Source organism: Prauserella endophytica, from assembly GCF_005146945.1.
In the GTDB taxonomy this organism is placed as follows: domain Bacteria; phylum Actinomycetota; class Actinomycetes; order Mycobacteriales; family Pseudonocardiaceae; genus Prauserella_A; species Prauserella_A endophytica.
On the sequence record NZ_SWMS01000019.1, the window covers coordinates 56,529 to 112,191 of the forward strand.

At 70.6% G+C, this 55,663-nt stretch carries 54 protein-coding genes, 4 tRNA genes and 2 pseudogenes (2 of these 60 only partly in view); 20 read left to right on the forward strand and 40 right to left on the reverse strand.

From position 1 onward, the window contains the following. Together FCN18_RS27935 and FCN18_RS27940 are read right to left on the reverse strand one after the other, a co-directional pair. Positions 1 to 1,113, reverse strand: partial view of a solute symporter family protein gene (locus FCN18_RS27935; RefSeq protein ID WP_112274564.1) — the 5' portion only. The gene continues 423 nt to the left of window position 1, outside the view; only the first 1,113 of its 1,536 coding nucleotides appear in the window; the start codon lies at positions 1,111 to 1,113; the stop codon falls past the left edge of the window. Continuing rightward, entirely contained in the window at positions 1,110 to 1,364 is a 255-nt protein-coding gene (locus FCN18_RS27940) for a DUF485 domain-containing protein (protein WP_112274566.1), read from the reverse strand. Before FCN18_RS27940 ends, FCN18_RS27935 begins: the two co-directional genes overlap by 4 nt. Before the next feature lie 273 nt (positions 1,365 to 1,637). On the opposite strand from FCN18_RS27940, the gene FCN18_RS27945 reads away from it, so the two are divergent. After that, positions 1,638 to 3,068 carry a YibE/F family protein gene (locus FCN18_RS27945; protein ID WP_137096503.1) on the forward strand — a complete coding sequence of 477 codons (1,431 nt, stop codon included), beginning with the start codon at positions 1,638 to 1,640 and terminating at the stop codon, positions 3,066 to 3,068. A 97-nt stretch (positions 3,069 to 3,165) separates the two neighbouring features. Beyond that, complete coding sequence (locus FCN18_RS27950; RefSeq protein ID WP_112274570.1) at positions 3,166 to 3,474, forward strand: hypothetical protein; 309 nt, start codon at positions 3,166 to 3,168, stop codon at positions 3,472 to 3,474. Here FCN18_RS27950 and FCN18_RS27955 read toward each other — a convergent pair. After that, on the reverse strand, positions 3,431 to 4,099 hold the full coding sequence (locus tag FCN18_RS27955; RefSeq protein WP_113643652.1) for a hypothetical protein: 669 nt from the start codon (positions 4,097 to 4,099) through the stop codon (positions 3,431 to 3,433). The two genes, FCN18_RS27950 and FCN18_RS27955, sit on opposite strands and share 44 nt — an antisense overlap. Beyond that, positions 4,096 to 4,761: an MBL fold metallo-hydrolase gene (locus FCN18_RS27960; RefSeq protein WP_137096538.1), complete on the reverse strand. Its 666-nt coding sequence runs from the start codon at positions 4,759 to 4,761 to the stop codon at positions 4,096 to 4,098. The genes FCN18_RS27955 and FCN18_RS27960 overlap by 4 nt, the downstream gene beginning before the upstream one ends. A 126-nt stretch (positions 4,762 to 4,887) precedes the next feature. Between FCN18_RS27960 and FCN18_RS27965 the strand changes: the two genes are divergently transcribed. Beyond that, on the forward strand, positions 4,888 to 5,739 hold the full coding sequence (locus FCN18_RS27965) for a peptidylprolyl isomerase (protein WP_112274574.1): 852 nt from the start codon (positions 4,888 to 4,890) through the stop codon (positions 5,737 to 5,739). Beyond that, on the forward strand, positions 5,739 to 6,530 hold the full coding sequence (locus FCN18_RS27970) for an aminotransferase class IV family protein (protein ID WP_228714160.1): 792 nt from the start codon (positions 5,739 to 5,741) through the stop codon (positions 6,528 to 6,530). Before FCN18_RS27965 ends, FCN18_RS27970 begins: the two co-directional genes overlap by 1 nt. A 19-nt stretch (positions 6,531 to 6,549) precedes the next feature. On the opposite strand, the gene FCN18_RS40730 is transcribed toward FCN18_RS27970, so the two are convergent. The 14 genes and pseudogenes from FCN18_RS40730 to FCN18_RS28035 form a co-directional block, all read right to left on the reverse strand. Beyond that, positions 6,550 to 6,756 (reverse strand): alpha/beta fold hydrolase, encoded by a 207-nt coding sequence (locus FCN18_RS40730; RefSeq protein WP_323808381.1) that lies wholly within the window; start codon positions 6,754 to 6,756, stop codon positions 6,550 to 6,552. Beyond that, positions 6,704 to 7,378, reverse strand: a pseudogene (locus FCN18_RS27975) (alpha/beta fold hydrolase); the annotation flags it as partial. The pseudogene FCN18_RS27975 and the gene FCN18_RS40730, both read right to left, overlap by 53 nt. Beyond that, the gene (locus FCN18_RS27980; protein WP_137096504.1) at positions 7,356 to 7,898 is read right to left on the reverse strand and encodes a MarR family winged helix-turn-helix transcriptional regulator; all 543 of its coding nucleotides are present in this window, start codon (positions 7,896 to 7,898) and stop codon (positions 7,356 to 7,358) included. The gene FCN18_RS27980 and the pseudogene FCN18_RS27975, both read right to left, overlap by 23 nt. Before the next feature lie 186 nt (positions 7,899 to 8,084). Continuing rightward, positions 8,085 to 8,864 carry an enoyl-CoA hydratase-related protein gene (locus FCN18_RS27985; protein WP_137096505.1) on the reverse strand — a complete coding sequence of 260 codons (780 nt, stop codon included), beginning with the start codon at positions 8,862 to 8,864 and terminating at the stop codon, positions 8,085 to 8,087. A gap of 30 nt (positions 8,865 to 8,894) precedes the next feature. Further along, entirely contained in the window at positions 8,895 to 11,270 is a 2,376-nt protein-coding gene (locus FCN18_RS27990; RefSeq protein ID WP_113643696.1) for a RelA/SpoT family protein, read from the reverse strand. A 244-nt stretch (positions 11,271 to 11,514) separates the two neighbouring features. After that, positions 11,515 to 12,033, reverse strand: coding sequence for an adenine phosphoribosyltransferase (locus FCN18_RS27995; RefSeq protein ID WP_137096506.1), 519 nt, complete (start codon positions 12,031 to 12,033; stop codon positions 11,515 to 11,517). Further along, positions 12,030 to 13,280: a protein translocase subunit SecF gene (secF, locus tag FCN18_RS28000; RefSeq protein WP_137096507.1), complete on the reverse strand. Its 1,251-nt coding sequence runs from the start codon at positions 13,278 to 13,280 to the stop codon at positions 12,030 to 12,032. The genes FCN18_RS27995 and secF overlap by 4 nt, the downstream gene beginning before the upstream one ends. Then, complete coding sequence (secD, locus tag FCN18_RS28005; RefSeq protein WP_112274582.1) at positions 13,252 to 14,946, reverse strand: protein translocase subunit SecD; 1,695 nt, start codon at positions 14,944 to 14,946, stop codon at positions 13,252 to 13,254. The genes secF and secD overlap by 29 nt, the downstream gene beginning before the upstream one ends. A gap of 173 nt (positions 14,947 to 15,119) precedes the next feature. Next, the gene (yajC, locus tag FCN18_RS28010) at positions 15,120 to 15,524 is read right to left on the reverse strand and encodes a preprotein translocase subunit YajC (RefSeq protein WP_137096508.1); all 405 of its coding nucleotides are present in this window, start codon (positions 15,522 to 15,524) and stop codon (positions 15,120 to 15,122) included. Between the two features lie 124 nt (positions 15,525 to 15,648). After that, a complete protein-coding gene (gene ruvB, locus FCN18_RS28015; RefSeq protein WP_228714161.1) occupies positions 15,649 to 16,704 on the reverse strand; it encodes a Holliday junction branch migration DNA helicase RuvB in 1,056 nt (351 codons plus the stop codon). Positions 16,705 to 16,728: 24 nt separating this feature from the next. Then, on the reverse strand, positions 16,729 to 17,328 hold the full coding sequence (ruvA, locus tag FCN18_RS28020) for a Holliday junction branch migration protein RuvA (protein ID WP_112274586.1): 600 nt from the start codon (positions 17,326 to 17,328) through the stop codon (positions 16,729 to 16,731). Beyond that, on the reverse strand, positions 17,325 to 17,924 hold the full coding sequence (gene ruvC / locus FCN18_RS28025; RefSeq protein ID WP_113643659.1) for a crossover junction endodeoxyribonuclease RuvC: 600 nt from the start codon (positions 17,922 to 17,924) through the stop codon (positions 17,325 to 17,327). The genes ruvA and ruvC overlap by 4 nt, the downstream gene beginning before the upstream one ends. An 82-nt stretch (positions 17,925 to 18,006) precedes the next feature. Beyond that, positions 18,007 to 18,915 carry an endonuclease/exonuclease/phosphatase family protein gene (locus FCN18_RS28030; RefSeq protein WP_113643660.1) on the reverse strand — a complete coding sequence of 303 codons (909 nt, stop codon included), beginning with the start codon at positions 18,913 to 18,915 and terminating at the stop codon, positions 18,007 to 18,009. Positions 18,916 to 19,062: 147 nt separating this feature from the next. Beyond that, positions 19,063 to 19,587, reverse strand: a complete 525-nt coding sequence (locus FCN18_RS28035; RefSeq protein ID WP_112274592.1) for a DUF4262 domain-containing protein — start codon at positions 19,585 to 19,587, stop codon at positions 19,063 to 19,065. A 147-nt stretch (positions 19,588 to 19,734) separates the two neighbouring features. On the opposite strand from FCN18_RS28035, the gene FCN18_RS39250 reads away from it, so the two are divergent. Further along, complete coding sequence (locus FCN18_RS39250; RefSeq protein WP_158303188.1) at positions 19,735 to 19,908, forward strand: hypothetical protein; 174 nt, start codon at positions 19,735 to 19,737, stop codon at positions 19,906 to 19,908. 6 nt (positions 19,909 to 19,914) lie between these two features. Here FCN18_RS39250 and FCN18_RS28040 read toward each other — a convergent pair whose 3' ends face one another. The 4 genes from FCN18_RS28040 to FCN18_RS28050 are packed head-to-tail and all read right to left on the reverse strand — an operon-like array spanning position 19,915 to position 22,386. Then, a complete protein-coding gene (locus FCN18_RS28040; RefSeq protein WP_112274594.1) occupies positions 19,915 to 20,664 on the reverse strand; it encodes a YebC/PmpR family DNA-binding transcriptional regulator in 750 nt (249 codons plus the stop codon). A gap of 13 nt (positions 20,665 to 20,677) precedes the next feature. Further along, positions 20,678 to 21,298 carry a pyridoxal 5'-phosphate synthase glutaminase subunit PdxT gene (gene pdxT / locus FCN18_RS28045; RefSeq protein WP_112274596.1) on the reverse strand — a complete coding sequence of 207 codons (621 nt, stop codon included), beginning with the start codon at positions 21,296 to 21,298 and terminating at the stop codon, positions 20,678 to 20,680. A 60-nt stretch (positions 21,299 to 21,358) separates the two neighbouring features. Further along, on the reverse strand, positions 21,359 to 21,679 hold the full coding sequence (locus tag FCN18_RS39860; RefSeq protein WP_369973618.1) for an AzlD domain-containing protein: 321 nt from the start codon (positions 21,677 to 21,679) through the stop codon (positions 21,359 to 21,361). Beyond that, entirely contained in the window at positions 21,679 to 22,386 is a 708-nt protein-coding gene (locus tag FCN18_RS28050; protein WP_206077996.1) for an AzlC family ABC transporter permease, read from the reverse strand. The genes FCN18_RS39860 and FCN18_RS28050 overlap by 1 nt, the downstream gene beginning before the upstream one ends. 69 nt (positions 22,387 to 22,455) lie before the next feature. Between FCN18_RS28050 and FCN18_RS28055 the strand changes: the two genes are divergently transcribed. Beyond that, positions 22,456 to 23,022, forward strand: coding sequence for a helix-turn-helix domain-containing protein (locus FCN18_RS28055; RefSeq protein WP_112274598.1), 567 nt, complete (start codon positions 22,456 to 22,458; stop codon positions 23,020 to 23,022). Position 23,023: 1 nt separating this feature from the next. Here the strand turns inward: FCN18_RS28055 and FCN18_RS28060 are convergent, their stop codons facing one another. Continuing rightward, positions 23,024 to 24,547, reverse strand: coding sequence for an MFS transporter (locus FCN18_RS28060; RefSeq protein WP_137096510.1), 1,524 nt, complete (start codon positions 24,545 to 24,547; stop codon positions 23,024 to 23,026). 59 nt (positions 24,548 to 24,606) lie between these two features. Between FCN18_RS28060 and FCN18_RS28065 the strand changes: the two genes are divergently transcribed. Further along, positions 24,607 to 25,263, forward strand: coding sequence for a TetR/AcrR family transcriptional regulator (locus tag FCN18_RS28065; protein WP_112274602.1), 657 nt, complete (start codon positions 24,607 to 24,609; stop codon positions 25,261 to 25,263). 96 nt (positions 25,264 to 25,359) lie between these two features. Here FCN18_RS28065 and pdxS read toward each other — a convergent pair whose 3' ends face one another. After that, positions 25,360 to 26,274 carry a pyridoxal 5'-phosphate synthase lyase subunit PdxS gene (gene pdxS, locus FCN18_RS28070; RefSeq protein ID WP_112274604.1) on the reverse strand — a complete coding sequence of 305 codons (915 nt, stop codon included), beginning with the start codon at positions 26,272 to 26,274 and terminating at the stop codon, positions 25,360 to 25,362. A 195-nt stretch (positions 26,275 to 26,469) separates the two neighbouring features. Between pdxS and FCN18_RS28075 the strand changes: the two genes are divergently transcribed. Beyond that, complete coding sequence (locus FCN18_RS28075; RefSeq protein WP_112274606.1) at positions 26,470 to 28,587, forward strand: elongation factor G-like protein EF-G2; 2,118 nt, start codon at positions 26,470 to 26,472, stop codon at positions 28,585 to 28,587. A gap of 103 nt (positions 28,588 to 28,690) precedes the next feature. On the opposite strand, the gene FCN18_RS28080 is transcribed toward FCN18_RS28075, so the two are convergent. From FCN18_RS28080 to FCN18_RS28105, 6 genes are all read right to left on the reverse strand, one after another. Continuing rightward, positions 28,691 to 29,200 carry an XdhC family protein gene (locus FCN18_RS28080; RefSeq protein WP_112274608.1) on the reverse strand — a complete coding sequence of 170 codons (510 nt, stop codon included), beginning with the start codon at positions 29,198 to 29,200 and terminating at the stop codon, positions 28,691 to 28,693. A 27-nt stretch (positions 29,201 to 29,227) separates the two neighbouring features. Further along, positions 29,228 to 30,217, reverse strand: a complete 990-nt coding sequence (locus FCN18_RS28085; RefSeq protein WP_137096511.1) for an NUDIX hydrolase — start codon at positions 30,215 to 30,217, stop codon at positions 29,228 to 29,230. After that, positions 30,214 to 31,356, reverse strand: coding sequence for a glycosyltransferase family 4 protein (locus FCN18_RS28090; RefSeq protein WP_112274611.1), 1,143 nt, complete (start codon positions 31,354 to 31,356; stop codon positions 30,214 to 30,216). The genes FCN18_RS28085 and FCN18_RS28090 overlap by 4 nt, the downstream gene beginning before the upstream one ends. A 4-nt stretch (positions 31,357 to 31,360) precedes the next feature. Next, on the reverse strand, positions 31,361 to 32,257 hold the full coding sequence (locus tag FCN18_RS28095; RefSeq protein WP_112274613.1) for a phosphatidylinositol mannoside acyltransferase: 897 nt from the start codon (positions 32,255 to 32,257) through the stop codon (positions 31,361 to 31,363). Further along, positions 32,254 to 32,862, reverse strand: a complete 609-nt coding sequence (gene pgsA / locus FCN18_RS28100; RefSeq protein WP_137096512.1) for a phosphatidylinositol phosphate synthase — start codon at positions 32,860 to 32,862, stop codon at positions 32,254 to 32,256. Before pgsA ends, FCN18_RS28095 begins: the two co-directional genes overlap by 4 nt. Before the next feature lie 117 nt (positions 32,863 to 32,979). After that, complete coding sequence (locus tag FCN18_RS28105) at positions 32,980 to 33,495, reverse strand: MarR family winged helix-turn-helix transcriptional regulator (protein WP_113643731.1); 516 nt, start codon at positions 33,493 to 33,495, stop codon at positions 32,980 to 32,982. Positions 33,496 to 33,607: 112 nt separating this feature from the next. Here FCN18_RS28105 and FCN18_RS28110 point away from each other — a divergent pair, with 112 nt between their 5' ends. Next, positions 33,608 to 34,156, forward strand: coding sequence for a YceI family protein (locus FCN18_RS28110; RefSeq protein WP_112274617.1), 549 nt, complete (start codon positions 33,608 to 33,610; stop codon positions 34,154 to 34,156). A gap of 6 nt (positions 34,157 to 34,162) precedes the next feature. On the opposite strand, the gene FCN18_RS28115 is transcribed toward FCN18_RS28110, so the two are convergent. From FCN18_RS28115 to FCN18_RS28135, 5 genes are all read right to left on the reverse strand, one after another. Next, a complete protein-coding gene (locus FCN18_RS28115; RefSeq protein WP_113643663.1) occupies positions 34,163 to 34,714 on the reverse strand; it encodes an HIT family protein in 552 nt (183 codons plus the stop codon). Next, positions 34,704 to 36,734, reverse strand: coding sequence for a threonine--tRNA ligase (gene thrS, locus FCN18_RS28120; protein WP_170200612.1), 2,031 nt, complete (start codon positions 36,732 to 36,734; stop codon positions 34,704 to 34,706). Before thrS ends, FCN18_RS28115 begins: the two co-directional genes overlap by 11 nt. A gap of 75 nt (positions 36,735 to 36,809) precedes the next feature. After that, the gene (locus tag FCN18_RS28125) at positions 36,810 to 37,421 is read right to left on the reverse strand and encodes a malonic semialdehyde reductase (RefSeq protein WP_112274623.1); all 612 of its coding nucleotides are present in this window, start codon (positions 37,419 to 37,421) and stop codon (positions 36,810 to 36,812) included. Positions 37,422 to 37,532: 111 nt separating this feature from the next. Then, on the reverse strand, positions 37,533 to 39,041 hold the full coding sequence (locus tag FCN18_RS28130; protein WP_137096513.1) for a sugar transferase: 1,509 nt from the start codon (positions 39,039 to 39,041) through the stop codon (positions 37,533 to 37,535). A gap of 461 nt (positions 39,042 to 39,502) precedes the next feature. Further along, positions 39,503 to 39,574 (reverse strand) — tRNA-Val (locus FCN18_RS28135). Positions 39,575 to 39,969: 395 nt separating this feature from the next. Here FCN18_RS28135 and FCN18_RS28140 point away from each other — a divergent pair. The 5 genes from FCN18_RS28140 (at position 39,970) to FCN18_RS28160 (ending at position 42,294) form a co-directional block, all read left to right on the forward strand. Further along, positions 39,970 to 40,395 (forward strand): SsgA family sporulation/cell division regulator, encoded by a 426-nt coding sequence (locus FCN18_RS28140; RefSeq protein ID WP_110339145.1) that lies wholly within the window; start codon positions 39,970 to 39,972, stop codon positions 40,393 to 40,395. A 112-nt stretch (positions 40,396 to 40,507) separates the two neighbouring features. Further along, positions 40,508 to 40,580 (forward strand) — tRNA-Gly (locus FCN18_RS28145). Between the two features lie 25 nt (positions 40,581 to 40,605). Continuing rightward, positions 40,606 to 40,676: transfer RNA gene (locus FCN18_RS28150), tRNA-Cys, on the forward strand. A 1-nt stretch (position 40,677) separates the two neighbouring features. Beyond that, positions 40,678 to 40,752, forward strand: a tRNA-Val gene (locus FCN18_RS28155). Between the two features lie 1,341 nt (positions 40,753 to 42,093). After that, positions 42,094 to 42,294 (forward strand): cold-shock protein, encoded by a 201-nt coding sequence (locus tag FCN18_RS28160; RefSeq protein WP_137096514.1) that lies wholly within the window; start codon positions 42,094 to 42,096, stop codon positions 42,292 to 42,294. 311 nt (positions 42,295 to 42,605) lie between these two features. Here FCN18_RS28160 and FCN18_RS28165 read toward each other — a convergent pair whose 3' ends face one another. The 3 genes from FCN18_RS28165 to FCN18_RS28175 form a co-directional block, all read right to left on the reverse strand. Then, the gene (locus tag FCN18_RS28165) at positions 42,606 to 43,898 is read right to left on the reverse strand and encodes an MFS transporter (protein WP_137096515.1); all 1,293 of its coding nucleotides are present in this window, start codon (positions 43,896 to 43,898) and stop codon (positions 42,606 to 42,608) included. A gap of 77 nt (positions 43,899 to 43,975) precedes the next feature. Then, positions 43,976 to 45,331 carry an FGGY family carbohydrate kinase gene (locus FCN18_RS28170; RefSeq protein ID WP_137096516.1) on the reverse strand — a complete coding sequence of 452 codons (1,356 nt, stop codon included), beginning with the start codon at positions 45,329 to 45,331 and terminating at the stop codon, positions 43,976 to 43,978. A gap of 46 nt (positions 45,332 to 45,377) precedes the next feature. Continuing rightward, positions 45,378 to 46,160 (reverse strand): class I fructose-bisphosphate aldolase, encoded by a 783-nt coding sequence (locus FCN18_RS28175; RefSeq protein ID WP_137096517.1) that lies wholly within the window; start codon positions 46,158 to 46,160, stop codon positions 45,378 to 45,380. Between the two features lie 123 nt (positions 46,161 to 46,283). Here FCN18_RS28175 and FCN18_RS28180 point away from each other — a divergent pair, with 123 nt between their 5' ends. The 3 genes from FCN18_RS28180 (at position 46,284) to FCN18_RS28190 (ending at position 48,814) form a co-directional block, all read left to right on the forward strand. Continuing rightward, entirely contained in the window at positions 46,284 to 47,279 is a 996-nt protein-coding gene (locus FCN18_RS28180; protein WP_137096518.1) for a dihydroxyacetone kinase subunit DhaK, read from the forward strand. A 10-nt stretch (positions 47,280 to 47,289) separates the two neighbouring features. Continuing rightward, positions 47,290 to 47,973 carry a DAK2 domain-containing protein gene (locus FCN18_RS28185; protein WP_137096519.1) on the forward strand — a complete coding sequence of 228 codons (684 nt, stop codon included), beginning with the start codon at positions 47,290 to 47,292 and terminating at the stop codon, positions 47,971 to 47,973. A gap of 76 nt (positions 47,974 to 48,049) precedes the next feature. Beyond that, positions 48,050 to 48,814 (forward strand): GntR family transcriptional regulator, encoded by a 765-nt coding sequence (locus tag FCN18_RS28190; protein ID WP_137096520.1) that lies wholly within the window; start codon positions 48,050 to 48,052, stop codon positions 48,812 to 48,814. A 53-nt stretch (positions 48,815 to 48,867) separates the two neighbouring features. On the opposite strand, the gene FCN18_RS28195 is transcribed toward FCN18_RS28190, so the two are convergent. After that, the gene (locus FCN18_RS28195; protein WP_137096521.1) at positions 48,868 to 50,199 is read right to left on the reverse strand and encodes an MFS transporter; all 1,332 of its coding nucleotides are present in this window, start codon (positions 50,197 to 50,199) and stop codon (positions 48,868 to 48,870) included. A 30-nt stretch (positions 50,200 to 50,229) separates the two neighbouring features. Next, positions 50,230 to 51,225, reverse strand: a complete 996-nt coding sequence (locus FCN18_RS28200) for an alcohol dehydrogenase catalytic domain-containing protein (RefSeq protein ID WP_137096522.1) — start codon at positions 51,223 to 51,225, stop codon at positions 50,230 to 50,232. A 1,318-nt stretch (positions 51,226 to 52,543) separates the two neighbouring features. Here FCN18_RS28200 and FCN18_RS28205 point away from each other — a divergent pair. The 3 genes and pseudogenes from FCN18_RS28205 to FCN18_RS40885 form a co-directional block, all read left to right on the forward strand. Next, complete coding sequence (locus FCN18_RS28205) at positions 52,544 to 52,921, forward strand: YciI family protein (protein ID WP_137096523.1); 378 nt, start codon at positions 52,544 to 52,546, stop codon at positions 52,919 to 52,921. 12 nt (positions 52,922 to 52,933) lie between these two features. Beyond that, positions 52,934 to 54,148, forward strand: coding sequence for an RNA polymerase sigma factor (locus FCN18_RS28210; RefSeq protein WP_137096524.1), 1,215 nt, complete (start codon positions 52,934 to 52,936; stop codon positions 54,146 to 54,148). Positions 54,149 to 54,469: 321 nt separating this feature from the next. Next, positions 54,470 to 55,663: pseudogene (locus FCN18_RS40885) on the forward strand (ISL3 family transposase); it runs 394 nt beyond the window's last position.

The following is a 55,663-nucleotide window of genomic DNA, read 5'->3' on the forward strand; positions in this document are numbered from 1 at the left end:
GCGGCCGACCACGAACTGCCTGCGGCGGCTGACCTTTCCCTCGCGCATCGCGACGTTGTATAGGTCGTGCGCGACCGCGCCGGATGACGCGATGGACAGCCCCGCGAGCACGGCGAGGATCGTGGCCATCACGACGCCGACGACGATCGCGAACAGCAGGTTGCCGCCGATGATCTCCGCGAGCCGGGCCGCGGCGAGATTGCCGCCGGGGTTGTCGGCGAGGATCTGCTCCCGGCCCACCTCGCGCAGCGCCGCGTACCCGAAGACAGGCAGGGTGAGGAAGAAGAACGCGAACAGCCACATCGCGAACTGGGCCGAGTGGCGGGCGGCCCTGGCGTCGCGCACGGTCAGGAACCGGATCATCACGTGCGGCAGGCCCATGATGCCGAGCGCAACGCCGAGGTTGAGGGACAGGTTGTTCAGCCCCGCGGTGGTGTCGTCGTGCCGCGGCACGACGACCTCGCTGCCGAACTCGCGCTCCGCCTCGATCATCGAGCCGACGGGGTTCCAGCCGGTCCGCGACATCACGATGCCGAGCATCACCAGCACGGTCGCGATCAGCAGAACCGCCTTGAACACCTGGATGTAGGTGGTCCCGACCATTCCGCCGAGGAACGTGTAGACGGTCATGAGCGCGCCGATCAGCAGCACGGCGAGCGTGAAGTCGACGCCCAGCAGCAGTTGCGCGAGCAGGCCGGCGCCGACGAACTGGATGAGCATGTAGACCACGGACAGGATCAGCGACGCCACCGCGAGCACACCGCGAAGCAGCCGGCCGTCGAACCGCGCGGCCACCGCGTCGGCGAGGGTGAACCGGCCGAGGTTGCGCAGCGGCTCGGCGATCACCAGAAGCACCAGCAGGTAGGCCACCGGGATGCCCAGCGCGAGGTACATCCCCTCGAATCCGGACAGCGCCACCGCGCCCGTGATGCCGAGGAACGACGCCGCGGACAGCTGGTCGCCGGCGAGCGCGAGGCCGTTCTGCCAGCCGCTCACGCGCCTGCCCGCGATGTAGTGGTCATCGGTGTCGCGGTTGCGGCGCGCCGCGAAGCTGGTCAGACCAAGGGTGATCGCGACGATCCCGATCACCACGACGACGGCGAGGACGTTCATGACGCGCCCTCCCTTCGGTTGGCCCACCGGCAGTAGGCGTAGGCGCCGCCGAGCGGGAACAGGATCGCGAACGCGGCCGCCACGTAGCCGAGCCCGACGGGGCCGAGGTGCCCGTCGAACAGGGTCGTGAACGCGGTGAGGGCGGGAATCGCGAGGTACACCACGAGCGTGAGCGCACCGCCGGCCAACGCGATCCTTCTGCGCACCCGGAACTCGTGTCGCTCCGGGGGCCGCGGCGTACGCTCGTCCACGTCCTGCCTCCTCGCGTTCGGTGTACGCGGGAGGGTCGCGGGCGGGCGGCACGGGCGACAACGCGGCCGTTTCGCTCGCCGGAATCTGCCGGAGAGAAGCCGGGTGAGAACGGGACGGCGTGGCGGTGGCCCACCCCGGTCACGTCCGACCCCCAGCCGGACGTGACCGGCGGGACCGACTCCGTACCACGCCGCCGTCCGGACCCCGTTCTCGATCAGCTCTGACGCGGGGGCCTTCGGGACGGTTCCGGTGAGTTGGCGCAAGATAGGCCGGTGCCACGCGACATCTCCGACGACGACACCGGCCCCATCCGCCGGGTCCCCGCCGAGCCACGGGAGAACCGTCCCTCGGGTCCGCGCAGGCACACCGCCCGGCGCGCGACACCGGAGCGCGAATCCACGCGGCGGACCGCGCGACCGCGCAGCGCGCCACAGCGCCCTCAGGAGCCCAGGGAACCCGAGGAGCGCAGGGAACCCGCTTTCCCCGTCGGGCACGGCCACGGCCACGGACCCGCCGAACCCGCGTCCCGCCGGGTGAAGATGCTGCTGATCGCGCTGCTCGCCCCGCTCGCGCTGGCGACCGCAACCGGGGTGGCGCTGCTGTACCCGTGGGGAGAGCCGGCGGCGCTGGGCGCCAACGCGGTCGGCACGCCGGTGCACGGCGAGGTGACCGCGGCGGAGGCCGGGCCGTGTCTCGCGCCGGGGCAGGTCCAGGTGGGGGAACCGCCGCAGGGCGGCAGCGAGTGCCTCACCGTGGACGTCCTGCTCACCGACGGCGACGCCGAGGGCACTACCATCCGCAAGACGATTCCGCTCGAGCCGAGCACACCACGCTTCGCCGTCGGCGACGCCGTGGTGCTCGCCTACAGCGGCGCGCAGCCGGAGGACTCGGAGTCCTACCAGATCCAGGACTTCCAGCGCGGCACCCCGCTGCTGATCCTCGCCGGGCTGTTCGGGCTCGCGGTGATCGCGCTCGGCCGCTGGCGTGGCCTCGCCGCGCTCGTCGCGCTCGGGTTGAGCATCGTGGCGCTCGCCGTGTTCGTGCTGCCCGCGATCCTGCACGGCGAGAACCCGCTGCTGGTCGCGATCGCCGGCTCCGGGCTGATCATGTTCGTCACCCTGTACCTCACCCACGGCCTGTCCGCGCGGACGTCGGTCGCCGTGCTCGGCACCATGGTGTCCCTGACGCTCATCGGGATCCTGTCGGCGATCTTCTCGGCCATGTCGGAGCTGACCGGGCTCAGCGACGACACGTCCACGCTCATCGCCTCGCTCGGTCACGGCATCGACGCGCGCGGCCTGCTGCTGGCCGGGGTGGTGATCGGCGCGCTCGGCGTGCTCGACGATGTCACGGTGACCCAGACCAGCGCCGTGTGGGAGCTGCGCAGGGCGAACCCGTCACTGGGCTGGCGCGAGCTCTACGGCGCGGGCCTGCGCATCGGCCGCGACCATGTCGGGTCGGCGGTCAACACGCTCGTGATGGCCTACGCGGGCGCCGCCCTGCCGGTGCTGCTGCTGGCCTCGCTGTCGGGCGTGGGGCTCAGTTCGATCCTGGGCTCGCAGGACATCGCGTCCGAGATCGTCCGCACGCTCGCGGGCAGCATCGGCATCGTCGCCGCAGTGCCGGTGACCACCCTGCTGGCCGCCCTGATCGTCGTCCGGGAGGATCTGCCGGACCACATCAGCCCCGCGAATACCCTGTAGTCACACCAGCCCCACCGGCACGCCCCGCCTCCCCTTGGCAGCCGCCGGTGCGGTACGAAGTGGCGTGTCCAGGGCAACCTTCCCGGCTGGAGGCGCCATGTTCGGTTCAGCTCTCGCCAGCCCTCGCCGGGTGCTGGACACCGCGCTCCGAGCCGGCCGCGCCGCCCACGCGGCGATCGAGGCGCTGCCGAGGATCGCGGCGCTGCTCGGCGACCTGCGGGAGACGGGCGAACAGCTGGAACGGCTGTCGGTGTTCGCCGCCCAGGAACTGCCGGAGATCGTCTACCAGCTCGAGGCGATGCGCGCGCAGCTGACCGCGATCGAACGCCGCCTGACCACTCCGGGCGCGGACGGGCAGGCCGTCACTCCAGGGTCGCCACGAACCGGTTCACGGCGTCCATCGTGAAGCGCTGGACCAGCTTGCCGGACGGCGCCGCCGACGCGAGCCGGTAGAGCGGGCGGTCGGCCGCGGCGTCGCCGCGCGCCTCCGAGCGCAGCTGCGCGACGAGCAACTCCGAGAACACCACGCCGTTGGCGTCGATGTTGTTCAGCAGTGCGTCGGCCAGCCTCCGCAGCGCGAGGATGCCCAGCTCGCGACCACCGGTGCCGGCGTAGACGGCGAGGTCGATCTTGATGGCCTTGCCCCGCTCGGCGGCGTTGACCAGCAGACTCACCGTGCGGGTGCCGCGGACGTCGGAGACCAGCAGGTCGATGCGCCCCGCCGTGACGAGGTCGATGCGCCTGCTGCCCCAGTTGCGCACCACCACCGTCTTGCCCTCCAGCCACACCTGGCGGCGCGCGTTGTAGGACACGAGGTAGAGCAGCGGCAGCGCGATGATCCCGGCCACGACCAGCCCGGTCACCTGGCCGCCGATGAGGCCGGCGATGCCGCCGAACGCGGCCGCGAACAGAACGACGCCGACGAGCCCGGAAACCATGCGCTTGCGGCGCAGTGCCGCGTCGTCCCCGTAGAGCGGAATCCGGTCCGGCTCGGGACCCGGCTCGCGCTGGGCAGGTTCCGGTTCGGTCATGACATCCCCCCGCCGTTTTCCAGAAACGGATTCGTGGCCCGCTCGCGGCCGATGGTCGTGGTGGGTCCGTGCCCCGGAAGGACGACGGTGTCGTCGGGGTAGGTCAGCAGGGTACGCAGCGAGCTGGCGATCTCCCTGGCGTCGCCGCCGGGCAGGTCGGTGCGGCCGATGGAGCCCGCGAACAGTGTGTCGCCGGTGAGCGCGAGCTGCCCGCCCTCGTCACTGTCGAGCCGGAACACGGCTGAGCCGGGGGTGTGCCCCGGTGTGTGGCCGGTGGTGATCCGCAGCCCGGCCAGCTCGAGCGGGCCGTCGCCGAGTTCCCGGACGTCGCGCGGTTCGGTGAGGCTGACGGAGCCGAACGCGGCGGCGAGCTCCGGGCCGAGCCCCTTCAGCGGATCGGAGAGCAGCACGCGGTCCTCGGGCCGGATCCACACCGGGATGCCGTGCGCGTCGGCGATCTCGGCTGCCGAGTACACGTGGTCGAAGTGCCCGTGCGTGGCGAGCACGGCCGCCGGGGTGAGCCGGTACTCCCGCAGCGCGGCGTCGACACCCTCGCGTGCGCCCTCGCCGGGGTCCACGATCACACAGCCGTGACCGGCGTCGGCGGCCAGCAGGTAGCAGTTCGCCTGGAACGCGCCGGCCGGGAACCCGACGACGAGCACGAAATCCACCTCCGCGTTTGGGATCTGCCCCACCCTAGCCGCCCCTGTACAGGGTCCTCACAGACAGTGCCCATAGACTGCCGCCTACTGCCAGGCGGGTGACATCGAGAAGATCTGGGAGGGCAGGTGGCGACCAACCAGCAGCGCCGCGAGGCCGCGAAGCGCAAGCTCGAGCGGCAGCTCGTCCGCAGGGCCGAGCGGGCGAAGCGACGCAAGATCATCGGCGTCGGCGTGACCGTCGGCGTGGTGGTGGTCGTGGCGGGCCTCATCGTGGTGCTCTCCACCCAGGGTGGTGACAACGCCGCCGGTGAGCAGCCGAACGAGTCGCCGTCACCGGCGCCGTCGTCCGAGCAGATCGACATCCCCACCCAGCGCGTGCAGCCCGCCGCCAGGCCGGAGCCGCTGCCCAACCCGACCAACTGCGAGTACCCGGCCTCCGGGGAGCCCGCGAAGCCGGTGAACCCGCCGAACGGCCAGAACGTCTCCTCGCAGGGCACGGTGAACGTGACACTGCAGAGCACGGTCGGCGACATCCCGCTGACGCTCGACCGCGCGCTCGCGCCGTGCACGGTGAACAGTTTCGTCAGCCTGGCCGAGCAGGGCTTCTACACCGACACCTCGTGCCACCGCATCGGCACCACCGGCCTGCAGATGCTGCAGTGCGGCGACCCGACCGGCAGCGGCAGCGGTGGCCCCGGCTACGGCTTCGCCGACGAGACGTTCCAGCAGCTGAAGTACGGCCGCGGCATCCTCGCGATGGCCAACTCCGGCCCGGACACCAACGGCAGCCAGTTCTTCATGGTCTTCGGCGAGGCGCCGCTCTCCCCCGACTACACCGTGTTCGGGACGATCTCCGACGAAGGACTCGAGGTCATCGACGAGGTCGCGCGCGGAGGCCACGACGGCGCGTTCGAGCCGAGCCCCGGCGGCGGCAAGCCCAACACCGAGGTGAAGTTCACCGGCGTCACCGTCGGTTGATGCTGCTCGCGCACGTCAACGGAGCCCCGGCGACGGCGGAGCAGCTCGCCGTCCCCGCGGTGGTCAACTACGGCCACTTCACCTCGCTGCAGGTGCGCGACGGGCACACCCGTGGCCTCGAGTTGCACCTGCGCCGGCTCTCCGAAGGCACCAGGGTGCTGTTCGGCAGCGAACTCGACATCGCGCTGGTGCGGGAGTACCTGCGCCGCGCGGTCGACGGCGCCGGCGCCGTCACCGCCAGGGTCACGCTCTTCTCCCTCGCGGCCCCCGGCGGGCGGGTCGAGCCGGTGGACCCGGACGTGCTGGTGACCCTGCGGGCGCCGAGCGTCGCGTCCACCGCGCCGGTGCGGTTGCGCTCGGTGCGCTACCAGCGCCCGCTGCCGGAGGTGAAGCACGTCGGCACGTTCGGACTGCTGCACCACACCCGGGAGGCGAGGCTCGCGGGCTATGACGACGCGCTGTTCGTCGACGCCGGGGGCAACGTGTCCGAGGCCTCGATCTGGAACGCCGGGTTCTTCGACGGCGACACCGTGGTGTGGCCGCAGGCTCGACAACTGAGCGGCACGATGCGGCTGCTGCTCGAACGGGGTCTCGCGGCACTGGGCGTCGCGAGCGTCACCCGCCCGCTGCCGCTGGAGCGGGCGCGCGCCCAGCGCAGCGCATTCCTGTGCAACTCCGGCAACCCCGGCCAGCCCGTGTCGGCCATCGACGACGCGGAGCTGTCGGTGGACCCCGAGCTCACCGCGCTGCTGCGGCGCGCCTACGAGGGCAACCCGCTGGAGCGGATCTAGTGCCCTCCGGCGGAGAGCCCTAGCGGCCCAGGAACCCGGTCAGGGCCACGGTCAGCTCGACCGGACTGTCCTCGTGGACGAGGTGTCCCGCCCCGGGCAGGACCTCCAGCCGGGCACCGGGGACCAGGGCGGCGAGCTCCCGCCCTCTCGCGGCGGGGACCCACGCGTCGTCGGCACCCCAGCACACCAGTACGGGCAGGTCGATCGTGGCGTAGCGGTCCCGCATCGCGGTGGTGTACTCCGCGTCGGCCGTGCGCTGGGCGAGCTGCCGGTAGAACGCGCTGCCCTTCGTCGCCGAGCCACGGTGCGACGAGAGCATCCAGCACGTCCGGCCGCAGCTCCCGCGCGGCGGCCGAGCGGACGTACTCCCGCACGAGCGCGCGGTGCAACGCCGGGGGCAGCCGCTCGAACACGCCCGCGTGCTCGCCCGCCAGGCGGGAGAACGGGCTCCCCCACGGCCCCAGCGCGACCGCGTCGACGAGCGCGAGGCTGCGATAGGGCGCACCGTGCAGCAGGTGCGCGTCCAGCGCCACGGCCCCGCCCGAGTCGTGGGCGACGACGTCGGGCTCGGCGAGGCCCCAGTGCTCCAGCAGGTCCCGGAACACCTCGCCCAGCGCGGCGAGCGAGAGGTCCTGGCCGTCGAACTTCTCCGAGGAGCCGTACCCCGGCATGTCCCAGACGTGGACGCGGCGGCCCGTCAACGCGCGGGCGAAGCCACGCCAGACGTACGACGAGAACGGCGTGCCGTGCAGGAGTACCACGGGCTCGCCGCTCGGATCGCCGAAACGGTCCCAGCGCACGGTGCCGAGCCGGCTGCGCCAGGACTCACGCAGGTGCCACGCGTTCATCCCGCTCCCGTTCCGCTTGTCCCACCGGGCACGTCGCGTCGGTGGCGCAGCACTTCCGGTCGCACAGCCTGCACAGGTACTGGGCGTTGCCCACCTCGTCATAGAGCCGGGTGAGCAGCGTGGAGAGCAGCCGGTCGAGCGTCCGCTGGTCGTCCTCGTCCAGTACGGCGACGAGGTCGGTCAGGGGGCTCGCCCGCGCCGCGAGCACCTTCCGTGCCGCCTGGCTGCCCGCTCTCGTGGGGTGCAGCATCGTCATCCGGCTGTGCCACGGACTGGCCCGCCGCTCCACGAGGCCGTCCGCCACCAGCGAGTCGACCATGCGAGCCGCCGCCGACTGGGTCAGCCCGACGCGCCGCCCAAGCTCCGTCACGCTCAGGCCGGGATGGGCCGTCAGCGACACCAGCGCCGCGGCACCGCTCGCGCTGACCTTCGCGGCCTCGGTCGCGCCGCCGAGGGCCAGATCGGTCAGGGCGAGCGCGGTCGCGCCGAGCAGGTTCGCGGTCCGCCGGGAGTCATGCATCACTCATTACTACATGCATTACTCATGACTCGTCAAGCCGCCGGAACCCGACCGCAGTGAAGGCCACCATGCCTGCGCCCGCCCGTCTCCCCCCACCACCCAAACCGAGACGCTGACGCGCCGCTGTGCTCGATTCCACGCAGTGAAGGTGGCCTTCACTGCGGTCGGGCGGGCGGGCGGACTCGGTCAGCGGAAGGTGAAGTTCGGCGGGCGGCGTTCGAGGAAGGCGGCGACACCCTCGGCGTAGTCCTCGCCGTGCACGGCGGCGGCGCGGATCTCGTCCACTTCGGAGTCGGGTTCCGCCTGTCCCGCCACGATCTTCTCGATGATCCGGTTCATCCCCCGGATCGAGGCCTGCGAGCGCGAGCCCAGCGTCCGCACGAAGTCCATTGTGGACTCCTCAAGCGCACCGGCTGGGAACACCTCGTTGACCAGGCCCATTTCACGCGCCCGCACGGCGTCCACGAGCAGGCCCGACAGGAGGAAGTACCGCGCGTTCGCAGGCCCGACGAGCGACACGAGCTGGCGGGTGGAGTCGAAGTGGTAGACGATGCCGAGCTTGGACGGCGTGATGCCGAAGCGGGAACCCTCCGCGGCGAACCGGAAGTCGCTGGCCACCGCGAGCTGGCAGCCGCCCCCGATGCAGTTGCCCCTGATCATCGCCACGCTCGGTTTGCGCATGGACGCCAGCGCCGCGACCGCCGCCTCGACGGCCTTGTCGTAGGTGGCGCCGCCCTCCGCCGACGAGCGCAGGTCGCGGAACTCACCGATGTCGGCGCCCGCGGAGAAGTCCTCTCCCGCACCGGTCAGCACGAGGACCGTCACCGACGGATCGCGTTCGACCCCGGCCACGATGCCGGGAATCGCCGACCACATGCCGAAGCTGATGGCGTTCATCTTCTCCGGCCTGCGCAGCGTCAGCCGCGCAACCTCACCGTCATGCTCGAGCTCGATCCCGTCGGTCATGGATCCACACCCTAGGAGCCCGCGCGCGGGTCAGGAGGCGGACGTGACCCGGTACACGTCGTACACACCCTCGACGTTGCGCACGACCTTGAGCACATGACCGAGGTGCTTCGGGTCGCCCATCTCGAAGGTGAACCGGCTGACGGCCACGCGGTCGCGCGAGGTGGTGACCGACGCCGAAAGGATGTTCACGCGCTCGTCGGCGAGCACCTTGGTGACGTCGGAGAGCAGGCGGTGCCGGTCGAGCGCCTCCACCTGGATCGCCACGAGGAACACCGAGGACTCCGACGGCGCCCACTCGACCTCGACCAGACGCTCCGGCTGCTGGCGCAGGTCGTCGGCGTTGGTGCAGTCGGTGCGGTGCACGCTGACCCCGCCGCCACGCGTGACGAAGCCGAGGATCTCGTCGCCGGGCACCGGGGTGCAGCAGCGCGCGAGCTTGGCCCAGATGTCGCTCTCGCCCTTGACGATCACGCCGACGTCGCCGGCCCCGCGCCTGCGGGTGACCGTGGACGGAGTGGCCCGCTCGGCGAGCTCCTCCTCGGCCTCCTCCACGCCGCCGATCAGCGCGACGAGGCGCTGCACCACGTGCTTGGCGCTCGTGTGCCCCTCGCCGACCGCGGCGTAGAGCGAGCTGATGTCGCCGTGCCGCAGCTCCTTGGCGACCGCGCCCATCGAGTCGGCCGACACCAGGCGCTGGATCGGCAGCCCGACCTTGCGGACCTCCTTGGTGATGGCGTCCTTGCCGGCCTCGATCGCCTCGTCGCGGCGCTCCTTGGCGAACCACTGGCGGATCTTCGCCCGCGCCTTCGGCGACCCGGCGAACGACAGCCAGTCCCGGCTCGGGCCCGCGCCCTCGGCCTTGGACGTGAAGATCTCGACGACCTCGCCGTTCTCCAGCTTGCGCTCGAGCGCGACGAGTCTGCCGTTGACTCGGGCGCCGATGCAGCGGTGCCCGACCTCGGTGTGCACGGCGTAGGCGAAGTCCACCGGTGTCGACCCGACGGGCAGGGTGATCACGTCGCCCTTGGGCGTGAACACGAAGATCTCGCGCGTCGCGAGGTCGTAGCGCAGCGACTCGAGGAACTCGCCGGGGTCGGCCGCCTCCCGCTGCCAGTCGAGGAGCTGCCGCATCCACGCCATCTCGTCGATGTCGACGGCGTTGCCACTGTGTGTGCCCCTGGTCTCCTTGTACCGCCAGTGCGCGGCGATGCCGTACTCGGCGGTGCGGTGCATCTCGTGCGTGCGGATCTGCACTTCCAGCGGCTTGCCGTCCGGCCCGATCACCGTGGTGTGCAGCGACTGGTAGACACCGAACCGGGGCTGGGCGATGTAGTCCTTGAACCGGCCCGGCATCGGCTGCCACAGAGCGTGCACCACGCCCATCGCGGCGTAGCAGTCACGCACGTCCTCGACGAGGATGCGCACGCCCACCAGGTCGTGGATGTCGTCGAGGTCGCGGCCGCGGACGATCATCTTCTGGTGGATCGAGTAGTAGTGCTTCGGCCTGCCCTCGACCTTGGCTGTGATGCGTGAGGAGTCCAGCTGCTTGGTCAGCTCCCCGATCACCCAGCGCAGGTATGTGTCGCGGGACGGCGCGCGGTCGGCGACCAGGCGCACGATCTCGTCGTACTTCTTGGGCTGCAGGATCGCGAACGCGAGGTCCTCCAGTTCCCACTTCACCGTTGCCATACCGAGCCGGTGGGCCAGCGGGGCCAGCACCTCCAGGGTCTCCTTGGCCTTGCGGGCCTGCTTCTCCGGCGGCAGGAAGCGCATCGTGCGCATGTTGTGCAGCCGGTCGGCCAGCTTGATCACCAGCACGCGTGGGTCGCGCGCCATGGCGATCACCATCTTGCGGATGGTCTCGGCCTCGGCGGCGTGGCCGAGCTTGACCTTGTCGAGCTTGGTGACGCCGTCGACGAGCTGGGCGACCTTCTCGCCGAAGTCGGCACCCAGCTGGTCCAGGGAGTAGCCGGTGTCCTCGACGGTGTCGTGCAGCAGGGCCGCCACCAGCGTCGTCGTGTCCATGCCCAGCTCGGCGAGGATCGTGGCCACCGCGAGCGGGTGGGTGATGTAGGGGTCGCCGGACTTGCGGCGCTGCTCGCGGTGCAACTCCTCGGCCACGTCGTAGGCGCGCTGGAGCAGGGTCAGGTCGGCGTTCGGGTGGAGCTCGCGGTGGATCGCGGCGAGCGGCTCGAGCACCTGCTTCACGGACGCGGCACGCTGGGCGGTGATGCGCCGCGCAAGCCTGGCCCTCACCCGCCGGGTGGCCGAGGGCGCCCTGGTGGCGCCGCCGTTCGGGACAGGACGCGCGGGCTGCGCGGACGGTGCCGCCTGTGCCGGTTGCGACTCGCGCGCGTCACCGTCCGAATGGGCTGCCACGACGGAATCGAGCTCTTGGCCCACCCGCACCTCCAGCTCATCGCGCGGTTGTTAGACACCTAGCGTAACCCGCGGCGACGCCGGTCCGTGCCCTCCCCGGCTAGGAGCGCGCTGAACCACCGCTGCCCTACTGCGCGACGCCCAGACGGTGCCTCGCCGCGTTGTCGGAAAAGCCCGAGTACGACCCGGTACGAGGGCTTCCCTCCGCCTTGCGCGGCCGCCGTCTGGATATCGCCGCTCGCTACGGGCGGGGTTGTTCAGCACACTCCTAGAGCGTCCGCAGCGCGTGCACCGGCAGGCCCGCCAGCCTCGCCCTGCCGCCGAGGGCCGCCAGCTCCAGCACCACGGCGACGCCGGTCGGCTCGGCCCCCGCGCCCCTGATCAGCTCCGCCGTGGCGGCGGCTGTGCCGCCGGTGGCGAGCACGTCGTCGACGACGGCCACCCGCTCGTCCCCGGCCACGGACCCGGCGGGCAGCTCCAGGGTGGCCGTGCCGTACTCCAGCGCGTAGTCGACCCGGCCCGCCACGGACGGCAGCTTGCCCGGCTTGCGCACCAGCGCCACGCTGAGCCCGCGCGCGTAGCCGACCGCGGCGGCCAGCACGAAGCCCCGTGCCTCCACCGCGGCCAGCCGGTCCACTCGGTCGCCGATGACCTCGCCGAGCGCGTCGACCACCGCGGCGAACCCGGCCGCGCTGCCGAACAGCGGGGTCAGGTCACGGAAAAGCACCCCCGGCTCGGGGAAGTCAGGCACCTCCGCGACGAGATCCAGTGCCTCGTCGAGCTTCATCGCCTGCGCTTGCCCGTCGGCTTACCGGTGGGCCTGCCCGAACGCTGCTGCTGGCGCTTCTGCGCCGCCTTGGGATGCCTCGCCGGGACGCTGGCCGCCGCCGCGTACGCCTCCTCGCGGCGCAGCTCGGTGGCCAGTGCCTCGTCGTCGGCGGGGTCGAAGTCCTCGTCCGGCTCGCGCTCGGTCGCCTTGCGGGCCTGGTTCGCCCTGCGGGCGTGGACGCGCTCGGCCTGCTGCTGGTACTTCGGGTCCCGCATCTTGAGGAACACCAGCAGCGGTGTCGCCAGCAGCACGGACGACAGCACGCCGGCGAGCATGCCGGTCAGCTGCACGAGCGCGAGGTCCTGCAGCGTGCCGGCGCCCAGCAGGACGTAGCCGACGAGCAGCAGGCCGAGCACCGGCAGCAGCGCGATGATCGAGGTGTTGATCGAGCGCATCAGCGTCTGGTTCAGCGCGAGGTTGGCGGCCTCGGGGTACGTGCGCCTGGTGAGGTTCAGCAGACCGCGCGTGTTCTCCTTGACCTTGTCGAACACCACCACCGTGTCGTACAGCGAGAAGCCGAGGATCGTCAGCAGACCGATCACGGTCGCGGGCGTCACCTCGAAGCCCACCAGCGAGTAGACGCCCGCGGTGACCACGATGTCGTGGACGAGGGCGACGAGCGCGGCCACCGCCATCCACTTCTCGAAGTAGAGGATCAGGAAGATCGTCACCAGCACGATGAACACGCCGAGCGCGATCAACGCCTGCTGTGAGATCTCCCCGCCCCACGACGCGCTGACCGCGCTGTCGCTGATCACGGTCCGGCTCGGCTGCCCGCTGGAGTCCAGCGGCTGCAGCTCGCTGAACAGTGCCTGCTTGACCTGGGCGACCTCGTTGGCGTCGAGCGTGCTGGACCGCAGCTGGATGGTGGCCGCCTCGCCGACACCGACCTGCTGCGCCTCGGAGGCGTTCTGGCCGATCGCGCCCGAGAAGACCTGCTTCGCCTCGTCGGGGTCGATGGGGCCGTGCGCGCCCTGGGCCGGCAGCTGGATCTGGGTGCCACCCTCGAACTCGATGCCGAGGTTGAAGCCCTTGATGCCCATCGAGCCGATGCACACCAGCATCAGGATCCCGAAGGCGATGAACCACCGCTTGCGGTGCCCGACGATGTCGAACGCGCCGGTCCCCGTGTAGAGGCGGGTGAACACGGACTCCTTGCGGTCCTTCTCGGCCACGTCACGCCTCCTTCGCGGTCGCGCCGACATGGCTGGTGGACCTGCGTTTGGCCCCGAGTTTCTGCACGGCACCCAGTCCCGAGAGCTTCGGGCTCGACAGCCTCTTCGACTTGGCGATGAGCGCCACGAGCGGATGGGTCACGAGGAAGACGACGATCAGGTCCAGCACCGTCGACATGCCCAGGGTGAAGGCGAAGCCCTTCACCTCGCCGACCGCCAGCACGTAGAGCACGCCCGCGGCCAGGAACATGATCGCGTCGGAGGCGAGGATCGTGCGCCTTGCCCGCAACCATCCTCTCGGCACCGCGGAGCGGAACGTCCTGCCCTCGCGCATCTCGTCCTTGAGCCGTTCGAAGTAGACGACGAAGGAGTCGGCCGTGACACCGATCGCGATGATGAACCCGGCGACGCCGGCGAGGTCCAGGGTGAACCCGACCCAGCGGCCGAGCAGCACCAGCACCGCGTAGACGATCGTGGCCGACAGCACCAGCGACAGCACGGTCAGCACACCGAGTATGCGGTAGTAGAGCAGGCAGTAGATGAACACCAGCGCGATACCGATCGCTCCCGCGATCAACCCTGCCTCCAGCGAGGCGAGGCCCAGCGTCGCCGACACGGTCGTCGCGTCCGAGGACGAGAACGACAGCGGCAGCGAGCCGTACTTCAGCACGTCGGCCAGGTTCTTGGCCTCCTGCTGCGTGAACTGGCCGTTGATCTCCGTCTGGCCGTTGGGAATCGCCTCGGTGATGTTCGGCGCCGACACGACCTTGGTGTCGAGCACGAACGCGGCGCGCTGGTTGACGTTGGCGGAGGTGAAGTCGGCCCAGGTGTCGGCGCCACCGCTCTTGAAGGTCAGGTTCACGACCCAGCCACCGCGCTGCTGGTTGTAGCCGGACGTGGCGTCCTCGATCTCGGTGCCCTCCAGGAACACCGGACCCAGCACGTACTTCTCCGTGCCGTCCTCGTTGCACGTGGCGAGCGGCAGCCTCGGGTCGTCGTTGCCGACGAGGGGGTCGGCCGAACCGGGCCTGCACTGCAGCTGCGCGAGTGTCTGCGCCTGGAGCTGTTGCGCGGCGGCGACCGCGGCCTGGTCGTTCGGGTTGGCGGGCAACAGCGCCTGGTTCTGCCTGGCCTGCCTCGCCTCCTGGATCTCGGCGGCGGCCTTCTCCTCCGGAGTCTGGTCGTCGTCCTGCTGCTGCGCCGCCTGCGGCGCGCTGCCGCCGCCGTCGGCGGGCGGCTGGGACGGCTCGCCCGTCGGCGGCGCCGAGGACTCGGGAGCCTGCCCGGTGCCGGGCTGCTGCTGCGGGGCGGCACCGGCCGGCTCCGCGTAGATGACCTGGCGGAAGCCCAGCTTCGCCGTCCGGCCGAGGGTCTTGGCCTGCTCGCCCTCGTCGCCGGGCACGGTGATGACGACGTTGTTGCCGTCGAGGAGCACCTCGGCACCGCTCACACCGATCCCGTTCACGCGGGTCTCGATGATCTGCCGCGCCTGCTCCAGCTGCTCCCGCGACGGCTCGGAGCCGTCCGGGGTGCGCGCGGTCAGGGTGACCCGTGTTCCGCCCTGCAGGTCGATGCCCAGCTTCGGCGTCGGCTGCCGGTCACCGGTGAGGAACACCAGCGCGTACAGCGCGACGACGATCAGGACGAAAAAGCTCAGGTAGCGTCCCGGGCGGATCTGCCCGGCCGGTGGTGCCACGGTCGGTCGGTCTCCTCGAACTGGGTACAGCGGCTAACGGGTCGCACCGCACACGCCCGCCGCCTTCGTGAGACAGCGAACACACGCAGCACCGAGACAGTACTCGGTGCTGCGTGAACGCCGTGTTCGCCCCACGCCGGAGCGTGGCGCGCCGGCGCGGACGGGGTGGACCGCTACTTCTTGCCGTGCTCGAGCGGCGGGGCGACCTGCGGGCCCTTGGCGGCCTCGGTCTCCTTCTCGTCGGCCTCGGCGACCGTGGATTCCTCAACGACCGACGTGTCGCCCTCCTCGTCGGAGGCCGACTCGTCGTCGACGACCGGGTTGATCTTCTCCCGCACTGCCTGCCGCAACCAGGTGGTCACCACGCCGTCGGCGATCTCGAGGTCGATCGTGGTCTCGTCGCTGGTGTCGGCCACGGTCGCGTACAGACCGGAGGTGGTCATCACGCGGTCACCGGGGGCCAGGCTGTTCTGCAGCTCCTGCTGCTGCGCCATCATCCGCTTCTGCTTGCGCGTACCCATGATCAGGGGAATCGCGACGACGAGCATCAGCAGCAGCGGCAGGAAAAGGCCTTCCATGGTTCTCCATTCGGAGGACGCCGCCGGAAGCGAAACGTCCGAGTTTGTCTGAATGTGCCCTGTCGAGTGTGCCAGGTACCGCCGGGAATGCCAGCACCGCCCAGCACGCACACCTCGTGCATTCTCAGTCGAACAGGGTCGGCGCTGCCGCGTCAACCCCGGCGACCTCGGCCGGAGCCTGCAGCCCGAGGTGCTCCCACGCCGCCGCGGTAGCGACGCGACCACGCGGGGTGCGCGCGAGCATACCCGCGCGCACGAGATAGGGCTCACACACCTCTTCGACCGTCGACGGCTCCTCCCCCACGGCCACCGCGAGGGTCGACACCCCGACCGGGCCGCCGCCGAAGGACCGCACGAGGGCGGCGAGCACGGCACGGTCGAGCCGGTCGAGCCCGAGCTCGTCGACGTCGTAGACCTCCAGCGCCGCCCTGACCACCTCGAGCGTGCCGGTGCCGTCGGCCCGCACCTCCGCGTAGTCCCGGACCCGGCGCAGCAGCCGGTTGGCGATCCGCGGGGTGCCGCGCGACCGCCGGGCGATCTCGGCACGGCCGTGTGGGTCGACGGAGATGCCGAGCAGGTCGGCCGAGCGCTGCACCACCTGCTCCAGCTCCTCCGGCGAGTAGAACTCCATCTGGCCGGTGAACCCGAACCGGTCGCGCAGCGGACCCGTCAGCGCCCCGGATCGCGTCGTGGCGCCGACCAGCGTGAACGGCGCGATCTCCAGCGGGATGCTCGTGGCGCCCGGCCCCTTGCCGACCACCACGTCCACGCGGAAGTCCTCCATCGCGAGGTAGAGCATCTCCTCGGCGGGCCGCGCGATGCGGTGGATCTCGTCGATGAACAGCACGTCGCCCTCGGCGAGGTTGGAGAGCATCGCCGCGAGGTCGCCCGCGCGCTCCAGCGCCGGGCCCGACGTGATGCGGATCGACGCGTCGAGCTCGGCCGCGATGATCATCGCCATGCTCGTCTTGCCGAGCCCCGGCGGGCCCGAGAGCAGCACGTGGTCGGGCGGGACGCCCCGCCTGCGGGCGCTTTCCAGCACCAGGCTGAGCTGCTCGCGCACGCGCGGCTGGCCCACGAAGTCGGCGAGCTTGCGGGGCCGCAGCGCCGTCTCGACCTCGCGCTCGCCGGTCTGCGGCAACGCCGACAGCGCCGCTTCGTCGGGCTCGAAGTCGGTCATGTAACCATCGTCCATGGTGCCGGGTCAGCGCTTCCGGCCGAGGGTGGTGAGCGCGGCCCGCAGCACGCTGGAGGTGTCGGCCCCCGCGTCGGCCGCGACGACCTTGTCCACCGCCTGCTCGGCCTGCTTGGCGGCAAAGCCCAGCCCCACGAGCGCCTCCACGACCTCGGTGCGCACGGCGCTCGCCGCCGTGCCGCCGCCCGCGGCCGCACCGGAGGGCTCCGCGGCGAGCACCTTGTCCCGCAGCTCCAGGGTGAGCCGTTCGGCGCCCTTGCGTCCGATGCCCGGAACCTGCGTGAGCACGGTGATGTTGCCCTCGGCCAGCGCGCTGCGAAGCTTGTCGGGGTCGAGCACCGCCAGCGCGGCGAGCGCGAGCCGGGGGCCGATGCCCGAGACGGTCTGGAGCAGGCCGAACAGCTCGCGCGCCTCGGCGTCGGCGAACCCGAAGAGGGTCAGCGAGTCCTCCCGCACCACGAGCGAGGTGAACAGCCGCGTCTCCTCGCCCCTGCGCAGGGTCGCGAGCGTCGAGGGCGTGGCCTGCACGGCGAGGCCGACCCCGCCCACCTCCACCACCGCGTGGTCGAGCCCGACGGAGAGCACCTCGCCGCGCACCGAGGAGATCATCGCTTCGCTCCCAGCGTGTTCCCGCCCTGACCGGGCTTCTGCTTCGCCGCGGCGGCCAGCCGCGCGCGATGGGTCCTGGCGAGCTGCGCCGCCCGCGCCTCCGCCTCGGCCAGCCGCGCCCGCATCGGCTCCCGCCACAGGTGGCAGATGGCGAGCGCGAGCGCGTCGGCGGCGTCGGCGGGGCTCGGCGCCTGCGCGAGCTTGAGCAGCCGGGTCACCATGCCGGTGACCTGCGCCTTGTCGGCCCGGCCCGAGCCGGTGACGGCCGCCTTGACCTCACTGGGCGTGTGGAAGACGACCGGAAGGCCCCTGCGCGCCGCGCTGAGCGCAACGACCCCGCCCGCCTGCGCGGTGCCCATCACCGTCCGCACGTTGTGCTGGCTGAACACCCGCTCGACGGCGACGGCCTCGGGCCGGTAGGTGTCGAGCCACTCCTCGACGGCGTCGGAGACCTGGAGCAGCCTGCCAGCGAGGTCGGCGTCGGGCGGCGTGCGCACGACATCGACGGCCACACAGGTGACCGTGCGGCCGAGGCCGCCGTCCACGACACCGAGCCCGCATCGGGTCAGCCCGGGGTCGACACCGAGCACGCGCAACGGGCCTCCCTCTCGCCACGAACACCAGTTCGAGCACGAAGGCTACCCGCTGCGCGGCGAGGGGAGGACGAGGCGCGCCGGGTCAGGAGCAGCGCACGAGCGCCTGCACGGGCGTGTGGTCGGACGGGTACCGGCCCCGGAGGCGGAACGTGTTGATCGCGGCGGCGAGCACGTCGACGCGGGAGTTGGCGAGCACCCAGTCGATGCGGTTCGCGCCGAGCACCGGGTCCCGGTAGTTCGGGAACGTGCCCCACTCCGGCGTCAGCTGCCTGCCCGCCAGCCACGTGTCGGTGAGCCCGCCGTCGGTGACGAGGAGACGGTACGACTCGGAGCCGGGCGCCGGGGTGTTGAAGTCACCGGTGAGCACCACGGGCAGCGCGGGGTCGAAACCGGCGATCCGGTCGCGCACGAGGGCGGCGCTGCGCTGGCGCGAGGGCTCGGACTGGTGGTCGAAGTGTGTGTTGACGTGGACGAACTCGGTGCCGGTTCGGCGATCGGCGAAGCGCACCCACGTGACCATCCTGATCACGTTGTTGCCCCACGACTTCGAGCCGATCACGTTCGGCGTGTCGGAGAGCCAGAAGTGGTCCAGGTCGAGCGGTTCGAGCCTGCGGGCGTCGTAGTAGATCGCCATGAACTCGCCGCGGCCGCCGCCCTCGCGGCCGAGCCCGATCCAGTCGTAGTGCCCGGGAAGATCGGCACTCACCTGCTTCACCTGGTGGTACAGCGCCTCCTGGACGCCGAGCACGGTCGGTCGTTCCACGTCGAGGAAGCGCGCCAGCACCGGGCGCCGGTCGGTCCACGAGTCCGGCGTGCCGGGCGCGGCGTTGGTGTCCAGCCGGATGTTGAACGACATCACGTGCAGGTCCGCGCCCTTGGCCTCCCCGATCACGGCCTTGCCCTGGCCGGCCGCGTTCGCCGTCCCCGAGGCGAAAACGAGGCCCGCCGCGCCCACCACGCCGGCCAGCCCGAGCGCACCACGTCTCGACATTCCGCTCTGTTCCACGACATCCTCCTCACCTGCGGGCACGGTGCCCGGGAGGACTTTCGTGGCTGATCATGAGCGGCACCCGGCGCGCAGGCGAGCACGAGGAGAACGGGGGCCGAACTCCAGCCCTTGACTATCCGATGTGGACGGTCACGGTCCGTCGACGCCCGGCGTCCAGCTCTCCGGCCTGCCGGTCATCGTCAGCACGGGCTGCCACGCGGCGAACCCCTCCGGCGCGCTTTCCTGCCACGGCCAGTGACCCGCGGGCGTCGGCACGATGATCTGCACGGCGGGGAAGTCGCCGTCGGGGTAGACGAGGAACGCGCTGCCGAAGAACTCGGGGTAGTGCCCCGGCGCGACCTGCTCGAAGGTCACCGGCACGCCCTCGAAGAAATCGTTGTACAGCTTGCCGAACTCGAACTTCTCACCCGCGGCCGCGCGGTCGACGTAGGCGTCGAGAAGCACGGACGCGAACTCCGCGGGCAACCCGACGACCACCGCCTCCGGCACCTCGTGCATCGCCCACGCGCACACGGTGAAGGCGTAGCCCGCCCCATTTCCGTCCGCGGCCACGGTGATCACGGCGTTGCCGCGTTTCTCCGCTTGCGCGACGATCCACTCACGCAGTTCCTGGGCGTTGTCGTCGGCAACGGTTTCGGGCGTCACGGCGGCCATTGTGCCCCACGTCCTCGCGAAACCCCCAAGGGGTCAACGGAGACCCGGGCGGGAATCCCGGACCGCCGGACGTGACCCAATTCCTAGGCTCCGGCGGCCGACGGCGCCTACCATCGGCCGATCCGCACCCGAAACCCGGAAGTCCCCATGACCGACCCCACGCTGAAGTCCCCGCCGCCACAGGGCGGCGACGAGGACCTGCAGGACCAGATCCTTGCCGCCGAGCTCAAGCTCATGACCGGAGAGCGGCTCACCTCGACGGAGCAGCGTCTGCTCGCCTACACGGTGTTCTCCGGCGGCTGCTCCTCTTGCCCGCGCTGACGCGCGTCAGCCGACCTCGGCCATCACCTCGTCGGAAACGTCGAAGTTCGCGTAGACGTTCTGCACGTCGTCGCAGTCCTCGAGCGCGTCGATGAGCCGGAAGACCTTCTTGGCGCCCTCGGCGTCCAGCGGCACGTTGACCGATGGCAGGAAGTTGGCCTCCGCCGACTCGTAGTCGTACCCGGCCTCCTGCAGCGCGGACCGCACGCCGACGAGGTCACTCGCCTCGGAGACGATCTCGAAGCTCTCGCCGAGGTCGTTGACCTCCTCCGCGCCCGCGTCGAGCACGGCCATGAGCACGTCGTCCTCGGAGAGCTCGCCCTTGGGCATGAGCACGACGCCCTTGCGGTTGAACAGGTACGCGACCGAACCCGGGTCGGCGAGCGAGCCGCCGTTGCGGGTCAGCGCGGTGCGCACCTCGGAGGCTGCGCGGTTCTTGTTGTCGGTGAGGCACTCGATCAGCACCGCGACGCCGTTGGGGCCGTAGCCCTCGTACGTGATGTTCTGCCAGTCGGCGCCACCGGCCTCCTCACCGGCGCCGCGCTTGCGCGCGCGCTCGATGTTGTCCTGGGGGACGGAGTTCTTCTTCGCCTTCTGGATGGCGTCGTACAGCGTCGGGTTGCCGTCCGGGTCGCCCCCGCCGGTCCGCGCGGCGACCTCGATGTTCTTGATCAGTCTCGCGAACAGCTTGCCACGCTTGGCGTCGAGGGCGGCCTTCTTGTGCTTGGTGGTGGCCCACTTGGAGTGGCCGCTCATCTCTCCTCCAAAATCACTTCTCCTGCACGATGCCCACGAACAGCCGGTGCACGCGCTCGTCCCCCGTCAGCTCCGGGTGGAACGCGGTGGCGAGCACCGTCCCCTGGCGGACCGCGACGATCCTATCCGCAGCCGCCCCGGCGTCCCTGGTGTGCGGGATCCTGGCGAGCACCTCGACCCCGTCGCCGGTCTTCTCGACCCACGGGGCGCGGATGAAGACGGCGTGCAGCGAGCCGCCCTCGACACCGGTGAAGTCGAGGTCGCCCTCGAACGAGTCCACCTGGCGGCCGAACGCGTTGCGCCGTACGACGATGTCGAGCGCGTCGAGCTGGTGCTGGTCCTCGCGGCCGTCGAGTGCCTGCCTCGCCAGCAGGATCATGCCGGCGCACGAACCGAACGCGGGCATGCCGTCGGCCAGCCTGCCGCGCAGCGGCTCCAGCAGCTCGAACGTGTCCAGCAGGCGCGACATGGTGGTGGACTCGCCGCCGGGCAGCACCAGGCCGTCGACCTCGGCGAGCTCGCGCGGCCTGCGCACGGGCAGCGCGGTTGCTCCCGCCCGCTCCAGCATCGCGGCGTGCTCGCGCACGTCGCCCTGCAGGGCGAGCACTCCGATCACCGGTCGCTTCGTCGTCACGCAACAGCACCTTTCCAGGAACTCCCTGGTCAAGCCTACTGTGCGGAGGCTGGCTTCCCGTCAGGGCACCCCGAGCAGCCGTAGGATCGCGGCCGTGGCGGCCGCGGCGAGCACCACCACCACGAACGGCGCTTTGCGCCACGCCAGCAGCCCGCCGACCGCGACCCCGGCAGGCCGGGCGAAGCCGACGAACTCGTGGCCGTCGAGCAGCGCCGCCGTCGCGACCAGCGCGGCGAGGAGGGTCACCGCGGCGACGGCCATGAGCTTCTCGACGCGAGGGGACAGCTCGACCCTGGCCCTGAGCACCGGCCCGGCGAAGCGGAACGCGAAGGTCCCCGCCCCCAGCACGACGGCGGCGACGATGAGCGTGGCCGCGGAGATCACGACGCCGCCTCCTTCGCCTTCTCGGCGGGCTCGGCCTGCTTGCCGACGAAGCTCACGAGCACCCCGGCGAGCGCGAGCAGCACCGGCACACCCGCGGGCAGGAACGGCGCCGTCGCCAGCGCGATCACCACTCCGGCCAGCGCGGCCCTGCGGGTCGCCTGGTCCCTGAGGGAGGGCAGCACGAGCGCGAGCAGTACGGCGGGGAACGCGGCGTCGAGACCGAAGGCGTCGGTGTCGGCGACCACCGTGCCGCCGAACGCTCCGAGCACCACGCCGACGTTCCAGCAGACGAACAGCCCGACACCGCACGCCCAGTACGCGGCCCTGCGGCGCTCGGCGTCGCGCTGCGCCAGCGCGAAGGCCACGGTCTCGTCGATCATCAGGTGGCTGCCGACGATCCGCCTGGCCCAGCGGTCGCCGAGCACGTCGCCGACCGCGAAGCCGAACGGCAGGTGCCTGGCGTTGACCAACAGCCCGGCGACCACGGCCGCGATCGGGTTGCCGCCTGAGGCGACGAGCCCGACGAACATGAACTGCGCCGCGCCCGCGAAGACGACGAGCGACAGCAGCATCGGCAGCCACAGCGGCAGGCCGGAGCTCACCGTGATCGCACCGAAGGAGACACCGACGACCGCGTCGGCGAGGCAGACCAGCGCGATGTCGCGCGCGAGTCCGCGGTCCAGGGTTCGCCATATCGAACGCATCGCCTTCTATACTGAACGAGACCACTGCCGTTCGTCAAGGCGAACGACTCGACTCATGGAGCGAACGACATGTCGGAGAGCAGGGAGAACGGAGCACCACTCGCGGTGATCGCGGCGTCACTGCAACGCGAGCGCCGCCGCACCGGGCTGTCGCTGGCCGAGGTCGCGCGCAGGGCGGGCATCGCCAAGTCGACGCTCTCCCAGCTCGAGGCGGGCACCGGCAACCCGAGCGTCGAGACACTGTGGGCGCTGAGCGTGGCGCTAGACGTGCCGTTCGCGCAGCTGGTGGAACCGACCCGGCCGAAGGTGCAGCTGATCCGGGCGGGCGAGGGCCCGACGTTCCAGGCCGAGCGCGCCGACTACGTGGCGACGATGCTCAGCGCGTGCCCGCCCAACGCCCGCCGCGACGTGTTCCAGATCGTCGCCCAGCCGGGCAAACCGAGGGAGTCCGACCCGCACATGCCCGGCGTGGTCGAGCACGTGGTCCTGAGCCGGGGCCGCGCGCTCGTCGGGCTGCTGGAGGAACCCGTCGAGCTCGGCCCCGGCGACTACATCAGCTACCCCGGCGACCTGCCGCACGTGTTCGAGGCGCTCGAACCCGACACGGCCGCCGTGCTCGTCTCCGAACACATCTGAGTCACGCCTGCCTCAGGCCGCGCAGCATCGTCACCGCGAGCACGGCGAGGCAGGCCGAGAGCACCGCTGCGGCCACGGCCACGGCGCCGAGACCCGAGGTGAACGCCGTCCGCGCCACGTCGAGCACGTCGGCGGCTTGCCCTGGCGGCAGCTCCCGCGCCGCGGTGACGGCCCCGGCCAGTGTTCCCTCGGCGGCCTCGACGGCCTCCGAGGGCAGCCCGGCCGGGAGCGCCCCGGCGACCTGCCCCCGGTAGACGATCCCCAGCAGGCTGCCCAGCGTCGCGATCCCCAGGGCGATGCCCAGCTCCCCGCTGGTCTCCGACACCGACGACGCCGAGCCCGCCCGCTCCGGCGGGGCAGAGCCGACGACCAGCTCCGTGCCGAGCGCGCCGATGGGCGAGCAACCGAGGAACCCGACGACCAGGCCGACGACGAGCAGCGTCAGCCCCGTTCCGGAGCCCGCCGTGGCCAGCACGAGCCAGCCCGCCGCCGAGATCACCATCCCGGTACCGATCACGGCCGACGGGCTGAACCGGCGAGCCAGCACCGGAGCCAGCAGTGAACCCGCGACGATCGCGACGGCGGGCGTGACCAACCACAGCCCGGCCTCCAGCGGCGAGAGCCCCTCGACCAGCTGCAGGTACTGGCCGACGACCAGGTACACACCGCCCTGCATGATCATCCCGCAGAGCAGGATCCCCAGCGCGATGCTGAACGCCCTGTTCCCGAACAGCCGGAGGTCCAGCAGCGGGTCGGCGAGCCCGCGCTGCCTGCGGACGAACGCGACCCCGGCCGTGACGCCGACGATAACGGCGAGCAGCGCGCGCCACGACGGACCGTCGCCGGCGAGCTCCTTGAGCCCGTAGACGACGGGCAGCACGGCGGCCAGCGACAGGGCCACGCTCGGCAGGTCGAGCCCGCCCGACCCGCTGCCGCGGTGAGCCGGCAGCACCAGCGGTCCCGCCACCAGCAGCAGGAGCATCACCGGCACGCCGATGAGGAACACCGAGCCCCACCAGAACGCCTCCAGCAGGACGCCGCCGACCACGGGACCGAGCGCGGCGCCGCCCATGAAACAGCTGATGAACACGCCGATCGCGAGCCCGCGCTGTTTTCCGGCCGGGAACATCATGGTGATCAGTCCGAGCGACGTCGGCATGAGCGTGGCCGCCGCGATGCCGAGCAACACCCTGGCCGCGATGAGCATCTCCGCACTGACCGAGTAGGCGGCCACCACCGACGCGGCCCCGAACGCGGCGGCGCCGATGAGCAGCAGCCTGCGCCTGCCGATGCGGTCCCCGAGCCCGCCCATGGTGACCAGGAGCCCGGCGATGAGGAACCCGTAGCTGTCCATGATCCACAGCTCCTGGTTCGGCGACGGCCCGAGGTGGGCACTCAGCTGCGGCAGCGCGAGGAACAGCACCGAGTTGTCGATCGAGAGCAACAGCGTGGGCAGGCCGAGCACGGCGAGACCTGCCCATTCGCGACGGCCCGCTCTTCGCGGCGCCGTGATGTCCGTGGTCATGACTGTGACCCCCTTTTCATTACGATACGGCTCGTAATGTATCGGGTAGGATGTGTGCCATGCAATCCCCTCGCGAACCGGCGCGGGCGGGGCGGCCGCGGAACTCGCAGATCGACGCCGCCGTGCTCGACACGACCCTCGCCGTCCTCGACGCCTCCGGCTACACGCGCTTCACGCTGGAGGAGGTCGCACGCAGGGCCGGCACCACGAAGCCCGCGATCTACCGGCGCTGGCCGACCCGCCAGCACCTCGTCCTGGCGGCGCTCGCGCGGCGGCTCGGCGAGGTCGCGGTCCCGGACAGCGATTGCACCCTGTGCGACCTCGCGGAGTGCATCAGCGTGTTCGTCGCCGCCTTCGACCGCATGCCACCCGGCGTGCTCGGCCCGCTGCTGGCCGACTGCACGGCGGACCCTGGCCTGCGGGGCGACTTCATGACCATGCTGTTCGCCCCGCCCCGTGCGGCGGTGGAGCAGACGCTCACCCGCGCGATCGCCCGTGGCGACCTGCGCGCCGACCTCGACCTCGGCCTGACCCTCGACCTGCTCGGCTCACTCGTGCACTACCGAGCCCTGTTCGGGCACGCTGCCACGAGCGACGCCGAGATCGAGCGAGCGGTGGAGACCCTGCTGCAGGGCATCGCGACCGACTACCCCCGCCTGGTCGAGCACAGCAGGCAGCTGCAGGGCGAGCCGGAGATCCACCAGCTCCACCCTTAGTGACCCACCTACCCCGCCTAGCAGTGAAGGCCACCTTGCCTGCGTTGAACGCAGGCAAGGTGGCCTTCACTGCAGTCGCGCCCGGGAGCGAGGGGGTTACCAGCCGCGCTCGGCGAGCCGGTGCGGCTCGGGCACGTCGTCGACGTTGATGCCGACCATGGCCTCGCCGAGGCCGCGCGAGACCTTCGCGAGCACGTCCGGGTCGTCGTGGAACGTCGTCGCCTTCACGATCGCCTCGGCCCGCTTGGCCGGGTCGCCGGACTTGAAGATGCCGGAGCCGACGAAGACGCCCTCGGCGCCCAACTGCATCATCATCGCGGCGTCGGCCGGGGTGGCGATGCCACCGGCGGTGAACAGCACGACCGGCAGCTTGCCGGTGGCCGCGACCTCCTTGACCAGCTCGTACGGCGCCTGCAGCTCCTTGGCCGCGACGTAGAGCTCGTCCTCCGGCAGCGCGGTGAGCTTGCGCAGCTCCGCGCGGATCTTGCGCATGTGCGTGGTGGCGTTGGAGACGTCGCCCGTGCCCGCCTCGCCCTTGGACCGGATCATCGCCGCGCCCTCGTTGATCCGGCGCAGCGCCTCGCCGAGGTTGGTCGCACCGCAGACGAACGGCACCGTGAACGCCCACTTGTCGATGTGGTTGGCGTAGTCCGCGGGGGTGAGCACCTCGGACTCGTCGACGTAGTCGACGCCGAGGGACTGCAGCACCTGCGCCTCGACGAAGTGGCCGATGCGCGCCTTGGCCATCACGGGAATGGAGACGGCGGAGATGATGCCGTCGATCAGGTCGGGGTCGCTCATCCTGGCGACGCCGCCCTGGGCGCGGATGTCGGCGGGCACGCGCTCCAGCGCCATCACCGCGACGGCGCCGGCGTCCTCGGCGATCTTCGCCTGCTCGGGGGTGACGACATCCATGATCACACCGCCCTTGAGCATCTCGGCCATGCCGCGCTTCACGCGCGCGGTGCCGGTCTCGGGCAGGGCGGAGCTGGTGGACTGGGCGTCAGACACTGAGGGAGCCTTTCAGGACACAAAGGGGGTTACGGCTCCAGCGTACGTTCGACGTGGACCGCTGAAAGGTGCCAGTAGGCGGCTATCTCGGCAGGCCACTTTCCCCCGGTCGCCGCATGGCCTTGCCGGGCGTCCGCAACGGGTGTGTGATCGAGGGCACACCTCGACACCGACGTCGGCGCAAGGAGACCCGCGATGGCCGAGAAGCAAACGAAGAACGGTGACGCTGGGGCCGCGGTCGCTGTAGACGATCCCGGCAAGGTACGCAACGTGGTGCTGGTCGGACCCTCCGGCTCCGGCAAGACCACCCTCACCGAGGCCCTGCTCGTCGCATCCGGGACGGTGAACCGCGCCGGATCCGTCGTGGAGGGCACCACGGTCTGCGACCACGACCCCGCCGCCGTGCGACAGCAGCGCTCGGTGGGCCTCTCGGTCGCCCCGGTGGTCTACGGCGACATCAAGATCAACCTCATCGACACCCCCGGCTACGCGGACTTCGTCGGCGAACTGCGCGCGGGGCTGCGCGCCGCCGACGCGGCCCTTTTCGTCGTGAGCGCGGGCGAGGGTGTCGACCCGGCGACCGTGGCGCTCTGGGAGGAATGCGCCCAGGTGGGCATGCCGCGTGCCGTGATCGTCTCCCGGCTCGACCACGCGCGAGCAGACGTCGAGGCCGAGATCGCGGCGTGCCAGGACGCCTTCGGCTCCGGCGTCCTTCCGCTGTACCTGCCCGCGGGCGGCGGCAAGCAGGGCTTGATCGGCCTCATCACCCAGCGGTTCTTCGACTACTCGAACGGCTACCCGCCCGCCATCGGCGAGCCGGACCCCGCCGACCTGGAGCGGCTCACCGACGCCCGCAACGAGCTGATCGAGGGGATCATCGCCGAGAGCGAGGACGAGACCCTCATGGACCGCTACCTCGCGGGTGAGCCGATCGCCGAGGACACGCTTGTCGCCGATCTCGAGACCGCGGTCGCGCGCGGCTCGTTCCACCCGGTCATCCCCGTGTGCTCCGAGACCGGCGTCGGCCTGGCCGAGGTGCTCGACGGCATCGCCCGCGCGTTCCCGTCACCGCTCGAGCACGACCTGCCCGACGTGACCTCTCCCGACGGGGTGCCGCACCCCCGCCTCTCCCCCGACCCGAGCGGCCCGCTCGCCGCCGAGGTCGTGCGGACGGCGGTGGACTCCTACGTCGGCAGGGTCTCGCTCGTGCGCGTGTTCTCCGGGACGCTGCGGCCGGAACGGCCGGTGCACGTGTCCGGCCACGGCCTCGCCGAGCGTGGGCACGCCGACCACGACGCCGACGAGCGTGTGGCGCACCTCTACTCGCCACTGGGCGCTCACCTCCGGGAGGTTCCGTACTGCGTGGCGGGCGATCTGTGCGCCCTCACCAAGATCGGCTCGGCGGAGACCGGCGATACGGTGTCCTATCCGGACGACCCGCTGCTGATGCGGCCGTGGACGATGCCGGAGCCGCTGCTGCCGGTCGCCGTCGTGGCCAAGACCCGCAGCGACGAGGACGCGCTGGCCCGCAACCTGTCGCGACTCGTGGCCGGTGACCCGACCCTGCGCATGGAACGCAACCCGGAGACCAACCAGCTGGTGCTGTGGTGCATGGGCGAGGCGCACGCCGACGTGGTGCTGTCGCGCCTGCGCGCGGGCGGCGCCGAGGTGGAGACCGAGCCGGTGCGGATCAGCCTGCGCTCCACGTTCGCCGGCAAGGCGAGCGGCCACGGCAGGCACGTCAAGCAGTCCGGAGGGCACGGCCAGTACGCGGTGTGCGACATCGAGGTCGAGCCGCTGCCGCGCGGGGCGGGATTCGAGTTCGTCGACAAGGTGGTCGGCGGGGCCGTGCCGCACCAGTTCATCCCGAGCGTGGAGAAGGGCGTGCGGGCGCAGCTGCGCAAGGGGCTCGTCGACGACCACCCCGTCGTGGACGTGCGGGTGACGCTCTTCGACGGCAAGGCGCACAGCGTGGACTCCTCCGACGCGGCGTTCCAGACGGCGGGCGCGCTCGCGCTGAAGGACGCGGCGGCGAAGACGAGCGTGGTGCTGCTCGAACCGCTCGACGAGGTGCTCGTCCAGCTCCCCGACGACCACCTGGGAACCGTTCTCGGCGACCTGTCGTCGCGGCGGGGCCGGGTGCTCGGCACCGAGTCGGCTGGCGACGGCCGGAGCGTGATCCGCGCCGAGGTGCCGGCCACGGAGCTGCTGCGCTACGCCATCGACCTGCGGTCGATGACCTCGGGAACGGCGAGCTTCACCCGCCGCCACGTCCGCTACGACCCCATGCCCGAGAGCCTCGCCACCCGCTGACCCACCGGTCCCCAAGGCCACCTTTGGTGCGTTGAACGCACCAAAGGTGGCCTTGGGGGCAGTTGGTGTGCGCGAACCACAGTGCCCTTGGGGCCCAGGGCGCTCAGAACTCGAAGCCGCCGGGGCGGCCGTTGCGATCGGCGAGCAGGCCGGCCAGGGTCGCGATCGCGATCTCCGCCGGTGTGCGGGAGCCGATGTTGAGGCCGACGGGGCGGTGCACGCGCGCGATGTCGGCCGCCGGGACGCCGAGCGCTTCGAGCGCGGCCACGTGCGGGCCCTCGTGCCGAGGGTTGCCGAGCACGCCGATCCACCTGGCCGGCTGCGCCAGCGCGTCGCGCAGCACCTCGCCGAGCTCCTCGCGGTGGTGGTCGGTGACGACGATGTCGGCGGTCTCGTCGAGCTCCGGCACCGACGTGACGGCTCCGGCCGTCCGCGCCCGCTCCGGGTCCGGCTCCACGAGCACCGTGGAGAAGCCGAGGTCGTGCCCGTAGCGCAGCAGGTAAGCGGCGACGGGCGAGGCGAACACCGCCACCAGCGTCCGCTCGGCCGCACCGCCCTCAGCCGTGCCGTGCGCGACGTCGCAGGCTGGATCGGACTCCGGAGTCTGCGCCATACCGGCCAGTCTGGCACACCCGCGCGCTCAGCGAACCGAGCGCAGCCGCCCGTCCCAGCCCGCGTCCAGCAGCGACGGCAGCAGCTCACCGAGCTGCTCCGGGTAGACGACCTCAGCGGTCTCCCGCAGCTCCTCGGCGCTCCACCACCGGTGCTCGTCGATGGTGGCCACCTCGACCTCGTTGAACCCGGAGGTGTCCACGGCGACGTCGCCGTCCAGCTCCGCGAGGAAGAACCACTCCGTGCCGTCGTAGCGGCGCCCGGCGAAGCTGAACTCGACGCGCCGCCGCCACACGGGCCCCACGAGCCGCTCGGCGGGCGTGTCGAGCCCGGTCTCCTCCTTCAGCTCGCGGACCGCCGCGGATCGCAGGTCCTCGCCGTCCTCGATCCCGCCGCCGACGGTGAACCAGAACGACGAGCCCTCCTCTCCGGGATCGCGGCCGTTGAACAGCAGCACGCGGCGCCGGCCGTCGACGAGCACGACCCTGGCCGACGTGCGGGGCGTCGACGGCGCCGCGGCCGTGTCCAGTTCCGGCTCGGCGATCTCGAAGTACTCCGGCTGCTTCGCCTTCCCCGCGAGCTTGAAGTAGCGCACCTTCCGCCGCCGCCGCAGGGCGAGCGTGTCGCGCACGGCGTCGTTGTAGACCCGGCGCGCGATCACGACGCGGTGCTCGGCGTCGCTCAGCTCGTCGGCCAGCGGCGCGGGCAGCAGGCCACGGTCCACCTCGGCCAGCTGCCGGGTCAGCTCGTTCTCGGCCAGCTCCCGTTCCGGGCGCGGGGCCGACTCGGCGCCCTCCGCGGTCGCGCGCAGCACCCCGGCCTGCCCGGCGGGCAGCACGCTCGCCGCGACGGTCCTCGCGACCACGGCCCTGCGGGCGAGCGCGGCGTCCAGCGCCGCCCAGCCCGCGTCCATGCGCACGTGCAGCCGGTCGAGCCGGTTCGCGGTCGCCACGAGGAACAGGCCACCGGCCACGACGAGCACGGCCAGCACGGCGAGCAGCACGACGAGGGTGTTCACCTGGTCACTTCCTGATCGGTGCTGACCTTGCGCGGGTCGGCGGCGATCGCGGCCTCGTAGACCCGCAGCACCTGCTTCACCACCGTCTGCCAGTCGAACATCGCGACGCGCTCGGTGGCCGCCGCCGAGAGCCGGGCCCGCCGCTGGGCGTCGGCGAGCACCTCGCGCAACGCGGCGGCGAGCCCGGCCGGATCACCGGTGGGCGTGAGCAGCCCGGCGCGGCCGTCGTCGAGGACCCGGCGGAACGAGTCGAGATCGCTGGCCACCACGGGGGTTCCCGCTGCCATCGCCTCGGTGAGGATCATGCCGAAGCTCTCGCCGCCGGTGTTGGGCGCGCAGTAGACGTCGACGCTTCGCAGAGCCCGCGCCTTGGTGGCGTCGTCGACCTGTCCCAGCACGTCGATCCGCCGGGCGAGCTCGGGGCCCGCCTCGCGGCGCAGCGTGTCGGCGTCGCCCCTGCCGACCACGAGCAGGCGCAGCCCCGGCAGCTCGGGCACGAGCAGCCGGAGCGCGCCGAGCAACACCGCCATGCCCTTGCGCGGTTCGGTGTAGCGGCCGACGAATCCGATGGTGCCGCCCGCGCGCGGGTAGCCCTCCAGCGGCTCGGCGTCGGCGAAGAACCCCACGTCGACACCGTTGGGGATCTCCACGGCGTCGCCGCCGGAGTGCTCGACCTGGACCCGCCGGGCGAGCGCGGAGACCGCGATGCGCGCCGTGACCTTCTCCAGCAGCGGGCGCAGCACCGGCTGGAACGCCGAAAGGGTGCGCGAGCGCGGGGTCGACGTGTGGAACGTCGCCACGATCGGCCCGTCGGCGACCTTGAGCGCCAGCAGCGACAGGCTCGGCGCCGCGGGCTCGTGCAGGTGCAGCACGTCGAAGTCGTTCTCGCGGATCCACCGCCGTACCCGCGCGTACGACACCGGCCCGAACTGCAGCCGTGCCACCGAGCCGTTGTACGGAATGCCGAGCGCACGACCCGCCGGGTGCACGAACGGCGGCACTTCGGAGTCCTCGTCGGCGGGGGCGAGCACCGAGACCGTGTGCCCGCGCGCGATCAGCGCCTTGGCGAGGTCCACGACGTGTCCCTGGACGCCGCCGGGAACGTCGAACGAGTACGGACAGACGATGCCGACCTTCATGGGCTCACCCCGCGACGCGTGCGTGCTCGGTCAGGTCGCTCACCCAGAACTTCTGCAGCATGTGCCAGTCGGTGGGATGCGCCGCGATGTCCCCGGCGAAGACCTCCGCGAGCGCCTGGGTGGCGGGATGGATCTCGTCGCGGGCGTTCACGCGGATCCGGGGGTGGATGCGCACCGACCAGCCCCCGTCGGTGAACCAGATACCCACCGGCAGCAGCGCCGCACCCGTGCTCGCCGCCAGGCGCGCGGGCCCGGCGGGGAACCGGGCCTCCTCCCCGAAGAACGTCACGGGCAGGCCCGAGTTGCTCAGGTCGCGGTCCCCGACGAGACACACCACCTTGTTGTCCCGCAGCCCGCGCAGCAGCGCCCGGAACGACACGCTGCCGTCGGAGGGCACGACCTCGAACCCGAGCGACTCGCGGAAGGCGACGAACCGGTCGTAGAGCGACTCGGGTTCGAGCCGTTCCACCACGGTGATGAACGAGCCGAAGTGGTTCACCAGCCACAACCCGGCCACGTCCCAGTTGCCGCAGTGCGGCAGCGCGAGCACGGCGCCGTTGCCCTCCGCGAGCGCCGCGTCGAGGTACTCGGTGCCCGAGATGTCCAGGTGTTCGAGCACGGTCTTCGGAGCCAGCGAGGGCAGCCGGAACGCCTCGTGCCAGTACCGGGCGTAGGACCGCATCGCGCGTCGCGTGAGGTCGTCGAGCTCGTCCTGGTCGGCCTGCGGCACCACGCGGGCGAGGTTGCTGCGCAGCTGCCGTACACCCTTGCCGCCCCGGCGGGCGGCGAGGTCGGCGGCGAAGGAGAACACCGAAGCCGTCCGCTTGGCCGGAAGCTTCGGCACGAACCGCCAGCCCGCGGCGTAGCCGAGGTCGGCGAGCCTGCCCGCGAGGCCGCTCACGAGCGGGCCTCCCTCGCGCTCTTCGACACCGCCGCGATCCGCTGCAGGAGCGTGACGAGCGAGAGCGCGGCGAGCAGCCACTGCGAGACCTCGACCGAGTACGGCAGGCCGAGGCCTTGGAGGCCGGTGCCCACGAGCGCGATGATCAGCCGTTCCGCACGCTCCACCAGCCCGCCGTCGGCCTTGAGGCCCGTCGCCTCCGCGCGCGCCTTGACGTAGGAGATCACCTGCGCGAGCACGAGGCAGATCAGCGCGGCGGCCGCGACGCGCAGGTTGCCCTGGACGACGAAGGCCCACCACGCGATGGCGGCGAACAGCGCGCCGTCGACGAGCCGGTCGCACGTGGCGTCGAGCACCGCGCCGAACGGGGTGCTGCCCTTGGCCCTGGCCATGGCGCCGTCGAGCAGGTCGAGCATCACGAAGCCCCAGACCGTGAACGTGCCGGCCAGTAGCATCCCCTGCGGGAAGAAGACGAGGGCGCAGACGAAGGCGCCCGCCGTGCCGATCAGCGTCATGGCGTTCGGGGTGAGGCCGGCCCTGACCAGCGCAGCACCGATCGGATCGGTGACGCGGGAAACGGAAGCGCGAGCGAAGATGTTGAGCATCGGTCCTACGGGTGCAGGTTGCGCGTGGTCTGGTTGCCGAGGCAAACCCTATCGAGCCGCACCGAACCGACCTGCACGGATGCCCTGATGTCGGGTGTGATCCTCGCGCCGGTCGCCTCAGGTTCCGGCGGTGTCGCGCTCGAGGCGCTCCAGCTCCTCGGCCGCCGCGGCCGCGCAGCGGGGCGTTAGCTGGTCGATGATCGTGGCGCTGATCTCCCCGAGCTGCCGGATCTGCTCGGGCGTGAGCGGGTCGAACAGGCTGCTCCGGACGGCCTCGACGTGGCCGGGCGCCGCGGCCTCGAGCGCCTCCAGCCCGGCCTGTGTGAGGTGGGCGAAGGCACCCCGTTTGTCGGTCTCGCACGCTTCCCTGCGGACCCAGCCGTTGGCCTCCATGCGCGCGATCGCGTGGGAGAGCCTGCTGCGGGAGGACCGGGTGGCGATGGCGAGGTCGCTCATGCGCATCACCTGGCCGGGCGCCTCGGACAGCACGACCAGCAACTCGTAGTACGTGTGCGGCATGCCTGCGTCCTGCTGCAGCTGGGTCTCCAGATGTGCTCTGAGCATGCCGACGGCGGCCGAGAAGTCGCGCCAGGTGCGCTGCTCCTCGTCGGTGAGCCATCGCGGTTCGGACATGAGCCCATACTACCCCTAGTTGAGCACTCAACTAAACTCCGCTACATTGTTGCTTGAGGGCTCAACCAACGAGCTCCCCACGAACAAGGACCCCATTTCGAGAAGGAGCACCATGAGCGCCCCCACGACCGAGATCCCCGGCTACATCGTCGGAACCTGGACCATCGACGCCGTCCACTCCGACGTCACCTTCACCGTTCGCCACCTCGGCGTCTCGAAGGTGCGCGGCCGGTTCGGCGAGTTCGGCGGCGAGATCGTCACCGCCGAGAACATCGCCGACTCGTCGGTGACGGCCACCATCCAGGCTCACAGCGTGGACACCAACAACGAGCAGCGCGACGCCCACGTCAAGGGTGGCGACTTCCTCGACATCGAGCAGTTCCCGACGCTGACCTTCCACACCAAGGGCATCCGCGCCGACGGCGAGGACTTCCTCATCGACGGCGAGCTGACCCTGCACGGCGTCACCAAGCCGGTCACCCTGAACGCCGAGCTCGGCGGCTTCGGCGACGGCATGACCGAGGGCAGCAAGGTGCTGGGCGTCTCCGCCACCACCGAGATCAGCCGCGCCGACTTCGGCGTCGGCGCCACCATCCCGACCGCCGTCGTCAGCGACAAGATCAAGATCGAGCTGAACATCGAGGCCGGACTGCAGGCCTGAGCCCGGCTACCAGGCGCTCGCCAGCAGCTCGCGGGTCTCGCCCAAGAGCTGCGGCAGCACCTTGGTGTGACCGACCACCGGCATGAAGTTGGCGTCGCCGCCCCACCTCGGCACCACGTGCTGATGCAGGTGGGCGGCGATGCCGGCGCCCGCGATCACGCCCTGGTTCATGCCGATGTTGAAGCCGTGCGCGCCGGACACCGACCGCACCACCGACATGGCGTGCTGGGTGAACTCGGCGACCTCCACGGTCTCCTCCACCGTCAGCTCGGTGTAGTCGGCGACGTGCCGGTACGGCACGACCATCAGGTGGCCCGGGTTGTACGGGTACAGGTTGAGCACCGCGTAGACGCTCTTGCCCCGCGCCAGGATCAGCGCCGCCTCGTCGTCCATGTCCACGAGGCGGCAGAACGGGCAGCCCTGCGGCTCGTCACCCTCCGGCTTGTTCTCGCCCTTGATGTAGGCGAGCCGGTGCGGGGTCCACAGCCGCTGCAGCTGGTCCTCGACCCCCACCCCGTCCTGTGCGACGACCTCGGGCGCGCCGTCCTCACTTCCCAACGAGAGCCTCCAGCGCTTCGGCGGTCGGCGAGGCGTTCTCCCTGCGCCCGATCCAGTCCGCGATCGCCTCGACCGCCGTCGCCACCGGCACGCCGTTGACCTGGCTGCCGTCGCGGAACCGGAACGACACCGCGCCCGCCTCCACGTCCTTGCCGCCCGCCAGGAGCAGGAACGGCACCTTCTGCGTGGTGTGGTTGCGGATCTTCTTCTGCATCCGGTCGTCGCCGGTGTCCACCTCGGCGCGGATGCCCTTGGCCCGCAAGGCCTTCTCGACGCCGTAGAGGTGCTCCGCGTGCTCGTCGGCGATCGGGATGCCCACCACCTGCACCGGTGCGAGCCACGCCGGGAACGCGCCGGCGTAGTGCTCGGTGAGCACGCCGAAGAACCGCTCGATCGAGCCGAACAGCGCGCGGTGGATCACCACCGGCATCTGCCGGGAGCCGTCCGCGGCCGTGTACTGGAGCTCGAACCGCTTGGGGTGGTTGAAGTCGAGCTGGATCGTCGACATCTGCCACGTGCGCCCGATCGCGTCGCGCGCCTGCACGGAGATCTTCGGGCCGTAGTAGGCGGCGCCGCCCGGGTCGGGGACGAGCTCGAGCCCGGACTCCTCCGCGGCCTCGCGCAGGGTCTGGGTCGCCTCCTCCCACTCCCGGTCCTCGCCGATGAACTTGCCGCCCTCACCGCGGGTCGACAGCTCGAGGTAGAAGTCGGAGAGGCCGTAGTCGGCCAGCAGGTCGAGCACGAAGCGCAGCAGCGAGCGCAGCTCGCCCGGCATCTGCTCCTTGGTGCAGTAGATGTGCGAGTCGTCCATCGTGAGCCCGCGCACGCGCGTGAGGCCGTGCACCACACCGGACTTCTCGTACCGGTACACCGTCCCGAACTCGAACAGCCGCAGTGGCAGCTCGCGGTAGGACCGTCCGCGCGAGCGGAAGATCAGGTGGTGCATCGGGCAGTTCATCGCCTTGAGGTAGTAGTCCTCACCCTCGAACGGGATCGGCGGGAACATGGTGTCGGCGTAGTACGGCAGGTGCCCGGAGGTGTGGAACAGCCCGCTCTTGGTGATGTGCGGCGTGTTCACGAACTCGTAGCCGGACTCCTCGTGCCTCCGCCGCGAGTAGTTCTCCAGCTCGCGCCGGATGATGCCCCCCTTCGGGTGGAAGACGGGCAGCCCCGAGCCGATCTCCTCGGGGAAGGAGAACAGGTCGAGTTCGGCGCCGAGCTTGCGGTGGTCGCGCCGCTCGGCCTCGGCGAGCATCTCCAGGTAGGCGTCCTGGGCCTCGGCCGACTCCCATGCGGTGCCGTAGATCCGTTGCAGCTGCGGGTTCTTCTCGTCCCCGCGCCAGTAGGCGGCGGCGACGCGCGTGAGCTTGAACGCCGGGATGTGCTTGGTGGTCGGCACGTGCGGGCCACGGCAGAGGTCGCTCCACACGCGCTCCTTCGTGCGCGGGTCGAGATTGTCGTAGATGGTCAGGTCGCCGCCGCCGACCTCCATCACCTCGTCGGTGTCCACTTCGGACTTGAGGTCGACCAGCTCGAGTTTGAACGGCTCGCCGGCGAGCTCCTCCTTCGCAGCCTCGACCGACTCGACGACGCGGCGCGAGAACTGCTGGGAGCCCTTGATGATCTGCTTCATGCGCTTCTCGAGCGCCTGCAGATCCTCCGGGGTGAACGGCTTGTCGACGGCGAAGTCGTAGTAGAAGCCGTCCCTCACCGGCGGGCCGATGCCGAGCTTGGCCTCAGGGAACTGCTGCTGCACGGCCTGGGCGAGCACGTGGGCGGCGGAGTGCCGGATGACGCTGCGGCCGTCCTCGGTGTTGGCCGCGACGGGCTCCACCTCGACGTCGGTGGCCGGGATCCAGGCGAGGTCGCGCAGGGCGCCGTCGGGGTCGCGCACGACCACGACGGCGTCGGCGCCCTTGCCGGGGAGCCCGGCCTCCCGCACCGCGGTGCCCGCCGTAGTGCCTGCCGGTACCACCACGCGTGCGGCGGGTACGAGCTGGGCCGACGACGACTGGGACACGGTGGACTCCCTAGAACGCATGAACAGGTGTGTTTACCCGTTGATGCTATCCGCCGCGTCTGCGCCCCCTTCAGGTCAGGCGGCCGTGACGACCTCGTCGTAGTCGAGGCGGGGCAGCCGGTCGAACCACGGGTTCTCGCCGGGCCTGCCGACGTTCACCACGACGAGGGACTTCCACGGCTTGTCGGCGAAGAACTCGCGGTCGACGCCCTGGGCGTCGAAGCCGGTCATCGGGCCTGCGGCGAGCCCGGCCGCGCGCACGCCCAGGATGAAGTAGCCGACCTGCAGCAGCGCGTTGAACTCCGCGGTCCGCTCGCGCTGGGCGGCGTCGCTGAAGAGGTCCTTCGCGTCGGGCTTCGGCGGGAACACCTTCGGCAGGGTCTCGTGGAACTCGGTGTCGGCGGCCAGCACCACGGTCGCGGGCGCGCTCTCGGTCTTGGCCCGGTTGCCCTCGGCAAGGTGCGGCAGCAGGCGCTGCTTGCCCTCGTCCGTGCGCACCACCAGCGCGCGCAGCGGCTGGATGTTCATCGAGGTGGGCGCCCACTTCACGAGGTCGTAGATCGCCTGGAACTGCTCCTCGGTGACCGGTTCGGAGCTGAAGGAGTTGGCGGTGCGGGCCTCGCGGAACAGCAGGTCCTGCACGTCGGCGGGCAGCTGCAGCGCGTCCTGGACAGACACAGACGTCATCGATCGATCCCTTTCCATCGCGGGGTCTTGCCTGCCTGCGTCAACCTTGTTGAGCGCTTGACTATTTCGCGATGGTCTGTGGACTAGATCACGAGCTCCGTCCGCAGCCGGTCAGTAGGCACCACGACCGTAGGTGACGGCGCGCAGCGTCTTCCAGAGGATCACCATGTCGAGTGCGAGCGACCAGTCCTCCACGTAGCGGAGATCGAGCCGCACGCTCTCCTCCCACGACAGCTCGCTTCGTCCGCTGACCTGCCACAGCCCGGTGAGGCCCGGCTTCACGAGCAGCCTGCGGCGCACCTCGGGCGCGTACTGCAGGGTCTCCTCCGGCAGCGGCGGCCTCGGCCCCACGAGCGACATCTGACCGCCCAGCACGTTGAACAGCTGGGGCAGCTCGTCGAGCGAGTACCGGCGCAGCAGGGCGCCCACCCGCGTCACCCGGGGGTCGTTGCGGATCTTGAACAGGGGGCCCGCGCCCTCGTTGTCGCCGAGGAGCTTCTGCCGCACGCGGTCGGCGTCGGTGACCATCGTGCGGAACTTGAACATCGTGAACGCGTTGCCGTCGCGGCCGACCCGCTGCTGCCGGTAGATCACGGGGCCACGGTCACCGAGCTTGATCGCGAGCGCGATGCCGAACATGAGCGGCGCGCCGAACGCGAGGAGCAGTGCCGCCCCGCAGCGGTCCACGATCTCCTTGACCACGCGGCGGCCCCCCGTGAACGTGGGCGCCGCGACGCGCAGCAGCGGCATCCCGAAGACCCCGGAGACGTTGAGGCGGGGGCCGGCGATCTCCATCAGCACGGGGGCCACGACGAGCTCGGCCGACGTGCCCTCGAGGTCCCACGCGAGCTGCTGCAGCCGTTTCGGCGTCCAGTACTGGTCGGGGGTGACGGCCACCACACGGTAACCGCCCCGGCGCACATGCTCGGACAACTCGTCGAGGGTGCCGATCACGGGCACGCCCTGCACCTCGCCGCGGTCGCCGGAGCCTGCCGGGGTGCAGACGGCCTCGACTTTCCAGCCGACGTGCGACATCGCCCGGGTGCGCTCGATGAGGTCGTTGACCGTGTCGGCGCCGCCCGCCGCCATCACGGGCAGGAGGTACTGACCATGCCTGCGGAAGCGGTGCAGCAGCCTGCGCAACAGATAGCGCATGGGCAGGATCACCAGCGCGACGGTGGGCACCACGTAGAAGACCCACGGCTTGACCTCGAGCGCGCCCGCGAGCAGACCGCCGAGTGCCACGAGCACACCCGCGACCACGAGCCCCCTGCCGACCGCGCGGAACTCGTCGGCGCCTTCGCCGAGAACAGCCCGGTTCCACGCCCGGCACGCGGGCAGCGAGCACAGGATCGCGGCGACGGTACCGAGTGCGTGCGGCTCGTCGAACCGCTCGAAGCCACCGATCAGCAGGGCGCCGACCACGACCACGAGCATCGTGGCGAGCATGTCGGACAGGATGACCCACGACCGGTAGCGTCGCTCCCACGCCATGACGGGGCTGGGCGTCGCACGACCCGACCTGCCGTCGACGACGCGCAGGGAGCGGGAAGCCGGTCGGGAGCCGAGAGGAGGCAGGCCGCGCTCGGGCCCGGCCGACGGCCACACCGACTCTTCCATGGAGCCTCCCGCGTCATTCAGTTGTGGGGCCTCACGACACGCGTCCAGCGCCGAAATCGACTCCACAGAGTAACCAGCGTTGACACACACTCAGTAACCAAACGGGGAATACCTGCAGTGGTATCGGTCACGCTCGGCATGGTGTTACAAGGAGAGATCCCGGAATAACGTCCGTTTCAGCGACACCCGAGCATGGGGCATCCTTACGGATTAGTGACAATCAGTGATCATGGGTACGCCCCAACCAACTACCTAACGTAGTCAGTTGATCAATGACAGGACCCCGCTCCCGTCACTCCTTGTCCTTTGTGGACCAGGTCACAGCAGAGGTCCATGTCACCCTTGGAATGACGGCGGGCGGCCGGCGGTTGAAGAAGAGCGGGGCCGGGAATCCCGACCATGCCGCGGACATGGAAAAGGCCCGACATGGCTGCCGGGCCTGACCAGAGGGGAACTTCCGGTGGGCGATACTGGGATCGAACCAGTGACCTCTTCGGTGTGAACGAAGCGCTCTCCCGCTGAGCTAATCGCCCCCTCGCGGTGTGAAAGGAACTCTACCGGACGCCGTTCGGCACCCGGCAAACGGGTGGTCCCTAACCCCGCACCGTCCGCACAAGGGTCGGCACGCAGCGTAGAAGTGCCAGCTAGCGGGCATACCGCCAGAGGGGTGACGGTGCGAACGGGACGGAGGTCACCCACAACATTCGCGACACGGTTCTATCGTCCGCGAGGCAAACCGAGCAGTATGTACGCGTGAGCGATCACGGGGCCACGCACGGAGGCCGATGAGCCGAGAGTGATGACGAGACGGAGCCGATTGGGACACGGAAGTGTGATATCGGCCGAAACGGCGAGCGAGCCGGGGCGCGGCTGCGTCTCACCATCAGACTCGGCCAACCGGCCGGGAAGGGAGCAGAAGGGTAAGACCATGCGAAACGATCACGTGACGCTCCGGTCCACAGCGGTCTTCGACCTGCTGGCACCGCGAACGCCTCCCGTTCCGGTGAAGGTGGAGCTGCGCTACGACACGCGGGACCCGTACGCCGTCGTCGCGGCCTTCCGCACCGGCCGGGCCGGCTGGGTCGAGTGGGTCTACGCACGCGACCTCCTCGCCGACGGCCTGCTGGCCGACGCGGGCGACGGCGATGTGCGCATCCGCCCGTCGGTCGAGGACCCGGAGTCCGTTCTCATCGAGCTGAACTCGCCGTCGGGGCACGCCATGTTCGAGGCGTCGGCCCAGGAGCTCGCCGACTTCCTCGACCGCACCTACGACGTCGTGCTGCCCGGCAATGAGCACCTGTGGGTCGACGTCGACGACGCACTGACCCACCTCATTCCGAACGATCTGAGCTGATGAGGGCCTCGCGAAACGTTATGGACACCCCCAGTGCACACGGCGTTTCGGCGGTCCGATACAGTTCTCCACACACCACGACGACGGGGTGCGAGCCCCGGAGTCACGGAATGCGGACGTAGCGCAGCTGGTAGCGCATCACCTTGCCAAGGTGAGGGTCGCGGGTTCGAGTCCCGTCGTCCGCTCGGAAGTGCCCACTCGGGCCCGTACGGTGGAGTGGCCGAGAGGCGAGGCAACGGCCTGCAAAGCCGTGTACACGGGTTCGAATCCCGTCTCCACCTCGCGCGATTAGCTCAGCGGGAGAGCGCTACCTTGACACGGTAGAGGTCACTGGTTCGATCCCAGTATCGCGCACCACTTGTTTCCCCAGGTCAGACCCCCAACGGTGATCACCACCGGTGGGGGTTTCGTCGTTGCTGGGAGGCGAAATGGGAGGCGTTGATCTTGCCCTACTGTGTTCATGCCATCTGTGTTCACCACTGACGGCACCGGCGCCCTGTAACTGCAAGGTGACCAACGGCGAGCCGACCTGAGCACGCTGGACGAGCGTGGAGTGCAGTTTCGTCGCGCCGCCGCGAACCACCCACAAGATCGCGGACAGGTCCCACTCTGTTGGATAGGAGACGTCGGCCGACTGTAAGCGAACCGCCCCGACACCACGGCCCGGGAACGCCCCGCGCGCTGCGTGGCGGCTTTGGCTAGGGGCGAACGGCCCTAGTCGTGACTCGCGGGGGCCCGCACACTGGGGCGCGGTGCGGTAGACCGCGGGCGGAGGGGTCCATGCCGGTCGCGGGCCGATGCCATCCTTCGGGTAGCGCGGGGGTGCGCCCGATGGCCGAGCTGCGCAGCTGGACGTGGGGACTCCACGCAGCTGTGCAGCCCCGGACTCCAGTGTGGACTCGGGACACGCGAGTATCCCGAGCCGACTGGCCAGTCGGGTCAGAGGATCTGCGCACTCCATCGTTTCTCAGCACCCGGCCCACGCCGAACCACAACTGGTCGGGACGGCGGCCACTCGGAAGTCACCGAACGCGCGTGGCGTGGGCCGGTCAGCGGCATCCTCGACGAACTGGGGCTACCGACCGATCAACTCGAGTACGCACTGTTCTTGAGCAACATCATCTTCGACCCCGCGAGATCGGCGACCTTCGCAAGGAGGCAAAGCTCTCCCCGGCCGGGATCGCAGCGCTCCTGACGGCCTGCTACCTCGGCGCGCTGCGGGGTTGGTTCCAGGAGGAGAAACCCGAGGGCGTTCGCGGCCCCTGGCGGCCCGGACGGAACGGGTCCCGGAGGGCGATCTGGTCGCGCGGGAGCGTCACACCGAGCGCGCGCAACCGCTCCCCGCGCGCCCGCCACCGGTGGGCCGACCGGTGAAGCGGAAAGCCGAGTGTGATCGGCGTTGTCGAAGCCCAGGCCGATGGCTTCACCGCGGATGCGTTCGATGTCGCTAGCGGGCAGCCTTGCTCGCGGGGATATCTGCCCGCACGACGCAACGGCCCGAGCCGGGAATGAACCGGGCAGCGGGGTGGTTGTACGAGGTGGTCGTAGTTTTCAGTGTTCGTGTTTCCGCACGCTCGCGAGGAACGATGTTGCGGGCGCGCCGCTTTGCCTTCAGGGAACTGGAGCTTGCCGCGTCGAGGAACCGGCCAGGGGCACCACACGGTGTGGGCCTCGTATCCAGCCCTGTAAGGAGCAAAATTGACTCAGGGAACCGTCAAGTGGTTCAACGCGGAGAAGGGCTTCGGCTTCATCTCCCGCACCGATGGACCGGACGTCTTCGTGCACTACTCGGAGATCGACGGCTACGGCTTCCGTAGCCTGGAGGAGAACCAGCACGTGGAGTTCGAGCTGGCGCAGGGCCCCAAGGGCCCGCAAGCCACCCGCGTCCACGCCGTCTGATCCACCGGCAGATACCGTCTGCCGAGCAACGTAGCTGAACCGAGGGGCCGGCACCGGAGGTGCCGGCCCCTCGGTGTCTCACCGAAATGTGTGGGAGACGGCCCTCAGCGCCCGGCCATCGTTGCCGAGAAACTGGACCGAGGCCACATCGTCAGTGCCCTTGATCAGCTCCTCCGGTACGACTGGCGGCCTGTCACGGGATCGATCCCCCACCACGCTCGCACCCGCGGCCAAGGAATCGTGAGACCCACTCGAAGCGCTGTGGAACCTGAGTCGGGCGAACGTCCGCAAGGTTGCCGGTCGCGGGCGTGTCATTCGCCAGTACCGGCCTTCCGGTCGCCCGGGTCCACTTCGGACCGGAGCGTGAAGCTGACCAGGGCGGCCAAGAGGTACAGACCGGCGAAGGTCCAGATGATGACGGCCATGTTCGCGGTGCCGCCGAGCATCCCGGCGATCGCGGGGCCGACGAACGCGGAGAGCCCGGCCGCGAGAGTGTAGATCGCGAGCGAGCTGCCACGGTCGGCGAGCTGGACCATCCCCGGCATGAGCGCCGTCAGAGGAACGAAGCCCGAGAGGCCGACGCCGAAGACCATCCAGCACAGCAAGGCGACCACGAAGTTCGGCCCCACCGCCAGCGGTACGTAGTACAGCAGGAGCGCGCCCACCGCGCACATCACGCAGCCGAACCAGGTCACCGTGCGCCGCCAGCCGAAGCGGTCTCCGACGATGCCGAAGAGGAGGTTGGCGAAGATGTTCGTGGTGTAGACACAGGTGACCAGGAGCAGGTAGGACCCCTGCGAGAAGCCCACGGTCTGGGTGAAGAAGATCGGCGCGATCACGAACAGGGCGAAGTTCGGCGCGGTGTTGACCAGCCGGACGAAGGCGCCGGCGCTCACGCGCGGCTCGCGCCAGAGGATGGTGACACCACGGACGAGCTCACCGAGCGACGAGCGGCCCTCGGCGGTGTCCGGCCCCGCGTGGCGGAGGTCCCGCACCCCGGCCAGCGCGCACAGCGCACCGAGTGCGACGAGGCCCAACCCCACCCAGAACGTGCCGTACTCGCCGACCAGCGGGATCGATGCGCTCGCGGCCAGGGAGCCGAGAGTGGGCAGCCCGGCGCCGAATGCGAACCAGAACCAGCCCACGGAGGTGCCTCGCTGGTGCGCCGGGGTGGCCGCGGTGAGCCAGACCAGGAACGCGTAGGCGAAGAACGGGTAGCCGACTCCGCGCAGGCCGTAGACGACGGTCACGAAAAGCGCGGAGCCGCTGGGAATGGCCAAGCACAGCAGCACCGTTTCGAGCGACACCCACAACACGGCGCCGCCCAGCATGACGCGGCGTGGCCCGAGCATCGCCGAGAGGGTCCCGGCGAGCCACGATCCGATAGCGACGAAGACACCGTAGGTGCTGACGGTGGTGGCGACGTCGCCCTCGGCGAAGCCCTCTCCCACCAGGAAAGTGGAGAGGTAGTTGCTCTCTACCCCGTCGCCGATCATGAAGATCAGGACGCCGACGAAGCCCCAGACGAGCGGCCTCGGCAGGCCCAGCCGGTCGGTGAACGACGGTCGCGTGCCGGTGTCGGGGACGGGCGTGCTGGCTGACATGATCTCCTTCTTCCGTTGAAGGACAGGGGTGATCGCCGGAGCCTGGGCACGCCGGGGTCCGGTTGTGTTCGCCGGGTTCAGCGCGGTGTGCGCAGGCCCACGGCCGGCGACGGTGCGAGCGCGGCCCCGGCGTCGATGCGCCGGCCGATGGCAGTGGCCGCGAGTAGTGCCGCCCCGGTGGCGGTCACTTCGGGTTCGGTGATGACGTCGACGGTCTCGCCGGTGACGAGCCGCTTGATGTCGACCCAACCCCGGGATCTCGCCCAACCGCCCGCGGCGTAGACGGGGACGGCGGAGGGCAGGTGGGCCGCGATGTCCCTGATGGCCTCGCCGCCGAGGGCGGCCAGGGCACCGAGGACCGCCGATGCGCGCGAGACCGGGTCGGCAGGCGCGTCTTTCGCGTAGCGCGGCCGGGCTCCCCCGGCCGCGCCCGGCAGGAAGGCGGTGGAGTGGACGTGCTCGTCGGGCGTCAGGGTGCCGGCGATGAGGTTCCGCAGCGCGTCACCGACCGCGGGATCCTGCGATGCCCACGCCACGTTGCGCGCGAGCTCCTCGACCCGAAGCAGAGTCAGGCCCTCGCCGCGGATCGCCGGAGCCGTGTCGATGCGCGCGCCGGCGATGGCCTCCGCCGACCGCGCTTGTGTGACGACGACTTCGGCGGTGCCCATGGAGTCCACAATGGACCCTGGACTGAGCCGGTCGACCCCCCACGAGCCGACCGGGTGATCGTGGCCTCCGGCCACCACCACGGCGCCGGGCGCGAGCACACCGGCCTCCCGCAGCCTGGCGGACCGCAGTTCACCGACCACCTGGCCCGCGCGGACCACCGGCGGCAGCAGGTCCGGCGAGCCCAGCGTGGCGGCGACCCGCCCGTCGTCCCAGGTGCGGCTCGCCGTCCGCCACGCCGCGGTTCGCGCGGCGAGCGTGTCGCTGAGGAAGTCCCGCCCGGACCACCGGCAGGAGGCGAAGTCGGTGAGGGCGAGCCACATATCGGCACGTTCGGCTCCGGGGCGCCGGCGTGCCCAGGCCCAGCCGACGAGGGTGCGCGCCGCATCGGTCGCCACCCCGATGCCGTCCGAGGGGGCGAGACCGGGCGTGATTTCCTGCAGCAACGCACCGCGGCGTGGGTCGAACCAGGCGAGTGCGTGGTCGAGCGGCTGCCGCGACCGATCCACCAGGGCACCGTCCTCACCGACACCCGCCGCGCAGACCGCCTCGGCGGCGAAGCGGGAGCCGCAGGCCTCGAGCACCAGCTCCTCGAGCACGTCGAACAGTGCCAGCACGTCGATCGAGGGGTCGTCGGAGGCGCGCGGTGTGGGCCTGCGTACCCGCGCGACGATCCGGCCCTCGACGTCGAGAGCGACGACCTTGAGGTTCGTGCTGCCGATGTCGACGCCGAGGACGACACCAGAGCGCCGCGAGGGGGTACCCACGTTTCGCCATCTCCTTTGATCGACGTGGTGTCCGGTTCTCCGCTGGTCAGTCCGGAAAACTGACGCTCCGGGTGAGGGTGGCGATCTCCGAGAGCACCTTCTCCGCCACCGGACGTTCCCGCTGCCAGATGTTGCGGCCGACGATGACGCCCCTGGCCCCGGCGCGGATGGTCTGCCCGACCGCGTCGACGGTATCCGAGGGCTCTCCGGAGAGCGGGCCGCCGGCGATGACCAGGGGCACCCGCAGCTCGTCCACGAGCCGACGGGTGCGCTCCTCACCGGGGAAGGCGATCTTGATGATGTGCGCGCCGAGGTCGTAGGCGATGCGGGCGACCTTCTCCTCCTCGACGATGACCTCCTCGGTGCGAGGCGCGCCGATGAGCACGGGCTCGAGCACAAGCGGGATGTCCCAGGCGTCGCAGGCGGTCACCACCTTGCCCACGCGCTCGCACAGCGCGGCACGCTCGGCGTTGGAGATGTTCCACGGGAACAGCATCTTGACGGCGTCGACGCCCATGCGCACGGCCTCTTCGACGGTGGTGATGAGGCGATGCGAGCCGCCGCCGTCGAGCCGCGTGTAGTCGTAGTAGGTGTCGATGGTGAGCACGCGCGTCAGGTGCGGGTGACGTGCGAAGAACCGCTCGGTCTGCTTGACCTGGCCCGGGGTCAGCATGAAGCCCGTGACGTCGCTGTCCCCCCACGCGGCGAACGGGGCCGACGGCGTCTCCAGGCCCTCAATCCGGTTGAAGATCAGCCCGTGATCGACGGGCATGATGATCGCGACCCGGTCACTGGGCAGCGTGCGGCGCATCCGGTATTCCATGGACATCCCTGGTCCTGCTTCCTGTCTCGACCCACTACGACTGCATGTTGTACGTACAGTCTGTACTGTACGGACATTAAGCATTAGGGTGGGTCCGGTCAAGCGGCCGACCAGAAGGAGAGCAGCGGAGTGCGCCGTCAGATCCTCAACTCCCCCGACGACGTCGTCAGTGAGGCACTGGAGGGGCTCGCCCTCGCTCATCCCTCGCTGATCGTCTACCGACCCGATCCCGGCATTGTGACCAGGGCGGTCCCGGCGAGGAACAAGGTCGGTCTGGTCTCCGGCGGAGGCTCGGGCCACGAACCGCTGCACGCCGGGTTCGTCGGCACGGGCATGCTCGACGTCGCCGTGCCCGGCGCGGTCTTCGCGAGCCCCACGGCGCTGCAGGTGCACGAGGGCACGGTGGCCGCCGACTCCGGCCGTGGCGTCGTGCAGATCGTCAAGAACTACACCGGCGACGTGCTGAACTTCCAGATCGCCGGTGAGCTCGCGGGCGACGACGCGGTCCGCACCGAGACCGTGCTCGTGGCCGACGACCTTGCGACCGACACCGACGAGGACGGGCCTGGCCGCCGCGGAACCGCCGCCGTGCTCGCGATCGAGAAGATCTGCGGTGCCAGCGCGGAGGCCGGAGCCGATCTCGGCACGGTCGCCGAGCTGGGGCGGCGGGTGGCGCGCAACGCGCGGACGCTGAGCCTCGCGCTCAGCGCGGGAACGCATCCCGGCGCGACCACCCCGGCGTTCTCGCTCGGCCAGGACGAGGTCGAACTCGGCGTCGGCATCCATGGAGAGCGCGGAACCGGCCGGATCCCCTTCGCCGACGCGGACACGCTCACCGCGCGGCTCGTCGAGCCGCTCGTCACCGAACTCGGGCTGGCCAAGGGGTCCTCGGTCATCGCGATCGTCAACGGTCTGGGTGGCACGTACCCACTGGAGCTCCACGTCGCCGCACGAGCCGTACACCGAGGCCTGACCGGCCGCGGCGTCACCGTCGCGCGCTCACTCGTGGGCGGTTACGTGACCTCGCTCGACATGCACGGCCTCTCGGTGACCCTCCTGCCCGCCGACCCCGACCTCCTGCCCTGGTGGGACGCGCCCGTCCGCACACCCGCTCTGACCTGGTGAAGGAACCGCCATGACCACGACCTCCGCCGACATCCAGCTCGTTCCCGACTTCGGCAGGCTCTGGGTGGACACCCTGTTCGAGACGTTCCTCGACCGCACCGGCGCACTCGGCGAGCTCGACCGCCGCGCGGGCGACGGGGACTTCGGCACCAACGTCTCCTCCGCACTCCGCCGGGCGCGGCAGAGCATCGACGTCGCACCGCCCTCGGACTACTCCGGCTGGCTCACCGCGATCTCACGGGGTTTCCTCGGCACCGGCGGCACCAGCGGGCCACTGTTCGGGATGTTCTTCCGGGACATCGCGCGCTGCGCGGCCACCGGAGAGCCCACCCTTGGCGAGTTCTCCTCGGGACTCACCGCCGGGCTCGCGACCGTCCAGCGCTACGGCAAGGCGCAGGTCGGGCACAAGACGATGGTCGACGCGCTCGCGCCGGCCGCAGGCACGCTGGAGTCGGCGGTCGCCGCCGGTGCCGCGCCCGGGACGGCACTGGAGAAGACCGCGCGAGCCGCAGTGGGCGGAGCGCGCGGCACGATCGAGCTGATCGCGAAACGCGGGCGCGCCAGCTATGTCGGCGATGTCGCGCGCGGCGTGCTGGACCCCGGCGCCGCCGCGGCGGCGATGCTGCTGCAGGCCGCCGCGCTGGCCCAGGCGGGGCCCGGCGGGCGCGTCGACACCAGCTGGATCGACGGCTGAGACCGCGCCCGTGCGGACGGTACGGACAACCTAGAATCGGCTCACCAAGCCAGCCGAGCGGAGGGAGCCATGCGTCGTGGCGGCATCTGACGCCATCGATCGTCAGTCGTCGACGCCCTACTACCAGCAGCTCTCGACCGCTCTCCAACGACGGCTCGCCAACGGGACCATCGCGCGGGGGGAGCGGCTACCCAGCGAGAACGAGCTGTGCATGGAGTTCGGCCTGTCGCGGGCGACCGTACGGCAAGCGCTGCAGCACCTGGAGTCACGCGGGCTCGTCACCCGCATTCCCGGGCGCGGAGTGTTCGCGAGCGAACCGGCGACCGAACGGGGCTGGGTCATCCAGGGCCCCGAGGGCTTCCTGGAGAACGCGATCGGGCACCAGAACCGGTCGGTGACGACGACCGTGCTGCGCCACGGTCCCGCCGTGCTGCCCGACTACGCCTGCCGGGCGCTGCAGGTGCCTGAGGGGACGTCGGGTTTCGAGCTGATCCGGCTGCGTTCGCTCGACGGCGTGCCCGCGCTCTACAGCGTCAACTACAGCCCGCCCGCGCTCGTGCCCGTCGTCGCCGGGGCCACCGAGGTGCTGGAGGGGCGCGCTTCGCTCAGCGAGCTGCTCGCCGACGCCGGCTACACCTTGGGTGGCGCGCACCGCGCGATCCGCGCCGTGTCCCCGTCCCCCGAGATCGCCTCGGCGCTCGGGGTGCCGGAAACCGCGCCGACCCTGCACATCCGGTCGACATCGTGGACGGCGAGCGGGCAGCGCTACGACGTCTACGACACCTGGGTGCTCAGTGACGTCATCCCGCTCGAAGTGAACGTCAACACCACACGCCACTGAGCGATGTTGCGGGACCCGGGCGGATAATGATCCACCCGGGTCCCGCGGCCGGTTCAGGCCCTGCCCTCGGGCATGGGCGCGCCGACCTCCTGGAGCGTGCCGCCTTCCTCGACGATCCGCTGCGACTCAGCGGGTACGCGCAGCCACCGGACCGCGACCGCCGCCAGCACGTACATCGCCGCGAACACGATCGTCACCCCACCGGGACCGATGACGTCGAGGAACGCGGCGACGACCAGCGGCCCGACGAACGTGGCGGCGCCCGCGCCGAGGTTCAGCACGGCGATCGCGTTGCCCTTCTGCCCCGGCGCGATCAGCGACATGAGCACCGAGATCGGCGTGAACCCGGCAAGCGTGATCCCGAAGAAGGCGGCGCAAAGGACCGCCACCCAGTACTGCCCCACGTACTGGGGCACGAAGTAGAGGCACAGCGAGCTCACCGCACACGCCATGCAGCCGAACCACCGCAGCGTCCGGTGCCAGCCGAGCCTGTCGCTCAGGACCCCGAAGAACAAGTTGGCGAAGATGTTGGCCGCGCCCAGCACGAACACGAGCTGCAGCCAGCCCGACGTTCCGAAGCCGAGATCGTCGGCGAAGATCGTCGGAAGGAAGACGAGGAACCCGAACTGTGGAGCGGTGTTGGCGATCCGCACGAGACAGCCGATGCCCACCCTCGGATTGGTGAACGCGATGGCCACGCTGTTGCCGATACTGCGCCAGGTCGACACGCCGGGCGCGGCGAGCCGGCCGCCGCCGCGCGCGTGGCGGATGCCCACGAGCGACACCACGCCGCCCAGCACCACCAATACCAGTGACAGCCACAGCGTCGCGTACTCCCCGATCAGCGGCTGAGACCCGCTGGCCACCAGCGAGCCCAGTGTGGGAAGACCGCCGGTGAAGGCGAAGTAGAACCAACCAACGGCCGAACCCAGCCGATGTGCCGGGCTTCCGGCGAGGACCCAGACCAGGAACCCGTAGGCGAAGAACGGATACCCGAAGCCACGCAGACCGTAGGTCAGGAGCATGAGCGGGTAGTTCTCCGTCGGCAGCGCGACGGCGAGGAAGAGCACCTCGAGCACGCCCCAGATCACCAGGCCCAGCAGCATGACCCGGCGCGGCCCCCACACATCGGACAGTGCGCCGGACAGCCACGACCCCGCGGTCACGAGCGCGCCGTACACCGTGATGATCACGGCGGCCCTCGCCGGTGTCCCGGCCCCGTTCTCGGCAAGGTACGGCGAGATGTACCCCGACTCGACACCGTCGCCGATCATGAAGATCAGGAGGCCGACGAAACCCCAGGCCAGCGGTCGGGGCAGGCCGGCCCGCTCGATGAGGCCAGGCCTCCCGGCGGTGGCCTCGGTGACGTCATTGGATCCGGACATCGATGTCCCTTCTCGTGCGGTTCGCGCGGCTCATTGCTGCGGAAGGATCTGCACCTTGCGCGCCTGGTCCGACCGGGCCGCGTCGAGCGCGGCCGCGTAGTCGGTGAGGCCGAACGTGTGGGTGACCATCCGTGAGGCCAGCCCTGGCAGACCGGCCATCGCTCGTACCGCGTCGGGGTAGGCGGTCGCGAGCGACTGCGACCCCACCAGCGACAGCTCGCGGTCGAACAGGTCGTACGGAGCCAGGTCGATGGTCGCCGTGGGACTCACCACGCCCATCTGCAGCAGCGTGCCCCTGGCCGCGAGCCTGCCCAGCGCGTCGGCGACCGCCTGGGGGCTGCCGCTCGCCTCGACGACCAGATCGACGTCCCGGGTTGCAGCCAGCTCCCCCGGTGCGGCGACCTGGTCGGCGCCGAACTCCAGGGCCGCGGACCTCCGGATCGCGCTGGGCTCGACGACCTCGATCGACGCGGCGCCCTCCGCTCGGGCGTAGGCCACCGCGAGCAGGCCGATCGAGCCCGCGCCGTACACGAGCACGCGCTGCCCGGCGACCGGGCCGATCCGGGAAGCACCGTGCAATACGCAGGCGAACGGCTCGATCAGTGCACCGGTCTCATCATCCACATCAGACGGAAGGTGATACGCCACCCTGACCGGAACCCGCACCAGCTCCGCGCAGGCACCGTCCACGGTGACGCCGATGGGCACGAGATCGGGGCACAGGTTGGGGGCGCCGGACATGCACTGCGCGCAGCCACCGCACGCGACGTTCGGATCGACGCAGACACGGTCGCCCTCGGCGAAGCCCGAGACCCCCGGCCCCACGGACACCACGGTGCCCGCGAACTCGTGGCCCGGTACGACCGGGAACCTTCCGGTCGGGTAGTCCCCCGTGGCCAGGTGCAGATCGGTGCCACAGATCCCGACAGCGGCGGGAGCGACCACCAGTTCCCCGCTGCCCGGTTCCGGGTCCGGGAGTTCCCGCACCTCGATCGAGCCGGCACCGTCCAGGACAACAGCACGCATCCTCGCGTCCTCTCGACGTCGATCACGGCGGAGGCGGTACACCCCGGCCGGCGCCCTCCCGCGAAGCCTCACGGTGACGAGCGCCCCGGAAAGATACCTCGTAACGAACGCACTGTACAGACGTTACGTACTGTATAGACAATCTATCTTTGAGCTGCATGAACTCAGAGCAGAGTTCGGCGCAGAGCTACCTGACCGCCTCGACGAGCGGTCCCGGGCAGCAGTGATCGATGGCCTCGGGACGCGCCTCGGAGCCCCAGTGGTCAACGAGGCGTGTCAGCACCTGCCGGGCCGCGCGGGAACCCGCACAAGGGCGAGGAGGGCCAACGGCTCCAGGTGGCCCTCACGCGAGCAGCCGAAGCCGGCCGCGCTACGAGTCGTCGTCGCTGTCGGCGGCACGTGAGGATCCGTGTGCCGTTGACATGAGCTGGCGTAAAGGTGTGCCGGAACAGCGACAACAGGTTCCAGGTAGACACCGACGAAAGGCTGGATCAGTTCCCTCCGGAGGCACGTGTCGCAGGTTCAAACACACACGGAACCTGTTGGCGCCAGTTGGAGGCCAAGCCTGGGACGATTCTGGGAGAATCGACCTGCGCTGAACCGTATCGCGAACCACCTGTTTTCCCAGGTCATAACCCCAGCGGTGATCATCACCGGTGGGGGTTTCGTCATCGCTGGGAGGCGAAATGGGAGGGCGTTGATCTTGCCCTACTGTGTTCATGCCAGCACCGGCGCCCTGTAACTGCAAGGTGACCAACGGCGAGCCGACCTGAGCACGCTGGACGAGCGTGAAGTGCAGTTTCATTGCGTCGGCGCGAACCACCCACAAGATCGCGGACAGGTCCCACTCTGTTGGATAGGAGACGTCGGCCGACTGTAAGCGAACCGCCCCGACACCACGGCCCGCGAACGCCCCGCGCGCTGCGTGGCGGCTTCTGGCAAGGGGCGCCCCGGACTCCTGCGTGGGCTCCGGACACGCGAGTGTCCCGAGCCGGCTGGCCAGACGCCGTGCGCACTCCATCGAACCACAACTGTTCGGGACGGCGGCCACTCCGAAACCACCCAGAAGGACCAGCCCCGGGCTCGCGACGCCAACTGCAGCGTGAGCCGAGCCTGGACACGCCCACGGGAGTGAAACGGCGTGCTGCTGCGCCGAGCCGACCAGGGCGGCCCGGCCTGTGACCGGTACAGGGCGTGGGACGTCGCCCTCCCCTGCCGACGGTCAGGTACGCCAACTCGGACCGTTACGCCTGTCGATTCTTGTGTTGCTCGCCCGTCATCGCGGTGACAGAAGCGACCGTTGAGGGAGGATCACACCATGACCACGTATGTCGTCCTGCTGACCGGGGACGAAACCGCCTGGGAGAGGCTGACTGCCGAGCAGCAGGCCTCGGTGTTCGCGAAACATGAGGAGTTCGCGCGCCTGCTGGCGTCGCGCGGCCACCAGCTGACCGGCGGTCAGGAGCTGGTGCCGTCCCACACCACCAAGAAGATCACCAAGGCTGCCGACGGCGCGGTCATGGTGACCGACGGCCCGTACACCGAGAGCGTGGAGCAGCTCGGCGCGTTCTACCTCGTCGAGAGCGATGATCTCGATGATCTGCTCGACATCTGTGGGGTGCTGGCGGAGCCCGATGGTGCCATCGAGGTGCGCGCCGCGGTCGACCACGGCACCGGCACCGACTCCGGGGCCTGACCATTGACCGCGATGGAGCGGTTGCTGCGTGACGAGTGGGGCCGGTTGCTGGCCTTGCTCGTCGCGCGGTACCGCCGGATCGACCTGGCCGAGGACGGGCTCGCCGACGCCGTCGAATCGGCAGCTCGCACCTGGCCAATGGATGGAGTACCCGACAACCCCGCCGGCTGGGTGCTCACAACAGCACGTCGAAAGATCACCGACCGCCTCCGCTCCGAGGAGGTGCTGGTGCGCCGGATGCCGCTCCTCGTGGTCGACGCCAAGCTCGCCGCAGACTCACAGCGAGTGATGGCCGACCCCGGAGACGAACTGCTCGACGAGCGGCTGCGGCTGGTGCTGCTGTGCGCGCACCCGCGGCTGCCGCGCGAGGCGGCGGCAGCACTGACCTTGCGGCTCGTGCTCGGGATCCCCACCGCAGACATCGCCCGGCTGTTCCTCCTGCCCACACCGACGATGGCGGCGCGCCTGACCAGGGCCCGGCGCAAGCTGGCGGGGGCAAGCTTCACCGTCCCCGCACCGGCCGAACTGCCAGGCCGAGTGGCGATCGTCGCCGACATCGCATACCTCGCCTTCACAGCCGGATACGCGCCCGGTTCAGGCCCCGACCTGGTGCGCGCCGAGCTCGCAGGCGAGGCAATCCGGCTGGTCCGGGTCATCCGCTCGCTGCTTCCCGCAGCCAACGCCGAACTCGAGGCCCTGCTCGCGCTGATGCTGCTGCAGCACTCACGCCGGGCCGCACGCACCCGCGACGGGAAACTCGTGCTGCTGCCCGACCAAGACCGCTCACTCTGGCGGCACGACGAGATCATCGAAGCGCTCGGCCTTCTCGAGCCCCTGATCGGCGCTCCGCCCGCCCCCTACCTGCTGCAGGCGATGATCGCGGCAGAGCACGCCATCGCACCCACGGCCGCGCACACGGCATGGCGCCGGATCGTGCAGCGATACGACGAACTGCTCACCCTCGCCGACTCGCCCGTCGTCCGGCTCAACCGTGCGGTGGCGGTCGCCGAGGCGGAGGGTGCGAACGCCGGGCTCGCCGCGCTCGACGGCGTCGCGCTCCCCGGCCACCGGCTGCCCGCCACCCGCGCCGAGCTGCTGGCGCGCGCTGGCCGGACTGACGAAGCGTTGCGCTCCTTCGCGACCGCAATCGCGCTCTGCCACAACGAAACCGAACGCGCGCACCTGGAGGCCCGACGCGAGAGTTGGCTGGCTTGGCGCCCGGCATGACGCCGGGCGACAACGTACCCTGTCGGGCCGTGCCGGTCGACTCCGCCAGACCAGCCAAGGTTGTGAAGCCGCACAACGGCCTTCAATGCGTCCCCAGGATCCAGCAAGCCGCGATGAGCACCAATGCCCCGCGGGGCTCCGAAGGAGTTCCCGAACTGGTGAACTGGTTGACGGCACGGTCGTCGCCGGATCAATCACGCTCACTGTCAACGGCACGTGAATCTTGGCTTTGGCACGGTTTCCGTGGCTCTGGCGCACTTTCGGTGGTGGGTCGGGCGTGTCGGCGGCCGACGCAGGAGGTCGGCTTGATCAAGATCGTGCGTGATCGATGCGGATGTGCTGGTTGGGGCGGTGTTTTCGGGGTTGACGGCGTTGACGATCAACGGGATCGAGGACGCCGGCGAGGTGATTGTGGTTCACGCGTGCACCCGGGGCGGCGCAGTGCGATGCCCGACCTGCGGCACCCTCACCGGGCACGTGCATGCCTTTCATCAGCGGGTGCCGGGCGGACGTGCCCGTTGACGGGCGGCGGGTGCTGGTCCGCGTCACGGTGCGGCGGATGCGCTGTCGCGCGCAGGACTGCGCGAGGCAGACGTTCCGCGAGCAGGTCCCCGGTGTGCTGGAGCGCTATCAACGCCGCACGGTGCGATTGAGCGAGCAACTGCGCGGCATCGTCAGAGAGCTTGCGGGCCGCGCGTCGGCTCGGTTGCTACCCGTGATGGGAATCGCTGCGGGCAAGGACACTGCGGTGCGTGCGTTGTCGGGTATCGCCGTGCCCGAGCGAACGGTGCCGCGGGTGCTGGGGATCGATGACTTCGCTGTGCGTCGCAGCCGCCAGTACACCACGGTGTTGATCGACGCCGACAGCGGCGTCCGCATCGACGTGCTGCCCGGCCGTGGCGCGAGCGTGGTCACCGACTGGCTACGTAGCCATCCCGGCGTCGAGATCGTGTGCCGCGACGGATCGAACACCTACGCCCAAGCCGTCCGCGACGCCGACCCGGCCGTGCAGCAGGTCGCGGACCGGTGGCATCTGTGGCACAACCTGGCTGAAGCAGCGGTCAAAGAGGTCGCGGCCCACTCTGCCTGCTGGGCCGGAGCAACCGGTGTCCAGGACGGGCCGCGGGTTCGCACCACATCGAGCCCTGGCATCAGGTGCATGACCTGCTCAAGCAAGGTCACGGACTATTGGAGTGCTCCCGGCGGCTGAATCTTTCTCTGAACACTGTCAAGCGCTATGCCCGCGCCAGCGAACCCACTCGGATGCAGCGTGTGCCGAAATACCGCCCCACGCTGGTCGATCCCTACCGCGATCACCTCCGGCAGCGGCGTGCCGAGCAGCCTGGCGTGCCCGTGACACAGCTGCTGGCCGAGATCCGCGCACTCGGCTTTCCAGGCAGCGCGAACGTGCTGACCCGCTACCTCAACCAAAGGCCGCGCCGAGGACAAGCAACAACATCTCTCACCCCGGCGCGCGGCTCGCCTGCTGCTGGCCAGACCGGCCAAGCTCACCGA

Coding starts and splice junctions, on each gene's coding strand:
- pgsA (WP_137096512.1), bottom strand. CDS start 32,862: ATGCTCAACATCTTCGCTCGCGCTTCCGTTTCCCGCGTCACCGATCCG.
- FCN18_RS28185 (WP_137096519.1), top strand. CDS start 47,290: ATGACCACGACCTCCGCCGACATCCAGCTCGTTCCCGACTTCGGCAGG.
- FCN18_RS28065 (WP_112274602.1), top strand. CDS start 24,607: ATGCAATCCCCTCGCGAACCGGCGCGGGCGGGGCGGCCGCGGAACTCG.
- secF (WP_137096507.1), bottom strand. CDS start 13,280: ATGTCGGCGCGACCGCGAAGGAGGCGTGACGTGGCCGAGAAGGACCGC.
- yajC (WP_137096508.1), bottom strand. CDS start 15,524: ATGGAAGGCCTTTTCCTGCCGCTGCTGCTGATGCTCGTCGTCGCGATT.
- FCN18_RS28125 (WP_112274623.1), bottom strand. CDS start 37,421: ATGACGTCTGTGTCTGTCCAGGACGCGCTGCAGCTGCCCGCCGACGTG.
- FCN18_RS28040 (WP_112274594.1), bottom strand. CDS start 20,664: ATGAGCGGCCACTCCAAGTGGGCCACCACCAAGCACAAGAAGGCCGCC.
- FCN18_RS27950 (WP_112274570.1), top strand. CDS start 3,166: ATGTTCGGTTCAGCTCTCGCCAGCCCTCGCCGGGTGCTGGACACCGCG.
- FCN18_RS28130 (WP_137096513.1), bottom strand. CDS start 39,041: ATGGAAGAGTCGGTGTGGCCGTCGGCCGGGCCCGAGCGCGGCCTGCCT.
- ruvB (WP_228714161.1), bottom strand. CDS start 16,704: ATGACCGACTTCGAGCCCGACGAAGCGGCGCTGTCGGCGTTGCCGCAG.
- FCN18_RS40730 (WP_323808381.1), bottom strand. CDS start 6,756: ATGCGGGACCGCTACGCCACGATCGACCTGCCCGTACTGGTGTGCTGG.
- FCN18_RS28210 (WP_137096524.1), top strand. CDS start 52,934: ATGGAGCGGTTGCTGCGTGACGAGTGGGGCCGGTTGCTGGCCTTGCTC.
- FCN18_RS28200 (WP_137096522.1), bottom strand. CDS start 51,225: ATGCGTGCTGTTGTCCTGGACGGTGCCGGCTCGATCGAGGTGCGGGAA.
- ruvA (WP_112274586.1), bottom strand. CDS start 17,328: ATGATCTCCTCGGTGCGCGGCGAGGTGCTCTCCGTCGGGCTCGACCAC.
- FCN18_RS28205 (WP_137096523.1), top strand. CDS start 52,544: ATGACCACGTATGTCGTCCTGCTGACCGGGGACGAAACCGCCTGGGAG.
- FCN18_RS27955 (WP_113643652.1), bottom strand. CDS start 4,099: ATGACCGAACCGGAACCTGCCCAGCGCGAGCCGGGTCCCGAGCCGGAC.
- FCN18_RS39250 (WP_158303188.1), top strand. CDS start 19,735: ATGACCGACCCCACGCTGAAGTCCCCGCCGCCACAGGGCGGCGACGAG.
- FCN18_RS27995 (WP_137096506.1), bottom strand. CDS start 12,033: ATGAAGCTCGACGAGGCACTGGATCTCGTCGCGGAGGTGCCTGACTTC.
- FCN18_RS28090 (WP_112274611.1), bottom strand. CDS start 31,356: ATGAAGGTCGGCATCGTCTGTCCGTACTCGTTCGACGTTCCCGGCGGC.
- FCN18_RS28060 (WP_137096510.1), bottom strand. CDS start 24,547: ATGACCACGGACATCACGGCGCCGCGAAGAGCGGGCCGTCGCGAATGG.
- FCN18_RS28110 (WP_112274617.1), top strand. CDS start 33,608: ATGAGCGCCCCCACGACCGAGATCCCCGGCTACATCGTCGGAACCTGG.
- FCN18_RS28055 (WP_112274598.1), top strand. CDS start 22,456: ATGTCGGAGAGCAGGGAGAACGGAGCACCACTCGCGGTGATCGCGGCG.
- FCN18_RS28080 (WP_112274608.1), bottom strand. CDS start 29,200: ATGGCGCAGACTCCGGAGTCCGATCCAGCCTGCGACGTCGCGCACGGC.
- FCN18_RS28175 (WP_137096517.1), bottom strand. CDS start 46,160: ATGTCCATGGAATACCGGATGCGCCGCACGCTGCCCAGTGACCGGGTC.
- FCN18_RS27985 (WP_137096505.1), bottom strand. CDS start 8,864: ATGACCGACGGGATCGAGCTCGAGCATGACGGTGAGGTTGCGCGGCTG.
- FCN18_RS28105 (WP_113643731.1), bottom strand. CDS start 33,495: ATGTCCGAACCGCGATGGCTCACCGACGAGGAGCAGCGCACCTGGCGC.
- FCN18_RS28050 (WP_206077996.1), bottom strand. CDS start 22,386: ATGCGTTCGATATGGCGAACCCTGGACCGCGGACTCGCGCGCGACATC.
- FCN18_RS28075 (WP_112274606.1), top strand. CDS start 26,470: ATGGCCGAGAAGCAAACGAAGAACGGTGACGCTGGGGCCGCGGTCGCT.
- FCN18_RS28035 (WP_112274592.1), bottom strand. CDS start 19,587: ATGGCCGCCGTGACGCCCGAAACCGTTGCCGACGACAACGCCCAGGAA.
- FCN18_RS28030 (WP_113643660.1), bottom strand. CDS start 18,915: ATGTCGAGACGTGGTGCGCTCGGGCTGGCCGGCGTGGTGGGCGCGGCG.
- FCN18_RS27970 (WP_228714160.1), top strand. CDS start 5,739: ATGCTGCTCGCGCACGTCAACGGAGCCCCGGCGACGGCGGAGCAGCTC.
- FCN18_RS28140 (WP_110339145.1), top strand. CDS start 39,970: ATGCGAAACGATCACGTGACGCTCCGGTCCACAGCGGTCTTCGACCTG.
- FCN18_RS28195 (WP_137096521.1), bottom strand. CDS start 50,199: ATGTCCGGATCCAATGACGTCACCGAGGCCACCGCCGGGAGGCCTGGC.
- FCN18_RS27980 (WP_137096504.1), bottom strand. CDS start 7,898: ATGCATGACTCCCGGCGGACCGCGAACCTGCTCGGCGCGACCGCGCTC.
- FCN18_RS28165 (WP_137096515.1), bottom strand. CDS start 43,898: ATGTCAGCCAGCACGCCCGTCCCCGACACCGGCACGCGACCGTCGTTC.